This window comes from Candidatus Accumulibacter aalborgensis (assembly GCF_900089955.1).
Lineage (GTDB): Bacteria > Pseudomonadota > Gammaproteobacteria > Burkholderiales > Rhodocyclaceae > Accumulibacter > Accumulibacter aalborgensis.
On record NZ_FLQX01000104.1, the window covers coordinates 1 to 40,377 of the forward strand.

37 protein-coding genes and 3 pseudogenes are annotated in these 40,377 nt (G+C 64.2%); 27 read left to right on the plus strand and 13 right to left on the minus strand.

The features are described from left to right. Nucleotides 1-216 precede the first annotated feature (216 nt). The 5 genes and pseudogenes from ACCAA_RS08860 to nifL form a co-directional block, all read right to left on the minus strand. Entirely contained in the window at nt 217-1,194 is a 978-nt protein-coding gene (locus ACCAA_RS08860) for a CapA family protein (RefSeq protein ID WP_186406887.1), read from the minus strand. Continuing rightward, a complete protein-coding gene (locus tag ACCAA_RS08865) occupies nt 1,191-1,631 on the minus strand; it encodes a hypothetical protein (RefSeq protein WP_245754511.1) in 441 nt (146 codons plus the stop codon). The genes ACCAA_RS08860 and ACCAA_RS08865 overlap by 4 nt, the downstream gene beginning before the upstream one ends. A gap of 76 nt (nt 1,632-1,707) precedes the next feature. Then, a pseudogene (locus ACCAA_RS08870) lies at nt 1,708-2,294 on the minus strand (AAA-type ATPase lid domain-containing protein); the annotation flags it as partial. Nucleotides 2,295-2,389: 95 nt separating this feature from the next. Continuing rightward, a pseudogene (locus ACCAA_RS22460) lies at nt 2,390-2,911 on the minus strand (nitrogen fixation negative regulator NifL); the annotation flags it as partial. Then, complete coding sequence (nifL, locus tag ACCAA_RS22465; protein ID WP_186406888.1) at nt 2,844-3,545, minus strand: nitrogen fixation negative regulator NifL; 702 nt, start codon at nt 3,543-3,545, stop codon at nt 2,844-2,846. The pseudogene ACCAA_RS22460 and the gene nifL, both read right to left, overlap by 68 nt. A gap of 311 nt (nt 3,546-3,856) precedes the next feature. Here nifL and rsxA point away from each other — a divergent pair, with 311 nt between their 5' ends. From rsxA to ACCAA_RS09000, 24 genes and pseudogenes are all read left to right on the plus strand, one after another. Beyond that, a complete protein-coding gene (gene rsxA, locus ACCAA_RS08885; protein ID WP_425394472.1) occupies nt 3,857-4,657 on the plus strand; it encodes an electron transport complex subunit RsxA in 801 nt (266 codons plus the stop codon). Continuing rightward, entirely contained in the window at nt 4,657-5,628 is a 972-nt protein-coding gene (locus ACCAA_RS08890) for a hypothetical protein (RefSeq protein WP_342674042.1), read from the plus strand. The genes rsxA and ACCAA_RS08890 overlap by 1 nt, the downstream gene beginning before the upstream one ends. Next, nucleotides 5,625-6,257, plus strand: coding sequence for an RnfABCDGE type electron transport complex subunit D (locus ACCAA_RS08895; RefSeq protein ID WP_186406889.1), 633 nt, complete (start codon nt 5,625-5,627; stop codon nt 6,255-6,257). The genes ACCAA_RS08890 and ACCAA_RS08895 overlap by 4 nt, the downstream gene beginning before the upstream one ends. A gap of 91 nt (nt 6,258-6,348) precedes the next feature. Beyond that, nucleotides 6,349-6,870 carry an RnfABCDGE type electron transport complex subunit G gene (locus tag ACCAA_RS08900; RefSeq protein ID WP_425394474.1) on the plus strand — a complete coding sequence of 174 codons (522 nt, stop codon included), beginning with the start codon at nt 6,349-6,351 and terminating at the stop codon, nt 6,868-6,870. Then, nucleotides 6,870-7,268 carry an Rnf-Nqr domain containing protein gene (locus tag ACCAA_RS08905; protein ID WP_186406890.1) on the plus strand — a complete coding sequence of 133 codons (399 nt, stop codon included), beginning with the start codon at nt 6,870-6,872 and terminating at the stop codon, nt 7,266-7,268. Before ACCAA_RS08900 ends, ACCAA_RS08905 begins: the two co-directional genes overlap by 1 nt. 10 nt (nt 7,269-7,278) lie before the next feature. Next, nucleotides 7,279-7,532: pseudogene (locus tag ACCAA_RS08910) on the plus strand (RnfH family protein). An 89-nt stretch (nt 7,533-7,621) separates the two neighbouring features. Next, entirely contained in the window at nt 7,622-9,031 is a 1,410-nt protein-coding gene (locus tag ACCAA_RS08915; protein WP_186406891.1) for a PIG-L deacetylase family protein, read from the plus strand. Nucleotides 9,032-9,056: 25 nt separating this feature from the next. After that, nucleotides 9,057-9,791 (plus strand): zf-TFIIB domain-containing protein, encoded by a 735-nt coding sequence (locus ACCAA_RS08920; RefSeq protein WP_186406892.1) that lies wholly within the window; start codon nt 9,057-9,059, stop codon nt 9,789-9,791. Between the two features lie 23 nt (nt 9,792-9,814). Then, nucleotides 9,815-11,137 (plus strand): TIR domain-containing protein, encoded by a 1,323-nt coding sequence (locus tag ACCAA_RS08925; protein ID WP_186406893.1) that lies wholly within the window; start codon nt 9,815-9,817, stop codon nt 11,135-11,137. 131 nt (nt 11,138-11,268) lie between these two features. Beyond that, the gene (locus tag ACCAA_RS08930; RefSeq protein WP_186406894.1) at nt 11,269-12,288 is read left to right on the plus strand and encodes an AAA family ATPase; all 1,020 of its coding nucleotides are present in this window, start codon (nt 11,269-11,271) and stop codon (nt 12,286-12,288) included. Next, nucleotides 12,285-15,071, plus strand: a complete 2,787-nt coding sequence (locus ACCAA_RS22040; RefSeq protein WP_245754513.1) for a formylglycine-generating enzyme family protein — start codon at nt 12,285-12,287, stop codon at nt 15,069-15,071. Before ACCAA_RS08930 ends, ACCAA_RS22040 begins: the two co-directional genes overlap by 4 nt. A gap of 53 nt (nt 15,072-15,124) precedes the next feature. Continuing rightward, nucleotides 15,125-15,649 carry an REP-associated tyrosine transposase gene (locus ACCAA_RS08940; RefSeq protein ID WP_186406918.1) on the plus strand — a complete coding sequence of 175 codons (525 nt, stop codon included), beginning with the start codon at nt 15,125-15,127 and terminating at the stop codon, nt 15,647-15,649. A 165-nt stretch (nt 15,650-15,814) separates the two neighbouring features. Further along, entirely contained in the window at nt 15,815-16,621 is an 807-nt protein-coding gene (locus ACCAA_RS08945) for a formylglycine-generating enzyme family protein (RefSeq protein WP_186406895.1), read from the plus strand. Nucleotides 16,622-17,004: 383 nt separating this feature from the next. Further along, the gene (locus ACCAA_RS08950) at nt 17,005-18,177 is read left to right on the plus strand and encodes an aspartate aminotransferase family protein (protein ID WP_186406896.1); all 1,173 of its coding nucleotides are present in this window, start codon (nt 17,005-17,007) and stop codon (nt 18,175-18,177) included. 12 nt (nt 18,178-18,189) lie between these two features. Further along, nucleotides 18,190-19,140 (plus strand): ornithine carbamoyltransferase, encoded by a 951-nt coding sequence (gene argF / locus ACCAA_RS08955; protein ID WP_186406897.1) that lies wholly within the window; start codon nt 18,190-18,192, stop codon nt 19,138-19,140. Nucleotides 19,141-19,188: 48 nt separating this feature from the next. Then, the gene (locus ACCAA_RS08960; RefSeq protein ID WP_186406898.1) at nt 19,189-20,418 is read left to right on the plus strand and encodes an argininosuccinate synthase; all 1,230 of its coding nucleotides are present in this window, start codon (nt 19,189-19,191) and stop codon (nt 20,416-20,418) included. Between the two features lie 19 nt (nt 20,419-20,437). Continuing rightward, nucleotides 20,438-20,647: a DUF2788 domain-containing protein gene (locus ACCAA_RS08965; protein ID WP_186406899.1), complete on the plus strand. Its 210-nt coding sequence runs from the start codon at nt 20,438-20,440 to the stop codon at nt 20,645-20,647. A gap of 2 nt (nt 20,648-20,649) precedes the next feature. Then, complete coding sequence (ppnP, locus tag ACCAA_RS08970) at nt 20,650-20,961, plus strand: pyrimidine/purine nucleoside phosphorylase (RefSeq protein WP_186406900.1); 312 nt, start codon at nt 20,650-20,652, stop codon at nt 20,959-20,961. A gap of 9 nt (nt 20,962-20,970) precedes the next feature. Continuing rightward, nucleotides 20,971-22,890 (plus strand): acyltransferase family protein, encoded by a 1,920-nt coding sequence (locus ACCAA_RS08975; protein WP_186406901.1) that lies wholly within the window; start codon nt 20,971-20,973, stop codon nt 22,888-22,890. 266 nt (nt 22,891-23,156) lie between these two features. Then, nucleotides 23,157-23,651, plus strand: coding sequence for a YajQ family cyclic di-GMP-binding protein (locus ACCAA_RS08980; protein ID WP_186406902.1), 495 nt, complete (start codon nt 23,157-23,159; stop codon nt 23,649-23,651). Nucleotides 23,652-23,673: 22 nt separating this feature from the next. Continuing rightward, nucleotides 23,674-26,694 (plus strand): DEAD/DEAH box helicase, encoded by a 3,021-nt coding sequence (locus ACCAA_RS08985; RefSeq protein ID WP_186406919.1) that lies wholly within the window; start codon nt 23,674-23,676, stop codon nt 26,692-26,694. A gap of 46 nt (nt 26,695-26,740) precedes the next feature. Then, nucleotides 26,741-27,931 (plus strand): cation diffusion facilitator family transporter, encoded by a 1,191-nt coding sequence (locus tag ACCAA_RS08990; RefSeq protein WP_186406903.1) that lies wholly within the window; start codon nt 26,741-26,743, stop codon nt 27,929-27,931. Between the two features lie 154 nt (nt 27,932-28,085). After that, nucleotides 28,086-29,423, plus strand: a complete 1,338-nt coding sequence (gene rlmD, locus ACCAA_RS08995; RefSeq protein ID WP_186406904.1) for a 23S rRNA (uracil(1939)-C(5))-methyltransferase RlmD — start codon at nt 28,086-28,088, stop codon at nt 29,421-29,423. 127 nt (nt 29,424-29,550) lie between these two features. After that, nucleotides 29,551-30,228: a DUF3313 domain-containing protein gene (locus ACCAA_RS09000; protein ID WP_245754515.1), complete on the plus strand. Its 678-nt coding sequence runs from the start codon at nt 29,551-29,553 to the stop codon at nt 30,226-30,228. A gap of 38 nt (nt 30,229-30,266) precedes the next feature. Here the strand turns inward: ACCAA_RS09000 and ACCAA_RS09005 are convergent, their stop codons facing one another. The 7 genes from ACCAA_RS09005 to nirJ form a co-directional block, all read right to left on the minus strand. Beyond that, nucleotides 30,267-32,015 (minus strand): ArnT family glycosyltransferase, encoded by a 1,749-nt coding sequence (locus ACCAA_RS09005; RefSeq protein WP_186406906.1) that lies wholly within the window; start codon nt 32,013-32,015, stop codon nt 30,267-30,269. A 54-nt stretch (nt 32,016-32,069) separates the two neighbouring features. Beyond that, nucleotides 32,070-33,503, minus strand: coding sequence for a DEAD/DEAH box helicase (locus ACCAA_RS09010; protein ID WP_186406907.1), 1,434 nt, complete (start codon nt 33,501-33,503; stop codon nt 32,070-32,072). A 303-nt stretch (nt 33,504-33,806) separates the two neighbouring features. Continuing rightward, the gene (locus tag ACCAA_RS09015) at nt 33,807-34,376 is read right to left on the minus strand and encodes a chorismate--pyruvate lyase family protein (protein WP_186406908.1); all 570 of its coding nucleotides are present in this window, start codon (nt 34,374-34,376) and stop codon (nt 33,807-33,809) included. A 26-nt stretch (nt 34,377-34,402) separates the two neighbouring features. Beyond that, nucleotides 34,403-34,846, minus strand: coding sequence for a DUF192 domain-containing protein (locus tag ACCAA_RS09020; RefSeq protein ID WP_186406909.1), 444 nt, complete (start codon nt 34,844-34,846; stop codon nt 34,403-34,405). 125 nt (nt 34,847-34,971) lie between these two features. Further along, on the minus strand, nt 34,972-35,364 hold the full coding sequence (locus ACCAA_RS09025; RefSeq protein ID WP_186406910.1) for a hypothetical protein: 393 nt from the start codon (nt 35,362-35,364) through the stop codon (nt 34,972-34,974). Between the two features lie 45 nt (nt 35,365-35,409). Next, entirely contained in the window at nt 35,410-37,017 is a 1,608-nt protein-coding gene (locus ACCAA_RS09030) for a nitrite reductase (RefSeq protein ID WP_186406911.1), read from the minus strand. Beyond that, nucleotides 37,018-38,211, minus strand: coding sequence for a heme d1 biosynthesis radical SAM protein NirJ (gene nirJ / locus ACCAA_RS09035; RefSeq protein WP_186406912.1), 1,194 nt, complete (start codon nt 38,209-38,211; stop codon nt 37,018-37,020). 182 nt (nt 38,212-38,393) lie between these two features. On the opposite strand from nirJ, the gene ACCAA_RS09040 reads away from it, so the two are divergent. Genes ACCAA_RS09040 through ACCAA_RS09050 form a run of 3 tightly spaced genes read left to right on the plus strand, consistent with a single transcriptional unit; the run spans nt 38,394 to nt 40,036 of the window. Beyond that, on the plus strand, nt 38,394-38,978 hold the full coding sequence (locus ACCAA_RS09040; RefSeq protein WP_186406913.1) for an NnrU family protein: 585 nt from the start codon (nt 38,394-38,396) through the stop codon (nt 38,976-38,978). A gap of 52 nt (nt 38,979-39,030) precedes the next feature. Further along, nucleotides 39,031-39,696 (plus strand): AzlC family ABC transporter permease, encoded by a 666-nt coding sequence (locus ACCAA_RS09045; protein WP_245754516.1) that lies wholly within the window; start codon nt 39,031-39,033, stop codon nt 39,694-39,696. Next, nucleotides 39,689-40,036 (plus strand): branched-chain amino acid transporter permease, encoded by a 348-nt coding sequence (locus ACCAA_RS09050; RefSeq protein WP_186406914.1) that lies wholly within the window; start codon nt 39,689-39,691, stop codon nt 40,034-40,036. Before ACCAA_RS09045 ends, ACCAA_RS09050 begins: the two co-directional genes overlap by 8 nt. A gap of 84 nt (nt 40,037-40,120) precedes the next feature. Here the strand turns inward: ACCAA_RS09050 and ACCAA_RS09055 are convergent, their stop codons facing one another. Beyond that, nucleotides 40,121-40,315, minus strand: coding sequence for a DUF2442 domain-containing protein (locus tag ACCAA_RS09055; RefSeq protein WP_186406915.1), 195 nt, complete (start codon nt 40,313-40,315; stop codon nt 40,121-40,123). Nucleotides 40,316-40,377: the final 62 nt, after the last annotated feature.

A 40,377-nucleotide genomic window follows, 5' to 3' on the forward strand; every position in this document is an offset into this window, starting at 1 on the left:
TTTCTTGCTACCCACCGCCAGGCCTTGAAAATACGGGGTTGGAGCCCTCGTGCGTCAGGGCTGGGATTTCCCGCTTCATGTCGTTTTCCTGCGCGTCGGGTTGAAGGTGTACAGCGCCATCAGGACAATAAAGCTGAACAGCCATGTAGGGTGCAATAAGCAAAGCGCATTGCACCACGCGTATCCGGCCTGCTGTCGCGTCTTCGTCCGGTGAACTCAGGGCTGGCGGCATTCGCCGATGAGCGGGTCGCCGCGGCGGCCGCAGGGGCTGCTACTGACGGCTCGCGGGTGTGGCGTGCCGTCGTCGTCAAGGTCTGCGGCAATCGTCTCCCAGGCCAGCAGGCCGCTTTTGTCCAGCGTCAGCCGCAACAGCCATCCGGTCCGGCCGGCCGGGTAGTCAAACCCGTCAAAGACGAAATTGCCAAGGCTATAGACAATCAGTCTGCCGCGGTAGTACTCGACTCCCTGTGTCACGTGCGGATGGCCGCCGACCACCAGGTCGGCGCCGGCGTCGATCATCAGGCGGGCCAGTTGCCGCTGGCGCTCGCTGGGCTGCGCCTCGCGTTCCCAGCCCCAGTGCATGAAGGGAATCACCAGATCGGCGCCGGCCGCGCGTGCCGCGCGGATGTCGGCGACGACCTCGGTGTCTTCGCTCCAGGCGATTCCGGGCCATTCCGCTCCGGCTTCGAACGAGCGCGGCTTGAATTCGTTGTAGGCCAGAACGGCAATGCGCAGTCCGCGAAGTTCTATCCACAGCGGTCGATGCGCCTGCTCGAGATGCTGCCCACCACCAAAGGTGGCGATGCCCTGGCCGGCGAGCAGCGCGAGGGTCTCCAGGAAGGCCGCGTGGCCGTAGTCGCCGGAATGGTTGTTGGCTACGCCGAGCGCCTCGAAGCGTCCGGCGAGCAGGGGCAGCACGCGGGGGTGGGCGCGGAAGGTGACGATCTTGTTTTCGCGAGGCTTGCCGACGGTGGCGATCGGGCATTCGAGGTTGCCGATGCGATAGTCGGCGTCGGCCAGGAGAGCGGCGAAGGGGGCAAACGGATCACCGGCGCGGCTGACCAGGCGGCCCGGTCCATCGTCGAGCATGATGTCGCCGACGAAGACCAGGCGTACGGGGTCGGCCGCCAGTGCGCCGGAGACGGCGAGTGCGAGCGCAGCGAGGAGGAGAAGACAATGGCTTCCGCGGCTCATGGTGTCCCCTTTTCCACTGGCGACAACTCGCACCAGTATTGTATTTCGCCGTCGCGTATCGGTTCATGCACGCTGTTGAGGCCGGTGAAGCCGTAGCTTGACCGGGGCGGTGTGGGCGGCGGGTAGGGATGGGTCAGTTGGTGAATCAGCGCCGGCCCGTCGTCGCGCTCGCTGAAGACGTAGATCTTGATCGTCGCGAGATCGCGCGGCTCAGGCTGGAAGACCATCCGGAAAAGGAAGTACGAGCCGATCGCCCGCACCGGCACAGTGTAGGGCGAGCTCACCGGCTGTGCCTGCAGGATGCGCGTCTCGCCGCCGTACGTCACGTGGCAGAGCAGCGTCTCGGCATGCCCGCGCAGGGCGAGCAGCAGGATGGCGGCGAGCAGGTACCGGGAAGCAAGGCGCCTGAAGGCATGCGGAGAAGTTCGACGGGGCATGATCGGCAGCGGATCGCTATCCGGCAAGGAATTGCCGGCAGTATCTGGGTCCGTCCCGTGGCAGTCAAGCGTGGGTTCAGAACTGCTTCACGTCGATAGCCAGCGTCTGGATCCGGTAGGCGATCTGGCGCGGCGTCATGCCGAGGATGCGGGCCGCCTTGGCCTGCACCCAGCCGGCCTGTTCGAGGGCGGCAACGACGCGTTCCTTTTCCGAAAGGTCGGGGTCGTCGAGGTCGATTCCGGCGCCGGCGCCCGGCTTGAGCGCCCGCTCGGGAAGCGGATCAGGTCGACGTCGATACGCCCGTCTTCGGAGAGGACGGCGGCGCGTTCGAGGCAGCTCTCCAGTTCGCGAACGTTTCCCGGCCACTCGTGGCTGACCAGCCGGCGCTGCGCCAGGTCGGTCAGGCTCAACTTCCGCTTCTGGTCGTTGCCGATTTTGCTCAGCAGATGGCGGGCGATTTCCGGAATGTCCTCGATGCGTTCGCGCAACGGTGGCAGAAAAAGGGGCATCACGTTCAGCCGGTAGAAGAGATCCTCGCGGAAATCACCCATTTCGACGGCGGTTTCCAGGTCGCGGTGGGTGGCGGCGATGATGGGCACATCGACCTTGATCGTCCGGCTACCGCCGACGCGCTCGAGCTCGCCTTCCTGCAGGATGCGCAGTTGAGGCGAATCATCGCGTTGCGCGAGCGCGGCGAATTGTAGTGGATGGCGTTGTCGACCAGCGCCTTGAAGAGCATGCGCAGTTGCAGCGGGCGGTCGATGATCGGCGGCAGCGTGACGGCCGGCTGCCAGTCGACGACGATGCCGGCGCCCAACAGCCGTGGCGTACGGATTTCCAGGACGTCGCGCAGGATCTCGTTGAGATTGATCGGCACGACGATCTCCTGCGGCCCTTGGGGAATCACCTGGCGCAGCGCTTCGAGATGTTTGCGGCTGGCGGCCAGCGCCTGTTGCAGCACGCTGGCGCTCGCCGGATCGCGCCGCTGCAGAACCGCGGTAGCCGTGGCCATGATGTTCGTCGGCTCTTCGAGGCGGAAAGTCGCTGCCGAGAAGCCTTCGCGGATCGCGGCGGCGCGTTCCTCATCGGCCAGCACCGCTTGCAGGGCAGCGGCGCGGGCGCGCTCCTGCTCTTCGCGCAGCTTGCTGATGTCGGCAATGACCAGTAGCAGACCGGGCTTACCGTCGGGGACGAAGTAGCTGTCGGCAGAGTCACTCTGCATTTCGATCAGCGACGTGGTGACCGATAGCCAGCGGGGCCGGCCGGCTGGGCGGTCGATGCTCGCTTTCCGGACGGCTGGACAGCGATTCGCGCCAGTTCGGAGACAGGCTGGCGAGCAGGGTGTGCGCCGGCTCGTTGCCCCCCATGCTGGTGAGCAGCTTCTTGTATTCGTGGTTGTCGAGGATCACCCGACCACTCTGGTCGAGCAGCGCGAAGGCCATCGGCGCGGCGTCGACCACCGATTCGATCAGTTTCTTCTGGTTGCCGACGACGCGCTCAAGGCGGTGCAGTTCGGTGACGTCGCGGTGCGTGCCGAGAAAGTGCGTCGTCTTGCCCTGGGCGTCGACGATCGGCGAAATGGTCAGCTCGGCCAGATAGACCAGCCCGTTCTTCTTGCGGTTGAGCAAGCGGCCCGAACACGCGCGCTGAGCAGCTAGTTCGCTCCACATGCGCCGGTAAGTGTCGCTCGATGTCGTCTGACTGGAGAGCATGGACTGGTTCTTGCCGACGAGTTCGTCGGTGGCGTAGCCGGTGACGCGAGCGAAAGCGTCGTTGGCGAAGAGGATATTGGCCTTGGGGTCGGTGATCGAAATGGCGAGATCGGCCTGATCCACGGCCTGTCGATACGCTTCGGGCGGCAGCTCCGCTGGCTGCTTGACAGAGTTCGCGGCAACACGGGTGATGACCGGCATAGGGTGCTCCTCAAGAGTGTTTCGAGGGTGTCAGATTCGCTTCTTTCGCCTGAATCAAGCACGTTCCGTGCCGTCGCACGAATGTGGGGCAAAGCAGGCCAGCGATCGGGTCACCACTCAGGCTGGCGCGGAAAACCGACGAGAGTCGTGTCGGCTTTGCGACATCTGCGCGCTGCCAATCCTGCCCGGGCGTTCCCGTTCGTGGTGCATCGCCCTCGGAAGCACGCATGGACGCGGGTTTGCGGGCTGCCTGCGCGACCTGGCACGCCTTGTGCATCAGGACGTATGGAAAAACCCGAAGCCATAACGCCATGAACGAATTCATCCTGCTCCTGCTATCCACCGCGCTGGTCAACAACGTCGTGCTGATCAAGTTCCTCGGCCTCTGCCCGGTGATGGGCGTCTCGAAGAGCGTCGACAGTGCATTGGGAATGGGGCTGGCGACGACCTTCGTCATCACGCTGGCCGCCGGCGCGTCGTGGATGCTCGACAACTGGCTGCTGGCGCCGTTTGGCCTGGGCTATCTGCGCATCCTGACCTTCATACTGGTCATCGCCGCGGTCGTGCAATTCACCGAAATGTTCATCCGCAAGGCCAGGCCCGCTCTTTACCAGTCGCTCGGTATCTACCTGCCACTGATCACCACCAACTGCGCGGTGCTCGGCGTCGCCCTGCTCAACGTCGAGCAGAAGTTGAGTCTCTTCAAGAGCCTGCTCTACGGTTTCGGCTCGGCGCTTGGTTTCACCCTGGTGCTGCTCGTCTTCGCCGGTCTGCGCGAACGCGTGGCACTGGCGCGCGTGCCGGCCGCTTTCGCCGGTGCGCCGATTTCGTTCATCACCATCAGCCTGATGCCCGGCTCCAACTGCGGGCAGTGCGGCTTCGCCGGCTGTAGCGCGGCGGCCACGGCGATTGCCGAAGGCGTCGCGTCGCCGGCCTGTTGCCCGCCGGGCGGCAAGGCGCTGGCCGTGGTGATCGCGGTTCGGCTGGGCATCACGGTCGATCTCTCCAGCGACTTCGTCGGCGACGGCTGGGGCGTGCATCCGGCCGACCACAAACGCCCGGCGGCCGACTCGCCAGCCCCTCGCTGCCGCTGCCGCAGCGCCTGCACCTGATGCTCGCGCAGCACGTCGGCGCGCCGGCTCGGCCGGTCGTGCTGGTTGGCCAGAAGGTGAAAAAGGGTGAGTTGATCGCTGCTGCGCACGGCAATATCTCGGCGCCGCTGCATGCGTCGACCTCCGGAACGATCAGCGCCATCGGCGAAATCACGGCGCCGCATGCCTCCGGCTTGCCGGGAATGGCGATTTCGATCGACGCCGACGGCGATGATGCCTGGCTTGAAAGCGAGCGCGTGAGCGACCCCTTTGCGCTGTCGCCGGGCGAGATTGCCGCGCGCGTCGCGGCGGCCGGGGTGGTCGGCCTCGGCGGAGCGACTTTTCCGTCGTCGGTGAAGCTCAATCTAGGTCGCCGTTCGAAGATCGACACCTTGATCATCAACGGCAGCGAGTGCGAGCCCTACCTCTCCTGCGACGACCGTCTGATGCGCGACCGGGCCGCCGATGTCGTCAGCGGCATTCGCCTGATGCTGATTGCCACCGGCGCCCGGCAGGCACGGGTGGGCATCGAGGACAACAAGCCGGAAGCGATCGCCGCCATGCGCGAAGCGGTACGGCGCTTTGGCGAGATCATCGTCGAGCTGGTGCCGGCGCGCTATCCGATGGGCCTGTTGCCGTTGGAAATGAGCGCGCGCATTCGCCACGGAGAGATGGAGTCGGCGGTCGCCCTCGGTCTGTCGGACTGCATCGCCTGTGGGTGCTGCGCCTACGTTTGTCCCGCGCACATTCCGCTGGTGCAGTACTTCTACCACGCCAAGGGCGAACTCTCGGCGCGTCAGCGGACGCAGTTGCGCAGCGAAGCGACCCGTAAGATGGCGCAGGCGCGGCAGGAACGCCTCGAACGTGAAGCACGCGAAAAGGCCGAAGCCGCGGCTCGGCGGAAGGCCGAGCGGTCGGCGCAGCAGGCCGCGCTGAAAACCGTTGCCGTGGCCGCTGCGGTCACTCGCATAGCCGCCGGAGAATCGGCATGAAAGCCGCTGGTCCGGCGACAGACGCGTTCGCCTCGCCGCACGCGCACGGCGGTAATTCGATCGGCCGGACGATGTTGCGGGTACAGATCGCGCTGCTGCCGGCGACCGCTTTCGGATTCTGGCTGTTCGGTTGGCCGGCGTTCTTTCTCTGGCTGCTGACCATTCTGTCCTGCCTTGGCTTCGAGGCGCTGGCGCTGACGCTGATGGGCAGCCGACGGATCAAGGCCACGCTGTTGGACGGTTCGGCGCTGCTCACCGGCTGGCTGCTGGCGCTGACGCTGCCGCCCTGGGCACCCTGGTGGGTCGCCGTCGTCGGCGGCTTCATGGCCATCGTGATCGGCAAGCAGGTCTTCGGCGGCGTCGGGCAGAACGTGTTCAACCCGGCGATGGTGGCGCGCGTCGCGCTGCTCGGTGCTTTCTTCATCGCCACCGATTACGTCACCTCACCAAATACCGGCGCTGGCCAGATCATTTTCGGGCTCGGGGTCGGGCTGCTGACCTGGATCATCCGAAGTTACGGAGGCTATCCGGAGGGAATGGCTTTCGCGGTTTTGCTGATGAACGCACTGACGCCGGTGATCGGCCGCCAGGGCAAGCCCCTGGCGATCCCGGAAACGAGGGAGGCCTGAGATGAACCTGGCCTTGTGGCGCGAGAAGATCGCTTACTAGCCGATCCTGCTCGGCAGCTTCGCACTGCTGGCCAGCGGCGCACTGGCGTGGGTGGCGGCGGCCACCGGCCAAGCCATCGCCGCCGCCGAAGCCCGGGATCTGCGCGATTCGCTCGTCGAGGTGCTGCCGGCCGGTTTTGCCGACAACGACTTCCTCAACGACAAGATTGAAATCGAGCGCGACGGCAAGCCGGTGATCGTTTACCGGGCGCGCCAGGGCGGCGTGGTCAAGGGCGCGGTGTTCAAGGTCGTCGAGCGTGGTTACGCGGCTGACATCCAGTTGCTGATGGCCGTCGATGCGCAAGGCGCGACGCTCGGCGTACGCGTCGTCAAGCACGCCGAAACGCCCGGACTGGGCGACAAGATCGAGGTCGGCAAGTCGCCATGGGTGAAGGATTTCAGCGGCAAATCACCGGCCAATCCGCCGCCCGCCAAATGGGGCGTGAACAAGGATGGCGGCGTCTTCGACCAGTCTGCCGGCGCGACGATCACTCCGCGTGCGGTGGTCAAGGCGGTCAAGGGCGGGCTCGAGTTCTATGCCGCGCACCGCCGCGAGATTCTGGGAGAACCCTGATGAGCGACAATTATGGAAATATCATCCGGCAGGGCTTGTGGAGCGAGAACATCGTCTTTTCGCAGTTGCTGGCCATGTGCCCGACGATGGCGGTAACCACCAGCGGCACCAACGGGCTCGGCATGGGGCTGGGTTTCACCGGCGCGCTGACGCTGATCGGGCTGATCCGCGAATTCCTGGGCGCCGGTACGCTGTTCGCGCAGGCTTCGAACCTGCTCGGACCGTCTTTCGCCTTCCTGGAAATGAAGCTGCCCGGCTACGGCGGCGCGCTGCTGATGATTCTGCCGCCGGGTGGCTTCGCCATTCTCGGTTTCCTCCTGGCCGGCAAGCGGGTGATGGAAAGCCGCTTGGCGCAAGGTAGCTGGCAAGCGGCAGGCGCTGCTACCGTCACGACATGAGGAGAGCGAGATGCAGATCGGCGTTGCCTATTCCGAGCCAGGTCAGCAGGTCTGGGTCAATATCGAAGTTCCCGACGAATCGAGCGTTCGGGTGTCCTCAGGCAGTTTCCGCATATCGACCTCAAGGCGCAGAAGGTCGGCGTTTTCGGGCGCCTGGTCAAGCTCGATGCCGCGCTGAAGCCCGGCGACCGGATCGAGATCTATCGGGCCATCATTGCCGACCCGGAGACCGTTCCGCGGCGCGATCAGGGAGAAGATGACTAGCCAGTGAATCCCTGGCATCGGCCAGGCTGCTAGAATCCGGAGAAATGCGTTCCCCGCGTCGCGAGCGGGTTCACCGGCCGAGGCAGTTCATGAGTTCACGTAAACAACAATTACTGCGCCGTCATCGCCGGCAGAAGCGCCTCGTCCTGCTCGGCACCCTGCTGGTACTCGCCCCGTTGGGCGTCTTCGTCGCCTGGTGGCTGGTGCCGGCCGTGCTGCTCCTGGGCTGGCTCGCTCATGAGGCCTGGTTTGCCGATCACCTGTTCTATTCGCCACATGATGACTACCAGTACACCTTCCCGGCCGCTACGGCGAGGCAGTGCGTATCGCTGGTCGGCGGACGTCTGCAACTGAGCGCGCCACTCGCGGCCGGCGAGACGCTGATTCTCGAAGTCGAATTGCACAGCACCCGGCTGGGCTGGTTGTTCGACCCCCATGTCTGGCTCGGCGACGACCGACAGGATTTCGAACGAGGGGTGCGCGGCCGACGCTTCCTCAACCTTTCTGGACAGGCGGTGGCGGTCGGCATGGGCGAGTTGCCGATCGAAGGACGCTTTTGCCGTTTGTCGCTGACCGCGACGCTGTACGCGCTGCCCAACCCGGATTATTCCGAACGCCGGATCATGGTCCTCGCACCGCACGCCGACGATGCCGAGCTGGCGGCGTTCGGTCTGTACAGCCGGGCGCCCGAGGCGGTCATCGTGACGGTGACGCAGGGCGAAATCGAGGCCAGGAACTATCAGCGCCTGGGGCTCGACGGCGCGCAAGCGGCGCAGCTCAAGGGACGCCTGCGCGCCTGGGACAGTCTGGCCGTTCCGCTCTGGGGCGGCGTGCCGCAGAGCCGCTGTGTGCAGCTCGGATACTACTGCCTGCAACTGCCGGCGATGCTCGCCCAGCCCGACCTCCTCTTTGCCTCGCGGGAGTCGGCCGACAAGGACGTGCGCAGCGTGCGTCTACACAACCCACTGCGCCTGCCGGCAGACGCCGACGGGCTGCCCTGCGGAAGGAACCTGCTGGCCGATCTGGTCGCGCTGCTCGAACACTTCCGCCCCGAAGTGATCGTCACGCCACACCCGGAACTCGACCCGCACCCCGATCATTTCGCCACCTCGATGGCCGTCGATCAGGCGGTACAACGGTCGAGCTGGAAACCCGAAATCGCCCTGCTTTACGCCAACCACCTGTACGACAACGACCGCTGGCCGATGGGACCGGTCGGCGCCGGCGTCGCCCTGCCGCCGGCGCTGGCGCCCCTGCCGGCCGATGGTCTGTGGAGCCCGCAACTGAGCGCCCAAGTTCAGCTCGACAAGGCGATGGCGCTGGCCATGCAGCACGACCTGCAGGGGCGTCCGCTGCTCAAGCACCGCCTGCGCCGCAAGGTTCAGTACCTGCTTGCCGGCCGCCGCTGGCCGGCGACCGGCGAGAACGACTTCTTTCGCAAGGCGGTACGCCGTCATGAGCTGTTCTGGGTTCGCCACTTCGACCAGTTCGACCAGTGACCCGCCGCCACACTGCCGAATCGCCATGACGCAAGAAATTCCGCCCGCCCCGCCGACCCGGCCATGCCCCAGTTGTCAGGCGCCGATGGCAGTCCATCGCTTCGCGCGCCAGCTCAACGGCGAAGTCGCGCTCGACATCTGCTTTGCCTGTCAGGGAATCTGGTTCGACGAATTCGAGAGCGCCCAACTGGCACCGGCCGGCGTCGTCGAACTCTTTCGTCTGCTGCACCAGCACCACGCCGACCAGCGCCAGCCCTGGCGCGACCCGCTGCACTGCCCACGCTGCCGCGAGCGCCTGCTGCATTGCCTCGACAGTACGCGCAGCGGTCGTTTCGCCTACAGCCGCTGCCCGCAACGCCACGGCCGCTACAGCGCCTACGCCGCCTTCATGGTCGAAAAGGGTTTCGTTCGCCAGCTCAACGGAGCCGAAGTCGAGGCGCTGGCGCGCCAGGTGCAGACCGTCCGCTGCTCCGGCTGCGGCGCGCCGGTCGACATTCGCCGTGACCACGTATGCACGCATTGCCGCTCGCCGATCGTCATCCTCGATCCCGACGCCGTGCAGAACGCTCTCGACGACTTCGGCCGGAAAGCGAGCCGGCAGCAGAACCTCGACCCGCACGCCGTCGCCGACGCCTTGGTCGCCAACGAGCGCGCCAGGTCGCAGAGCAGCCGGCAAAAGCGCCCCGAGTTGCTGGAAAGCGGCATTTCCGACCTCGTCCTCGGCGGCATCGAGACGGTGTGGGATTTGTTGAGGCGCTAGCTTTGGGGGCGCTAACGACTCGCATGCAGAAGAGCCTGCTCGATCGTGTCGAGACGCTTCGCACCGACGACAGTCTGTGGCAGGACTTCGCCAGTGCCTGGGCCGGGGAAGGCGGCAAAGCGTTTGCCGACCCGGAAGCACTGTGTGCCGATTGCCTGCAGCAGGATCCTCTGGACCTCCTGCAGCGGATACTGAACGTGGCGCCAAAGCTGGGCAACGTGGCCGCCGCGACGCCAGCAAGAACCAATCGCTTGCGTGAAGTGGCCATCGGACTCTGCCTGTTGGCCTGCGAGCGCTACATTCGCGATGAGTGCACGGCGATTGGCGCTGTTGCCGCGTCGGACGGGATGCTGATCGGCGCGAGTCATCACCTGGCGGCGGCGGTGATTGCCGCGGTCTGGTGCGAGAAGGGTGTCAAGCTTCGTTTTGATCCCCAGGCTCGCGAGGCGGCGGCGGTCAATGTTCTTCCGCAGCACGTTGCACCACTGGAGTATGGCTTCCAGGGAGACAGGGACTGTGCTCGCGCCGAACTGCTGGCGGTGGTGAATGCAGCGATGGCCGACCTGGCGGTCTTTGACCGCCCGTTGCGCCTCGCGGAGATCCGGAAACGCGGCCTGCCTTCCGACAGAGTCCTGAAACGTGCTCTTGATCAATACGAAGAAGACCAGGGAACCCGCCTGATGTTCGGTTTGCAGACTCGCGATCCTCACCCCATGGATGACCCGGCGCTGCGCAGCGAGTTTGCGACGCAGTTCGGGGTGCCCACGTTCTTCTACGATGCGGCGACCTGCGGTCGCCTGCAGGATGCCGAAGCAGATGCATGGAAGGGCCTGCAGGCGGACCTCCTGCACTATCTGGAGAATCTCTTTCAATTGATCTATCCACTACAAGAGGCCAAGTCGATGCTTGCTCTGGAAGACATGCATTTTCAGGTAGCGTTATCGTTTGCCGGCGAGCACCGTCCGTATGTGCGGGAGGTCGCCTTGCTGCTGACACAGGAGTTGACCAAGGAAGCGGTGTTCTATGACTACCACTTCAAGTCGCAGACCGCTGTACCCGACGCGGATCTCGTCCTTCAGCGCATCTATCACGACCAATCGGATTTGGTCGTTGTCTTTCTGGGCGGCAACTATCAGGGAAAGGAATGGTGTGGACTGGAGTGGCGAGCGGTGCGCGACCTGATCAAGAAGCGCGACGGGAAACGAATCATGTTCTTCCGCTTCGACGATAAGCCGGTGGACGGCGTCTTCTCTCTGGATCTCGCGATCGACTGCGGCGAACATTCTCCCGCCGAAGCGGCCAAGCTGATCAGCGAACGCCTTCAGGTCACTCCGCGCAAGCCATAGCGCCGTAGGTTGGGTTAGGCCGCAGGCCGTAACCCAACATCCCGAGGCAACCACGTCGGCCTACGCTGAGTCAACCCGGCCTACCACGCCACGGCACCCCACTCCAGCCCTAAACCCTACAGGCAGAACCCATGACCTACGACGTCAAGCAACTTCTGGAACACGTACAAGCCGACGCCATCGAAGCGCTCGACAACGGCGCCGTGCATCAATGGTCGCAGAACGAGATCGACGCGCTGCACCTGGCGCTGGCGTGCGAAAGACCACTGCTGGTGCGTGGCGAACCGGGCACCGGCAAGACGCAACTGGCCTTGGCCGCGGCTGCAGCGCTCAAGTGGCATCTGCAGCGCGTCACCATCAGCCCGCGCTTCGAGGCGCAGGATTTGTTCCACAGCTTCGACGCCGTGCAGCGGCTGGCCGATGCGCAGGCGGCCGGTGCCGGCGGCGGTGGCGTCAAGCCCGACAAGACCTACTGCCTGCCCGGCCCGTTCTGGCGGGCTTTCGACTGGGATGGCGCCGGGCGCTACGGACCCCACGCGGCCAGGCTCTCACCCGACGAAAAGCACGACGGGGCCGACTACGCCGGCCACGTCATCCTGATCGACGAGATCGACAAGGCCGACAGCGACCTGCCGAACAGCCTGCTCGAAGTCCTCGGCAGCCGCGAGTTCCCCAACCCCGTCACTCAGGAGGCGATTCGGCCGAAAGACGGGCTGCTGCCGCTGGTCGTGATCACCACCAATGAAGAGCGCGAGCTGCCGGCGGCTTTCCTGCGTCGCTGCGTGGTGTTGACGCTCGAACCCGATAAGTCCTACGTCGACTTTCTCGTCAAGCGCGGGCGGGCGCACTTCGGAACGGCAGCCGTGCCGGCGGATCGTCTGGAGGATGAGATCCTGAAGATCGCGGCCGAGCAACTCGATGGCGACCGCAACAACGCCAAGGCTGCTGGCGTGCCGCCCCCTGGCCTCGCCGAGTACATCGACCTGCTCACCGCGCTGCGGCGGCTGGCGCCTGGCGATCCGGAGAAGCAAAGAGACTGGCTCGGCCGGCTCGCTCGCTACGCTTTCCTGAAGAACGGCGTCGTCGAGGGTAACCCGAAGCTCTCGCAGAATCCGCCAACCGCCACCAAGCCGGATTCGTCGGCGGGATGAAACGCACGCCGCTGCTCGCGCGCGCCGACCTGCTGCAGGCGCTGGAACTCGCCGGCGACGACGATCAGAGCGAACGTCGCTATGCCGGCCTGCTGGCCTTCGCCGAGCGGCAGTCGATGGCCGCTAGCGCGTCGGTAGTCGTCCAGCCCGAGGTCGACGGGCGTGCCTTCGTCGGTCCAGCGCCCGCCGCAACTTCCGAATCTGCCGCGGCCGAGCGACTGAAAGCGCCGCTCTTCGCCATCACCAACTGCCGCCGTCTCGATCTCCCCGCCGAGGCGGACGATGCCGTCAAACCGTCGCCGCTGACGAGCGAGCAATGCGCGCCGCGCCAGACGCAGGGCGACGCCGCCCCCTTCGTTCCGCTCGTCCGCCGCACGCGCCTGTGGCCGGCGCTCAAGCGTTCGGCGCTCGAACTTCGCCACACCGGTCTCGACATGCGGCGCCTGTTGCGCGACCTGGCGCGGGCCCGACCCGTGCGGCGGCTGCCTCGCCACCGTCAGCCGATCTGGGGCGGCGAACTGGTCGTCGTCTGGGACCGTGCGCCGCATCTGCTACCCTACCAGGACGATTTTCAGGCCATCGTCGCCGACCTGCTGCAGCAGCGCGGTGCCGCCGGCTGCACGCTGTGGCTGGTCGACGGCAGCCCGCAGCAGGTCAGCCAGCGCTGGCCGGAAAAACCGGGCGCTGGCGCAGCGGCGGCGACTCGGTCCGAGGCGATTCCGCTCCCGGCGCCAGGAACCCGCGTGCTGATCCTGTCCGACGCCGGGGCGCTGAGCGGTTGGCCGGCGGCAGCCTGCGCCTGGGCCGAGTTGACTCGCCAGCTCGCGCAGCACGGCGCGCAGCCGGTCGTCTGGGCGCCGCTGGCGCCGGCGCAGATCGAAGTCGAACTGGCGCGGCGGGCGCACGTCTTCTGCCTGCAGTCCGCTGGCGGACTACGCCGCCAGCGCGGTCGCATCACCGACGACGAGCAGCGGCGCGCCGAAACCGCGCGCCTGGCAGCGCTGCGCGAGCGGCTGCTGGCGCGCATGGCTTGCTGTGTTCGCGTCGAACCGGCGCTGCTGCGCGCGTTGCGCGGCATCACGCCCGCCACCGCCGTCGAGCCGGCGCTCGAAGCGCTGGTATGGATACATCAGCCGGTGGTCTACGACAGCCTCGTCTCGCGCGCCGTCGCCGCCGACCACGTTGCCCGATACCGCCAGGCATTTGGTGAGCTGACGGCCGACGAGCAACTCGCGGCGCTAGAACGGACGCTGCACCTTCATGGCTGGCGAGGACGGGCGACCGAAGCGGCCGAGCTGCTGATCTGGCAGGCGCACGCCAGCCCCGAGGCGCGCCAGGACTGTGACTGCGCCGCCAGGGTTGAAGAAGCGCGACGCTGGTTCGAGGCGTTCAAGGAGACGGCGACCCGGTCGTCCACCCCGGACCCGCAACTGCGCCACTACACGCTCGACCTCCTTGCTCGCAACGGCGCCGATCAGACCTGGGTCGAGGCCAACTCGGAGTGGTTGTCGCCGGTGTGGGTGGCAACCGGTGAAAAGTTGTCGCCGGCCGGGCTGCGGTCGGAAGACCTCGTGCGCGCGATCAGCGCCCGCAGCGAGCTGCCGGCAGTCGCCTGTCAACTGGGTGTACAGGCGGAAGGGCTGATGCTGTGGAGCGCCGAACGTCCGGCCGGACCCGCGCAGTCTCGGCTTGGCTCGCCGCTGCAGGTCAAGCGACTGCTGGTCAGCGAAGGCGAGGGTCTGCCGACGCGTTTGCTCGACCCGGCGCTCAGTCCGCAGGCGGTCGCCACGCTCGACCGCTTTTTTGGCCCGGCCGCCGGGGTAACCATCACCACCGGGCAGCACAGCTACCGCGTCAGCCGCATCGAGCGTCCCGAGTGGGCGCAGGAAATCGGCCGCGATGCCTTTGGGCTCTACGCCGACGTGCTGGTCCCGGTCCAGCAGAGCAAGTCGCCGCACGGCGCGCAGACGATCGTCCAGCGCCTGCGCTACATCGAAGCAGGCCACTTTCCGATGGGTTCGCCGGCGTCCGAGCCCGAGCGCTATCCGGAGGAAGGCCCGCAGCACCCGGTGACGCTCACGCAGGGCTTCTGGCTTGCCGATACCGCGTGCACGCAGGCGCTGTGGCAGGCAGTGATGGGCAACAACCCCAGCCATTTCACCGCCGAAAACAAGGGCGGCGCGCAGCATCCGGTCGAGCAGGTGAGCTGGGATGACGTGCAGCGCTTCCTCCGCCGCATCGAAGCGCTGCTGCCGGGCTGCGCCGCCAGCCTGCCGAGCGAGGCCGAGTGGGAGTACGCGTGTCGCGCCGGTACCACGACGCCGTTCAGCTTCGGCGAGAACATCACTCCCGAGCAGGTAAACTACGATGGCAATAGCCCTTACCACGGCGGCGAGAAGGGCGTGTATCGCCAGGCGACGGTCGCTGTCCGGAGCCTGCCGGCGAACGATTGGGGTTTGTACGAGATGCACGGCAATGTGTGGGAGTGGTGCGCCGATGGGCAACGCGAGTATGCTGAGCGCGACGAGATCCACCCCAGGGGGCCGGAAGCGACTAGTGTGGCCGAGCGCGCGCTGCGCGGCGGGTCCTGGGGCAGCCTCGCCAGGCTCGCCCGCTCTGCGTACCGCAGCGCGCACGCGCCCGACCTCGCCGCCCTGCGCTTCGGTTTCCGCTTTGCCCTGAGGTCCACGAGCCCGGCGGGGACCACGGAGTGGCCACGGTGCCGCGGGACGCGGCACCGTGGCCACCCCCGGGACGGGGGCGGCAAGGAAAAGATCTCGTAGGTTGGGGTGAGCCTGCGAACCCCAACACCCAAGCAATCAGCTACCATTTCGCGATGCGCTATCGTCGGGCCAACGTCGCCGGGGCGACGTATTTTTTCACGGTCAACCTCGCCGAGCGGCAATCCAGCCTGCTCGTCGAGCATATCGACGCCTTGCGGGAAGCTCTGCGACGGGTCCGCCACGCCCATCCCTTCCGCATTGAGGCCATGGTCGTCCTGCCCAATCATCTGCACGCTCTGTGGACGCTGCCGGCTGACGACGCCGACTTTGCCACTCGCTGGATGCTCATCAAGGCAGGATTCGCCCGGCAAATTCGTCCGACCGAGAGCCGTTCGCCAAGCCGTGCGGCGAAGGGGGAACGTGGGATTTGGCAGCGCCGCTACTGGGAACATCTGATTCGTGACCAAGACGATCTCGCGCGCCATGTGGATTACATCCATTTCAATCCCGTCAAGCATGGGCTCGCGATGCGCGCGGTGGAGTGGCCGTATTCGTCGATTCACCGATATATTCGGCTCGGATTGCTGAGTGCGGAGTGGGCGTCGGATGGGTCCGGGGAGGGGCGGTTCGCCGGGTGATGGCGAGGTGTTGGGGTTCGCAGGCTCACCCCAACCTACGAGGATTGGTGTCGGATAAGGGATAATGGATGCCGTGAACAGAGCCGAGTGCAAGCAAAGCAAAAAGTCGGGCCGAGCGCGCGCTGCGCGGCGGCTCCCCGGGCAGCCGCCTGGCTGCGCTGGTCAATGAACGGCCTCTTCAAGCCGCAAGAATGGCGCCGTCGTGGCCCCGACCGTTTCCCGCCGCGCTGGGCGAGCGCCTGGGGCGACGATCGTTTCGGCCTGTGGGCCGATCTGGCAGTCGCCGGTGTGGTGCAGCGCCTGCGCTGGGTCGAGGCGGGCACTTTTTTGATGGGCGACGAGGATCTGCCGGAAAGTCAGGTGCTGACGACGATTGCCGCGGGTTTCTGGCTGGCCGACACGGCGTGCACGCAGGCGCTGTGGCTGGCGGTGATGGGCAGGAACCCGAGCCATTTCAGTGAAACCAATGAAAGCGATCGGGGCAGTCCGCAGCACCCGGTCGAGCGTGTGAGCTGGAACGATGTGGTGCTGCCGCCGGACGGTTTCCTTGCCCGCCTGCAATCCTTCACCGACGGTGTGGCGCCCGAACTGCCGACCGAGGCCGAGTGGGAATGTGCGTGCCGCGCCGGGACGCGGACGGCTTACAGTTTCGGCGACGCGATCACGCCGGAACAGGCGAAGTACCGGCGGGACGACGGCAAGGGGATGACCGTAGCGGTGAAGAGCTTGCCGGCGAATCCCTGGGGGCTTTATGAGATGCACGGCAATGTGTGGGAATGGTGTGCCAATGCCGACTACGATGAAGAGCGCATCACGCATGGGGGTGTGGCCGTGCGCGCGCTGCGCGGCGGGTCCTGGGGCAACGACGCCAGGATCGCCCGCTCGGCGTACCGCCACGCGACCTCGCCCGTCAACGCCTCCCTGTACATCGGTTTTCGCTTTGCCCTGAGGTCCACGAGCGCGTTGGGGTGAGGAACGAACCCCAACATTTTCGGCGAGGGATTACGTTGGGGTGCCTTCGTCACCCCAACGACCCGCTTGCCAGGCCTGTGACCGCTTGTCGATTCCGCCCGACGCTCTGCGGACTGCGCCCCCGTTGTGCAGCGCCCTTGCCAGCCAGCCCGGTTCTTGAACGCCGCGCGGCGACCATGGCTCGGCGTCTGTCCAGACCTCAAAAAGCCTCGCCTTTCCTATACATCACAACTCTTTTCCCGTAGAATCCTGGCCTTGTCTTCCGGCATGCCTACCCTTGCGGCGCACCCTGGAAGGTACTGGTCTGGGGTCCGAGTGCGTGTCTCGTTATCCGGCGGCGCAAGCCGCCGTTTCCGTTTCAAAGCCTGTGCAATGGGTGGTCCATGTCTCACCTGATGAATACCTACGCCCGCCTGCCGATCGCCTTCAGCCATGGCGAGGGGAGTTGGCTGACCGATACCGAGGGCAGGCGCTACCTCGATGCGCTGGCCGGGATTGCGGTCAACACGCTGGGGCACAACCACCCGACTCTGGTCGCGGCGATTGCCGCGCAGGCTGGGCGCATCCTGCACTCGTCGAACCTCTACCGGATTCCGCAACAGGAGCAACTGGCCGACAAGCTGGCGACGCTGGCTGCCATGGACGAGGTCTTCTTCTGCAACTCAGGTTGTGAAGCCAACGAGGCGGCGATCAAGCTGGCGCGCCTGTATGGCCACCAGCAGGGCGTCGACAGCCCGGCGATCGTGGTCATGGAGCAGGCTTTTCACGGCCGGACGATGGCGACGCTGTCGGCGACCGGCAATCGCAAGGCGCAGGCCGGTTTCGAGCCGCTGGTCTCGGGTTTCGTTCGCGTGCGCTACAACGATCTCGAGGCGATCCAGGCCATCGCCCGGAGCAACAAGAAGATCGTCGCGGTGATGCTCGAAATCGTCCAGGGCGAGGGCGGCGTCAATATCGCCGATGTCGGTTTCCAGCGCGGTCTGCGCGCGCTGTGCGACGAACGCGACTGGCTGCTGATCTGCGACGAAGTGCAGTGCGGTACCGGCCGCACCGGTCGCTGGTTTGCTTTCCAGCACGCCGACGTTCTTCCCGATGTGGTGACGCTGGCCAAGGGGCTGGGCGGCGGCGTGCCGATCGGAGCGTGTCTGACGGCTGGCAAGGCGACGGGTTTATTCAAGCCGGGCAATCACGGGTCGACTTTCGGCGGCAATCAGTTGGCGACGACGGCGGCGCTGACGACTATCGCCGTCATCGAGAAGGACCGCCTGATCGAGCATGCGGTCGCCGTCGGTGGCCTGATTCGCGAGGGGCTGGCGCAGGCGCTGGCGGGCAGGAAAGGCGTCGTCGATATCCGCGGCCAGGGGCTGATGATCGGCATCGAACTCGATCGCCCGTGCGGCGAACTGGTGACGCGCGCTCTCGCGGCAGGGCTGCTGATCAATGTCACCGCCGACAAGGTCGTTCGCCTGTTGCCGCCGCTGACCTTCAGCGCCGACGAGGCGCGTGAACTGGTTTCGCGCCTGGCCAAGCTGATTGGCGATTTTCTTGCCGCCTGATAGAGATCGGCCATGAACAGCGTAAAGCATTTTCTCCAGTTCAGCGACTTCACGCGCGCCGAGTACGACCACCTGTTCGAGCGCGCGCGCTGGATCAAGGCCGAATTCAAGGCCTATCGCAAGTACTGGCCCCTGTGCGACCGCACGCTGGTGATGATCTTCGAGAAGGCGAGCACGCGGACGCGGCTGTCGTTCGAGGCCGGCATGCAGCAGCTCGGCGGTTCGGCGATCTACCTCAACAGTCGCGACTCGCAACTGCAACGCGGTGAGTCGATCGAGGATGCAGCGCAGGTGATCTCGCGGATGAGCGATGTGGTCATGATCCGCACCTTCGAACAGGCGATGATCGAGCGCTTTGCCGCCCATTCACGCGTGCCGGTGATCAACGGACTGACCAACGAGTATCACCCGTGCCAGATCCTGGCCGACATCTTCACTTTCATCGAGCATCGCGGACCGATCCAGGGCAAGACCGTGGCCTGGATCGGCGATTCGAACAATGTCTGCAACACCTGGCTGCAGGCGGCCGAAGTGCTCGATTTCCGGGTGCATGTGTCGACGCCGCCGGGCTACGAAGTCACGCCGGAACGGGCCGGCCTGCATGGCACCCGGCACTTCGCGCAGTTCGCCGATCCGCTCGACGCGGCGCGCCAGGCCGATCTGGTGACCACCGACGTGTGGACTTCGATGGGCTTCGAAGCCGAGAACGACGCGCGCCGGCGTGCCTTCGCCGACTGGCAGGTTGACGTCGAGATGATGCGTGCGGCCAGCCCGCAGGCGCTGTTCATGCACTGCCTGCCGGTGCATCGCGGCGAGGAAGTCGCCGCGGCGGTCATCGATGGTCCGCAGAGCGTCGTCTGGGACGAGGCCGAGAACCGCATGCATACGCAGAAGGCGTTGCTGGAATACGTGCTGCTCGGCCACGTCGACGGTGCCCAACAGAACCCCCAATCCGGGACCTGATCCTGATTCCAATCCCGGTTCCTGATTCGTTTCGTGCAGGGAAATGCCATGAGTGACATCAAGAAAGCCGTACTCGCCTATTCGGGCGGCCTCGACACCTCAGTGATCCTGAAGTGGTTGCAGGATACCTATCACTGCGAGGTGGTAACCTTTACCGCCGACCTCGGCCAGGGTGACGAACTCGAGGCCGCGCGGCCAAAAGCCCTGCAGTTCGGCATCGCGCCGGACAACATCTACATCGAAGACCTGCGTGAAGAGTTCGTCCGTGACTACGTCTTCCCGATGTTCCGCGCCAACACCGTGTACGAGGGCGAGTATCTGCTCGGCACATCGATCGCTCGCCCGCTGATCGCCAAGCGGATGATCGAAATCGCCAACCTGACCGGCGCCGAAGCGATTGCCCACGGGGCGACCGGCAAGGGCAACGACCAGGTGCGCTTCGAGCTGGGCGCCTACGCCTTGCGGCCCGACATCAGGATCATTGCGCCGTGGCGCGAATGGGACCTGCTGTCGCGCGAGAAGCTGCTCGCCTACGCCGAGCGCCATGGCATTCCGGTCGAGATGAAGCACCGGCAGGGTGGATCGCCGTATTCGATGGACGCCAACCTGTTGCACATCAGCTACGAAGGGCGTCACCTCGAAGACCCGGCGGCCGAAGCCGAGGAGTCGATGTGGCGCTGGACGGTGTCGCCGGAAGCGGCGCCCGACGCCGCCGAGTACGTCGACCTCGAATTCGAGAAGGGTGACCTGGTGGCGATCAACGGCGCGCGCCTGCCGGCCGACGAACTGCTGGCGCTCCTGAACCAGCTTGGCGGCAAGCATGGTATCGGCCGTATCGACCTGGTCGAGAACCGCTACGTGGGCATGAAGTCGCGCGGCTGCTACGAGACGCCCGGCGGCACGATCCTGCTGCCGGCACACCGGGCCATCGAGTCGATCACCCTCGACCGCGAAGTCGCGCATCTCAAGGATGACCTGATGCCGCGCTACGCCAGCCTGATCTACAACGGCTACTGGTGGAGCCCGGAGCGCGTCGCGCTGCAGACGCTGATCGACCACACGCAGCAGGCGGTTAACGGCTGGGTGCGGGTCAAGCTCTACAAGGGCAACGTGATCGTCGTCGGCCGCGATTCGAAGACCGACTCGCTGTTCGACTCGACGATCGCCACCTTCGAGGACGATGCCGGCGCCTACGACCACAAGGATGCCGGCGGCTTCATCAAGCTTAACGCCTTGCGCATGCGCATCGCGGCCAATCTGGCGAGCCGCAAGAGCTGATCAGGGGAGGATCCCGTCAATGTTTGGGTTGACGGAAGAGCAGATTTCGGACTTTGGCATGACCTTCGGGGTCGGCGCCTTCATGCTCTTCATGCTGTTCATCATCGGCGAGATCGCCTGGAAAGCGAAGGCCGGCAAGACGGGGACGATCGTGCTCTTCTTCGTGCTGTCCTTCGGTATGCTGGGCTTCGTCACCAAGACGATACTGGAAAAATTCTGGAGAATGTGAACATGTCGCAGTTCGATCACGTCAGCGTCGTCAAGCAGGCCAACGTCTACTTCGACGGCAAATGCGTCAGCCACACGCTCCTGTTGGCCGACGGAACGAGAAAAACGCTAGGCGTCATCCTGCCCTCGACGCTGACCTTTACCACCCAGGCGCCGGAGGTGATGGAAGGGGTGGGCGGTGTCTGCCGCGTTCGTCTCCAGGGCGAGAGCCAGTGGCAGGCTTACGGCGCCGGCGAGTCCTTCGCGGTGCCGGCCGATTCGTCGTTCGAAATCGCCTGTGACGAGGCCTATCACTACGTCTGTCACTTCGGATAGACGAGATTCGTGAGTCGCTCGCGCGGCCTTCATAACAAATATCGCCGCGACATCGATGGCTTGCGTGCACTGGGTGTTCTCCTGGTGGTCGCTTTTCACGCCTTTCCGAAAGCTCTCCCCGGCGGCTTCGTCGGCGTCGATATCTTCTTTGTCGTCTCTGGTTACCTGATCAGCACGATCATCTTCGGCAACCTGGAGAACAACAGCTTCAGCTTTGGCGAGTTTTATGCGCGCAGGATTCGCCGCATATTTCCGGCTCTGGCGGTGGTCCTGGCGACCGGCTGGGTATGTGGGTGGTTTGTCCTGTTGGCCGACGAACACCGGGAATTGGGGCTGCATATTGTCGGCGGCGGCGGGTTTGTGGCCAATTTTGTCCTCTGGAGCGAGGCCGGCTACTTCGACAGCAGCGCCTACAGCAAGCCTTTTCTCCATTTGTGGTCGCTGGGTATCGAAGAGCAGTTCTACATTCTCTGGCCGCTGCTGCTCTCTTTCGTCCGGCAACGGCAATACAACTTCCTCGCCATCACGCTTCTCGTCGCCATTGCGTCCCTGACCACGGGTGTTCTGACGATTGATGCCGACCCCGTGGCGGCCTTCTATTCGCCATGCTCGCGTTTCTGGGAGTTGATGGTCGGCGGCATACTGGCCTACCTGGCGCTACACAAGCCCCGTTGTCTGGTCGTAAACCCGAATTGGCAAGCGGCCGTCGGGCTGGCGCTGATATTGCTCGCCGTGGCGCTGCTGAACAAGAATTCGGCATTCCCCGGTTGGTGGGCCTTATTGCCCACGATGGGGACTTTTCTGCTGATCGCCGCCGGCACCGATGCCTGGTTGAATCGACGGTTTCTGAGCAGTCGAGGAATGGTCGGCATCGGGCTGATCAGCTATCCGCTCTACCTGTGGCACTGGCTGCTGCTTTCCTTTGCCTGGATTGTGGATGGCAGAATGCCACCACCGGGAACCCGCATGGTGCTCGTGGTGAGCAGTTTCCTGCTCGCCTTTCTGACCTATTTCTTTCTGGAAAGACGAATCAGGGCCGGGGGCAACAGGACCGTGCTGGCGCTGCTTGGCGTGATGATCGCGCTGATCCTGATCGGCCTGGCCAGTTACCGGCAAATGATTCCGCCACGCAATGACGATAGGAGCATCCAGCCCATCCTCGAGGCCCTGCGCGACTGGGAGTATCCCCTGGGTTTTCAGAAAACGGAATTCAAAGGGACGCAGGTCAATGCAATCAAGGCTGGCGAGAAAACGGTGCTGTTCATTGGCGATTCGCATCTTGAGCAATATGGCCCGCGAGTGGTCAGCGTGCTGGCCAGTGACGCAAGGCGATACAATTCCGCGATTTTCCTGACCAGTGCCGGATGTTCGCCGATTCCCGGCACTGGCCAGACGAACAAGTATCATCGCGACAGGTGCATTGATTTCAGGCAGCAGGTCGAAAGGCTTGTGCTTGATCCGGACATCAGCGCTGTGGTGATCGGCGCTGCGTGGAACCTGTATTTCCTCAAATCAAGCTCGCAATACGCCGAAAATATTGACCTGGAATTCGAACTCCGTCTTCTGGACAGTTTCATCAGAGCCATTGCGGCGCGCAAGAAAGTGTTTCTTGTGCTGGATAATCCGAGTGGCCTGCAGTTCGAACCCAGAAATTTTTTCGCCGGCAGCCGATTGACTGATTTGACGGTCACCAGCTTTCGCAGGCAGGTTCCCCTGGCCAGCGACCAGGCGATGCTTGCTGCGCGGCTGGCGCAGCTGGCGACCGCAGCCGGTGCGACGGTGATTGATCCGGTTGTGCACCTGTGTTCGGCAAAGGATTGCCCGGTCATGACCGCGGCCGGCAAACCCATTTACAAGGATGACAACCACTATCGCCCCTTCTATGTCAGGGAATATGCCAGCTTCATGGATGTCGCGCTGGCAGATTGACCTGGCCGCGCGCAGTGCTGCTTACCCTGCGAGTCGCTTGCGCGGCTCGCAAATCACCCCTCTCGCGCGTTCGCGGGAGAGGGTTCGGGTGCGGGGAAAGAGCAGATCTCGGCCTTCTCTAGGCGGTATAATGCTTGATTCCCGTAGGCGCTTGGGGCGGGCGATGAGCGAGCAAGCGCCCGCCGATTCACGACCAGTCTGCCGCTCTGAGCTGGCCGTTGCGCGCCTGCCGCTTTTCCGCGCAACTCCTTAATTGGACGCAAAACATGCCTTCATTCGATTTTTCTTCAGAAGCCGACATGGCCGCGCTGACCAATGCGATCGACGTCACCAAGCGGGCCATCGACAATCGTTACGACTTCAAGGCGACCAGTGCCAAGGTGGAGTTGAGCGAGAAGGACAAGCTGATCACGCTCTACGGTGACTCCGACTTCCAGCTCGGCCAGATCAAGGATCTGCTTTTTCCGGCAATGGAAAAAAAGGAGAAGGAGAGCACCAAGAGGCTTGACGATCAGCCGGTGCAGCGGGTTTCGGGCAACAAGGTCAAGCAGGAGTTGAAGATCAGGATCGGTATCGAGTCGGAACTGGCGAAGAAGATCGTCAAACTGATCAAGGATTCGAAACTCAAGGTTCAGGCGTCCATCCAGGGTGACGCGGTGCGCGTCAGCGGTGCCAAGCGCGATGAGCTGCAGGCCTGCATCGCTCTGGTAACCAAGGAAATTACCGACTTTCCGATCAAGTACGGCAACTTCCGCGACTGATTCGGAGATTGCCAAAGGGGCTATATTGCACAAGCCTGCCGAAGAGTCGAAGACGGTGGAACAGAATGATCTCGGCGTCCTGTCGTGGACCGAAGAGCTGCGTCGCGTGGCGATGGCGGTCAGCAAGAAGGACCGCAACCCCGCTGCCAACCGCCAGCAACTGTTCTATTTGCTGCACTGGACGGCCGACGCCCGCGGTTTTGGGGTGACCGTAGGTAAAGGCCGCGATCCCGAGAGCGCCGACGAGCTGTGGACCCTCGATCGTGCGCTGAGCAAGCCACCGCGCTTCGTCAGCGACGAGGACCGCCCGATTCTGCGCCTGTTGTGGGCCGAGCGTTCTTTCGACACCGGCTTGCGTGCCTTTGGCCTCGGGCCTCGGTACGGCGGCGAGGTGTTGCAACTGATGGCCCAGACGGGCCGCTTGTGCCGCAAGGATGACTTCTCGATCCTCGCGCTGTCCGCCGCGCGTCCGGCGACGCTGGCCTGGCAACTGAATGCCGACGGGAGGCGAATTCCGCTGCTCAGGCCGGATCCGGCGGCCACTCTGGTCATTCCCTTGCGCGCACCGTGGTATCTCGATGTCGACAAGCGTCTGCTCGGCCCCTTGCTGGTGCGTGGCAACCAGGCCGTGGTCGCTCGTCTGTTCTCGCTGCCGCCGCTGTCGGCGACCGCGGCGGCGCTGGTCGGCGAAGCACTGGCTGAACCGGCGCTGGAGTTGCCCACCGATCCGGAAGAGGCGAGTGTCAGCATGCGCAGTATCGACGTTGACCCGGTGCCTGTGCTCAGCCTGCAGACGCTCACCACGCACGGCAACCGTGGCTGGCGGGAATACTTTGCCAGCTTCGGCGGCGGTCCTTTCGATGTCGCCTTGCCGGTTTTTCGGTATGCCGATGTCGAAGTAGTCCCTGACGACGCGCGCGATTTCTCGATTCTGGCGAGCGGCGAGATGGTGCGCATCGTTCGCCGGATCGCCAGGGAAGAGCTGTTGATGGACGAGCTGGCCGCCGCCGGCCTTGAGAAAATTCCCGGCTATGTCCTGCAAACCTTCGGCAAACCGCCGGACAACGCCTACGGTCTGGCGCTGGAGACGAGGTGGCCCGCCTTGATGCGCGAGGGACTGCCGGGCCTGCGCACTGCCGGTTGGCAGATCGAGTTTGCTGCCGACTTTCGCCATCGTGTGCTCGAAGTCGAGGCCTGGGATGCCGATCTGGTCGAGTCGGAAGGCGGCTGGTTCGACCTTGACATGGGGATCATCGTCGAAGGTGAGCGCTTGCCGCTGGCGCCTCTGCTCGCTGCGCTGTTCCGGCGTGACGGGCGCTGGCTCGATGCGGGTCTGCTGGCGCAGATCGAAGACCGCGAGATGATCGAACTGGTGACTCCGTCCAGCCAGCGCATTGGTCGCATTCGTGCCCCGGCATGGCGTTTGAAGCCGCTGGCGGGAACCCTGATCGACCTTTTCGACGGTTTTTCCGGCGGCAACACCCTGCGCCTGTCGCGTTTTGACGCGCCGCGGCTGGCCGAGCTCAACGACAGCAGTCGCTGGCGGTTCAGGGGTCAGCGTGACGTCCAGGCGCTTGCCGACCAGTTGACCGCGGCGCAGGGAATCGGCCACATCGATCCGCCGCTCGGACTGGGGCTCGAGCTGCGCCACTACCAGACCGAAGGCCTGGCCTGGCTGCAGTTTCTGCGCGAACAGAACCTCGCCGGAATTCTGGCCGACGACATGGGGCTGGGCAAGACCGCCCAGACGCTGGCGCATCTGCTGCTCGAAAAGGAAGCCGGCCGGCTCGACCGGCCGGCGCTGATCGTCCTGCCAACCTCACTGATCTTCAACTGGAAGAATGAGGCGGCGCGTTTTGCTCCCGGCCTGACCATCCTCTCGCTGCACGGCCCGGAGCGCAAGAGCCGTTTTGCCGAGATCATCCAGCATGACGTCGTGCTGACGACTTATCCTCTGCTCTGGCGTGATGCGGAGGAGCTGACGCGCCACCGCTATCACCTGCTGATTCTCGACGAAGCGCAAACGGTCAAGAACGCGCGCAGCCAGGGCGCCGAAGTGGTGCGCAAGATCAGCGCCCGGCATCGTCTCTGTCTGACCGGCACGCCGCTGGAAAACCACCTCGGCGAGCTGTGGAGTCAGTTCGACTTCCTGCTTCCCGGCTTTCTCGGCAGCAACCAGAGCTTCACCAAGCACTGGCGGACGCCGATCGAAAAGCAGGGCGACGTGCAGCGGCGTGAGCTGCTCGCCCGCCGCGTTCGCCCCTTCATCCTGCGCCGCAAGAAGGAAGAGGTAGCGCGTGAGTTGCCGCCGAAGACGATCATCGTGCGCAAGGTCGAACTCGCCGGTAGCCAGCGCGATCTGTACGAGACGGTTCGCGTCGCGATGGACGAGAAAGTCCGCGACGAGATCGCCAGCAGGGGCTTCAACCGCAGTCAGATCGTCATTCTCGACGCTCTCCTGAAGCTGCGACAGGTCTGCTGCGATCCGCGTCTGGTCAAGGCGAGGTCGGCGCAGAAGGTCAAGGAACGAGCCAAGCTCGATCTGTTGATGACCATGCTCCCTGAGCAGGTCGAGGAGGGCCGGCGCATCCTGCTCTTTTCGCAGTTCACCAGCATGCTGGCACTGATCGAAAAGGAACTGAAACTGGCCGGTATCGACTACGTTATCCTGACCGGCGACACCAGGGATCGCGAAACCCAGGTGCGCCGCTTTCAGGCGGGTGAGGTGCCGGTGTTCCTGATCAGCCTCAAGACCGGCGGTATCGGCCTGAACCTGACCGCCGCCGACACCGTGATCCATTACGACCCGTGGTGGAACCCGGCGGCTGAAAACCAGGCCACCGATCGTGCCCACCGTCTCGGTCAGGACAAACCCGTTTTCGTCTACAAACTGATCGTCGCCGGCAGCATCGAGGAAAAGATCCTCGCTCTGCAGGAGCGCAAGGCAGAACTGGCCGCGCAGATCCTCTCGGAAGACCGGGGGGTGGACACCAAGTTCGGTCGTGACGACATCGCCGCCCTGTTCGCGCCGCTGTCCGGCTGAAGCGTCTGCGCTAGAATGAGAAGTCCCGCTTTGGAAAGTCACCGCCATGAGTCCACCTGACAGCGCGCCGGAAATGTCCTTCGATGACCCCGGCCGACACGCCGCGACCCAGCGCTGTACGTGGATCAGCGTGCTGGTCAACGTTTTCCTCACCTCGGCTCAGGTCATCGCCGGTATCGTTGCCCACTCGCAAGGCCTGATCGCTGACGGGCTGCACTCGCTGTCCGATCTGGTCTGTGATTTCCTGGTCCTTTTTGCCGCCCACCACAGCAAGGACCCCGCTGACGCGAGCCACCCGTATGGCCATGCGCGCATCGAGACGGCGGCATCGTTTGCCCTCGGCGCGATTCTGGCGGCCACCGGCGCGGGAATCATCTGGAGCGCGGCGATGAAGCTGCAGAACCTCGGCGACCTGCCGCCGGTCGCGCCGCTTGCCCTGTGGACGGCGATCGTGGCGCTGGCGGCGAAGGAGGGATTGTTTCGTTACATGCTTCGCGTCGGCGAGCATCTACGTTCGCCGATGCTGATTGCCAATGCCTGGCACGCACGTTCCGACGCCGCTTCATCGCTGGTCGTCGCCGTCGGCATCGTCGGCAATCTGATGGGCTACGTTTTTGCCGACTCTGTCGCGGCGCTGATCGTCGGCTTCATGATCGTTCGCATGGGCGCGGTGTTCGCCTGGGAGGCGCTGCAGGAACTGATCGACACCGGGCTGTCGATCGAGGAGGTCGACAGCATCCGCCAGGTGATCGTCGACACGCCAGGAGTGAGCAGTCTGCATGAGCTGCGTACCCGCCGCATGGCGCATCGCTCGCTGGTCGATGCCCATGTCTGCGTCGAACCGCGGATCAGCGTCTCGGAAGGCCACCGGATCGCCGAGACGACCCGCAAACGCGTGCTCGACAGCCATCCCTCGGTGTCCGATGTGCTGGTGCATGTCGACGTCGAGGACGACCTGGATCACGACAGCAGCAGCCAGGCGCTGCTCGACCGCAGCGAGTTGATGAGCGATCTGGCGCCGGTGCTCGCCGGACTGCCCGAGCCGCAGCGGGTCGTCCTGCACTATCTGAATGGCCGCGTCGAAGCCGAGGTCTATCTGCCGCAAGACGCGCTGGCAGACCCTGCCGCGCTCGGCCATGCCGAGCGCGAATTCATCCGGCGCTTGTCACAGCATCCTTTGCTCGCCTCGCTGTCGATCAACTACCGGCACCGGGTTCTGCCTGCCGGCGGCGACTGAGTGACCGAGATTGCCGCCGGCAGGCAAGAACAGCCAGGGTGCCACAAGCAAGGCGCATGGCACCCATTGTACCGCTCTCAGGTGCTCATTGCCCTCGGCACCACTGGTCGGAGATTCGCGATAGAATCACGCGCTTTGTCAGCGGAAGCCGCGCATGCCGACCGGAATCATTGAATCGCTGGACCACGAGGCGCGGGGAATCACGCGCTGCGACGGCAAGACGGTCTTTGTCGAAGGAGCCTTGCCGGGCGAAACGGTCGACTATGCAACTTATCGCCGCAAACCCAGCTATGACCTGGCGCGGACGCTAAGGGTTCTGGAACCCTCGCCGGATCGCGTGACGCCGCTCTGCCCGCACTTTGGCGTCTGCGGTGGTTGCAGCATGCAGCACCTCGATCCTGTCGCGCAGGTCGCCGCCAAGCAGCGGCTGCTCGAGGATAATCTCCGCCATCTTGGGCGGATCGCTGCCGAGCAGCTCTACGCCCCGATCTACGGTCAGCCCTGGGGTTACCGCTATCGGGCCCGCCTTTCGGTTCGCCTGGTGGTCAAGAAGGGTGGCGTTCTGGTCGGCTTTCACGAGAAGAGGAGCAGCTACGTCGCTGACATGCGCCAGTGCGAGATTCTGCCGCCGCATCTGTCGGCCATGCTGCTGCCGCTGCGCGAGCTGATCGGTAAAATGTCGATCCGTGATCGCCTGCCGCAGATCGAGGTGGCGGTCGGTGAGCGGGTGACGGCGCTGGTGCTGCGCATCCTGGAATCGCCGAGTGCGACCGACGAGGACCTGCTGCGCGATTTTGCCGACCGCCATGGGGTGGTCTTCTACCTGCAGCCACAGGGGCCGGCGACGGCGTGGCGCTTCTATCCGCTCGACGGGCCGCGCCTGTCCTACCTCCTGCCGGACTTCGCCGTCGAGCACTTCTTTTCGCCGACCGAGTTCACGCAGGTCAATCACGCGATCAACCGCGTCCTGGTGCGTCGCGCCCTGGCGCTGCTCGACCCACGCCCTGGCGACCGCGTCGGTGACATGTTCTGTGGGCTGGGCAATTTCACGCTGCCGATCGCCCGCTCGGGGGCTCGCGTTTTGGGCGTTGAGGGCAGTGCCGAGTTGGTTCGTCTTGCCGCCGAGAATGCCGCCGCCAACGGCCTCGAGGATCGCGCCGAGTATCGCGTCGCGAATCTCTTCACGGCGACGCCGGAGACCCTGGCGGCTCTCGGTCATTTCGACAAGATGCTGATCGACCCACCGCGCGAAGGTGCCCTGGAACTGGTCAAATCGCTTGGCGCCGACGGCCCGCAGCGAATCGTCTATATTTCATGCAGTCCGGCGACGCTGGCGCGCGACGCGGCGATCCTGGTCACCCAGAAGAACTACCGCCTGCGCGGCACCGGAGTGGTCAATATGTTCCCCAATACCTCGCACGTCGAGTCGATCGCGCTCTTCGAGCGTACTTCAAACCAAGTGAGTAATAATGAAAACACCACGCTTTCTTGAACCGGCAGTTGGCATACCTACCCTAGGGATGGTCGTTCTTGCCGGCTGTACTCTCCTTGTGGGTTGCGCGACGGACAGTTCGATGCTGGGCAGTGGCACGAACATAACCGCTTCCGACAAGACACGCATGACCAAGAGCGGCTATCTGTCCGACTACGCACGCCTGAAGCCGACGCCCTGGAGTGACGGAATCGAATGCTGGCGTGACCCCAAGATCGATGCCAGGAACTACGACAAGGTGCTGATCTCGCGCATCGTCCTATCGCTTACACCGCCCAAGGACAAGGAATCTGAACAACTGGTCGATCCTGGCGACCTGAAGGCCCTGACCGACTACTTCTACGGCTCGCTGGTCAAGGCATTGAAGCCACAGATGCAGGTGGTCGAAAATCCAGGACCCGGGGTGGTGGTTATCGGAATCGCTTTGACCTCCCTGGTGCCCACTGCGGTGAGCAAGAGCGTTACCGGTACGCTTATTCCTTACGCGTTCATCGCCGAAGCGAGCTCCGGCGTTGCCTCGGGCCGGCCGGCGGGCTCCACTCCGTACATGGGCGAAACCGGGATGGAGATGCAGTTCCGTGACGGCGCATCGGGCGCGATCCTGGCGGAATGCCGGGATACCGAGATCGGACGCAAGTACGCCGCAGACAGCAGCTCGAATGCTGCGGGCGCAGCGCAGACCTGGGCGGGTGGCTATGTGAATTCGTTCCAGGCCTGGTCATATGCGAAAAACGCATTCGACAAGTGGTCGATGCTGGTCGCCAAGCGCCTTGCCGATCTGCGTGCGGCTAACCCGGCGCAGTAAGCGCAACTCACCTTGGTGAGGATGCTGGTCAGCTTGGTCTAGCTGACGCGCTCCAGCAACACCCGCCGCCGCGCCTCGGTCTTTGCGTCGTTGTGCGCGGCGGGATTTTGCTCCTCGATAGAGCGCACTACGTAGCGCCCTGGTTCGCTGGCCAGAATCGCTTGCGCCCACTCGTTGTTCACCACCCTGAAGCGAGTCGCCCTTGCCCCCGGTTTCACCGCGGGACGTCCCAGGTAGAAGACCACCCGCGCTGCATCGGTCAGCTCAACCGCCCCGCCGTCCGTCTGCTGCGCGTTGATCTCGACCGCTTCGCCTTCCGGAACAATCTGTCGCACGGTCGCGCAGAACCGTTGCAACTCGCGCGCCTGATGACGCAGGCTCTCCATCGTCCCGAGCACCCCGACAAGGAGCACGAAGACCAGCGCCATGGCCGGTGCCAGCGCGCGCAAGCGGTCGTTCATCCGCCTCAGCAGCAGAACGCCGAGCCCGATGCTGGCGCCGACCAGTGGCAGCCACGCCGGGATCGCCTGCCAGTACTCGGGAGGTAGAACAGCAAAGGCATCGAGTGCCGCCGGTGCCGCCAGCGGATGTGCCAGCCGCAAGATCCCCAGCGCGAGCGCCGCCACGCCGCTGACGGTTCCGCTGATCGCCACCGCGGCCAGTCCCCATTTGCGCAGCCAGGTTGCCCAGCCACGGCCAGAGTCGAGCAGCGCTTCTGCCACGATGAGCGCAAAGAACGGCGCAATCGGCAGCAGATAGTACGTTCGCCGCGACCCCGAGAGCGTGAAAAACACGAAGATTGCCAGATACCCGAAGAGCGGGAACAGGCGCCGCCGGTCCTCCGCGCGGTCGTACATGCGCAGGCTGAAGCCGCCTCTGGCGCGTGCCTGCTCGCGTACGCGCAGCCAGGCCAGTGCCAGCGCCGCGGGCAGGAGAGCCGACCACGGCGCGAGCAGCTCGAACTGGTTCCAGAAGTAGAAATACCACGGCTGCACGTGGTCGAAAGGCGTCAGCCCGCGGGTCACCGACTCGCGCCACAATAGTTCCAGAGGTCCCGTGTCACCTCGTGTCAGCCATGGAATCGCCAGCGGCACCCCCAGCGTCAGGCCAAGCGCGAGGACGCCAAGCACCGTCGGAAGAGGGCGCACCCAGCCAAAGCCGCGTACCGCCAAAGCCCACAGAAAGGCTGCAAAGCCCGGCACTGCCACGCCGACCAGTCCCTTCATCAGCGAGGTGACGCCGACCACCACCCCCAGTGCCGGCAGGTGCCACCAGCGCTGGTCCTCCGATGCCTCCATAATCAGCAGCATCGCCAGTGCGACGCCGAGCACGGTATGGGGGTCGGCGCTCGCCACCCGGCTGAAAAAAAGGATCCTGAAGGTGGTCGCGAAAACGCAGGCCGCCACCGCGCCGGGTAGCGCGCCTATCGTCCTCTTTCCCAACAGGAAGACCACATAGGTGGTCAGGACGAAGCACAGCGCTCCCGGTAGCCGGAGGGTCTGCTCATTCAGCGTCCCGGTCAGCGCCGACACCACCGCAATCAGCCAGTAGCTGCCGAACGGCTTGTCTGGATAGGGGCTGCCGCCTATGGTCATGCGGAAGAAGTCGCCGCTGGACAGCATCTCCATGGTGACGGCGCCCCAGCGCCCCTCCGATCCCTGCAGCGGGATATCCAGCCGCCACAGCGAAAGGAAGGCCGCGACCAGCAAAGCGGCGACCAGCAGTGGCCGTACGTAGCGCTCGTCGGTCGTGCCGCGGCTCGCCGACGCAAGCTGCGCAATGCTCATCGCGGGCAGCAAAAAAGCCCGCATGCGGCGGGCTTTTCGGCGGAGCAGAAGCGATCAGCGATCGCCATACGTCCGGCGGCTACCGCTGGCGATAGCGCCATGGCCACTCTTGGCTGCTTCGCGGTAGGGCGCCGCGTGCGCCGATCCATCGCGCTTGGCCGCCGAGGGCTTGCTGAAATGGCTTTCGCTTCGTCCGGCGGGTTGGCTGTGGCTGCGGTTCTCGCCACCCTTCCACGCCGGTTTGCCGGTCGGGCGAGGCTTGACCGAAGGCGACCGGCGAGTCGGCTCATGACCGACCACGACTTCGACCGGAATGACCTGTTTGGTGAACCGTTCTATCTTTCTGACGTTGAACTGCTCGGCGTGATGGACCAGCGAGATCGCCAGACCGTTGCGCCCGGCACGGCCGGTGCGGCCGATGCGATGCACATAGTCCTCGGCAAATTTCGGCAGATCGTAGTTGAACACGTGTGTGATCGTCGGGACGTCGATGCCGCGCGCAGCGACATCGGTGGCCACCAGGATGCGTACCTGACCACGACGCATGGCGGCGAGCGTGCGGTTGCGGGCTCCCTGATGCATGTCGCCATGAAGCGCCGCGGCGTTCAGACCGGCGACGTTCAGGCGGTCGCTGACGGTGTCGGCATCTCGCTTGGTGGCCGTAAACACCAGCGCCTGATCAATCGTCGTATCGCGCAGGAGGTGGTCGAGCAGGCGGTTTTTGTGCGCCAGGTCGTCGACGAAGTGCATGCGTTGCTCGATGTTGTCGTGGCGCGCCGACGCGGAATCGACCTGGATGCGCAGCGGTGCGCGCGTCATGCGCTGGGCCAGCTCGCCGACGGTGCCATCGAGCGTGGCCGAGAAGAGCATTGTCTGGCGCGCGGCGGGAGTCGCGGCAACGATCCGCTCGATGTCCTCGATGAAACCCATGTCCAGCATCCGGTCGGCTTCGTCGAGGACCAGGATCTGCAAATTCGAGAAGTCGATCTTGCCCGACGTCATGTGGTCGATCAGGCGGCCCGGCGTGGCGACCAGGATTTCCGGGTTGCGGCCGAGAAGCTCCATCTGCTTCGGATAAGGCATGCCGCCAAGGATGGCGACGGCTTTCACCTGATGAAGCTGGCGACCGTACTTTTCGGTGGCCGCGGTGACCTGCAGCGCCAGTTCGCGAGTCGGTGTGAGCACCAGCATCCGCGGGTGGGCGGGCTGGAAGCGCTGGCGATCATGGCCGCGCGGGCGGGCGGTAGCGCGCTCGGAGCTGGTCGTGCGTGGTGCCGCGGCTAGCCGCTCCTGGACGGCAAAGCGATGTAGTGCCGGCAGCATGAAGGCTGCCGTCTTACCTGAGCCGGTCTGCGACGAAACCAGCAGGTCGCGCCCTTCGAGGGCGGCCGGAATGGCTTGTTGCTGTACGGGGGTCGGTTCGCTGTAGCCCGAATCAGTGAGTGCTTTGAGGATGGCCGGGTGGAGGCCGATTTCTGAAAAAGTCATGTTTCTCTTTCGTATGGATGCGCGGCGCACTGCCGTCACGGCATAGCACGCTGCTGAAAATAAATGCAACGCCAACCAACGAAAAAGCTGAGAGAGACTCTGATCGGTTCAGAGAATTCAGCACCCGTCAGCACATGTGCCGGGGCGGTGCTGAATGAATCGACACCAGGAGGCAGGAGGGCTTGAGAAGTTACAGCCAGGTTCGCGATGCTCTTTGCACCGGGCAGCGTTGCTACCTGGTGCGGCGCGCATTATAGCATCGACTTGCCGGCCGTCCAGTTTTCTTTGCCGCTGGCGCGACTTTCACAGTAGCGCAGGCACTTGCCATAGCAAGGGCGAGAATACTTCGCTGACCAGTACCGATTGCCCGCCAAAACCAAAGCGCGAGCGGCGAGCCCAGAGCATCGTCGGCGCCTCGCTACCGCCGAGTTGCAGCGCCGTGAGCGCCGGTTCGAAGAGCGCATGGCGGTGATCGAGGCGGTTGAAGGTAAGCTGGCCACGCGTGAATCCGGGGTGCGAGAAAAGCAGTGCGCCCAGCGAACGGTTTCCCAGACGCGCCAGCCAGACGGTCAGCGGGCCGCGCGGTCGCCGGGGCAGTACCGTGTGTGCGAAGACGACAATCTGGTCGTCACAGAACAGCGCCACTTCACGCACCCAGGCCTGGACACCCGGTTCGATGCCGAGCACCCGGGCTTCATCGGCTGTCGGTGTGCCAAGCTCCTGGCGCAGCACGCGAACGGCGAAGCGCCCTTTGGCCTGGATGCGCGCGGTCAGCGAGCCACGGCCGCGCAACCAGTTGTTGAACGGAGCGCGAGCGCTGTCGGTCGTGCGCAGCAAGCTCTCGCGCCATGCCTGCCGGCGGGCGATGCTCATCACCGGAAGCGCAGCGCTGGCCCGGCCTATTGTGGCCGCGGGGACTTTTCGATGCCGCCAATACGAGTTCCCGGTTTGATTCCCTTGCCGGCGAACCAGCCCAGATTCATCTCCAGCGCATAGCGCGCGGCGTTCGCGGCGCAGTGGTTGTCGTCGGTCTGTGGCTGCATGTCCTCGATGTTCAGAATACGTCCTTCCTCGTCGAGGAAGGCGACCGACAGCGGCAGAAAGGTGTTGCGCATCCACATGCAATGGCGTTCCGCCTGCGTAAAGACGAAGAGCATGCCGTGGTTGGCCGGCATGCTGCGGCGATGCATCAGACCCTGCATGCGCTTGCCGTCATCGGCGGCCACCTCGGCTTCGATGCGGTAGAAACCGGCCGTCAGGTCGATGCCCTGCAGTTGCGCCGCAAGCGGCGGCGAAATCAGCACCAGGGCCGATACAATCAAGAAAAAAAGACGCCTGTGCATCGCATGCTCCGCATGAGTCTGTGTCAATGGTAAACGTTTGCTCTGGCCCTGTGGATCCCGCCGCCGAGACCGTAAAATGGACCTGTTTGGCATGCCTGGAGCGGGTGTGGTCGGTGATCCGGCGGCTATTTCTTTCGTGCAGTTCCCTTGGCTTGCTCAGGAGCCTTTGTCGGCGCCTTGGCCGTAGCCGGAGATTTGCTTGCCGATCCCGGGGCTTTGGCGCCCGCCGATGTCGATGTCTTGCTGGCCTGGCGCTGCCCGCCGGTCTTGGCGCCAGGGTGCGAAGCCACCTTGGCCGCCGGCTTGGCCGCGGTCCTGGCCCCTGTTCGTGCGGGGGGTTTGCTGACCGGCTTGGCGACTGTCCTGGCCATCGGTTTCGGCGGCGGTGCGGCTTCGCCAAAGGCCACCGACGCGTCCTCATCCTCGGCAGCCTTGGGTACGGCCAGGCTTGTCGCGCAGGACAAGGACAAGGCTGCGGCCAGCAGGCCGTGCACCAGACTGTTGATGGTCTTGCTCATAACCAAGCCTCTCGACCTTGTCGTTTACTGTCCGGGATCAATGGATCAATGACTCGTGCCTTCGGAACGTGATATTTTATTCCACACGTTGTATTTGCCGACAGGTTTCTTCGCCGGTATGCGTTTCACTTCCTTCAGCGTCTGGGCGTCGATCACCACCAGCGCGCCGTCCATCTCCCACAGGCTGGCCAGCGCGTAACGGCCGTCACGGGTGAATTCGACATGCGCCAGCGTCTGGCCCGGCTCGGCCTTGATCTGCGCCACCACCTCCAGGGTTTGCTTGTCGATCACCTGCAGCGTGTTCTTGTGTTCCGGGCTCATCATCGAATCGGTGAAGGCGTAACGACTGTTTTCGTGGCTGCGCATGAAGAATCCTGGTCCTAGCGTCTTGATCTGCTTGATGTTCTCGTAGGTGTCGAGATCGACGACGGTGACTATCCCTTCGTTCAGATTGGGCGAGGCCATCACGTTCCGTTCGCGACCGGCCGCATCCTTCCATTTCCAGGTGATTCCCGAACCCAGGTGCGGCATGCCGGGCAGGTCAAGATCGGCGATCTTCTTGTGTCCGTCGAGGAAGATCACCTGTCCCCTGGTGGCCGAACGCGACGAACCGAGGATCTCGCGGTAACTCTGGGTGAAGAAGAAGTCGTCCAGGTAATCCTTGAGAAGGGTACGGCGGGGGGTGAACATTCCCGGCTTGAAATGGCCTTCGCGGTACTGATAGTCATGCACCAGCCCTTCGGCGACCGGCTCGGCGTTGGGGTCGTAGCTGATCTCCCAGACTTCCGGCACATCCTTGAGCGCCGCGATGAAGCTTTTGCGCGGCGCGGCATCATAGACCGCCGAGACGCGCGAGGTCTTGTTGCCTGCACTATTCACCGTCGGGATGACCTTGACCAGTGCTAGATCGTTGGCGTCGAGCAGCACCAGGCTGTGCGGCAGGTAGTTGCCGACCAGCACCCACTTGCCGTCGCCGGAGACGGCGGCATTGCGCGTGTTGAGGCCGGCCCGGATCTCGGCGACGACGACCAGATTGTAGAGGTCATACTTGGTAATCCAGCCGTCGCGCGACGCGAAATAGACGAAACGTCCGTCGGGCGAGAACTTCGGCCCACCGTGTAGCGCATAGCGACTGGGGAAGCGGTGCAGACGCTCGAGTTTGTCGCCGTCGAGCACCGAAACGTGATGGTCGCCGACCTCGACGACGACGAACAGGTTGAGCGGGTCGGCCCCCTTCAGTCCGGGACCGGGTAGCGATGGCTGGCTGGCAGCCTGCGCATCGACGACATGCGAGTGGCGGATCTCCGCTTCGCCCCATACCGGCGCCGGGCTGACCGGACTGTAGATCCAGGCAACGAGTTGCTGCGCTTCGCCGGCGCCCAGCTTGTCGCCAAAAGCCGGCATTTGCGTCGCCAACCGCCCTTCGCGGATGACCTTCAACGCTTCCGTCTGGCGTAGACGCTCGAGGTTCTCGGGCAAGAGCGCCGGGCCGATGCCGCCCAGCCGGGATTCACCATGACACGCGGCGCAGTGCTCCTGGTACAGTGCCTTGACTTCGGCGGCGGCGGCCGGCGACGAGGTGCCGGTCAGCGACGCCGCGACAGCGGTCACACCGACGAAGAAGATGGCGGCCAAGCGGAGGTGCCGTTTCATTCACGCTCTCCGGATTCTGATGTAGGGCGTCACGGCAACGCGCTCGCGGCCGGGTGAAACGCCTATTTCCGCATCATCGAGATAACAGCCGGGGTCTTCGGCCCAGGCGTCGCCGGTCAGTTGCTGGGCACGAACCCGTGTATTGCCGTTGCAGATAGCGAAGTGCTGGCACTCGCCGCAGCGTCCCGACACGGTCCGCGGAAACTGCTTCAGACCGGCCATCAGCGGGTCCGAAACGTCAGTCCAGATGGCCGAGAACGGGCGCTCGCGAACGTTGCCAAGGTTGTAATGCCACCACATGGTATCGGGATGGACGTTGCCGAGATTGTCGATATTGGCGACATTTACGCCCGATGAATTGCCGCCCCACTGGGCAAGTCGGGCGCGGATGTTCGCTGCCTGGTCAGGGAACTGCTTCTCCACCCAGTGCAGGAAGTAGACGCCATCGGCATCATTGTTGCCGGAAGTGAACTCCTTGTGCAGGCCGCGCTGCTGGTAGTCCCAGCAGGTAGCGAAGAGAAGATCCATCGCCCAGCGCGTCAGTTGGTGCTGCGCGTCGTCCTTGCGGTTCTTGTTGCCGCGACCGGCATAGTTGAGATGGGAGAAATAGAAGCGGTCGATGCCTTCGTCCTCGACCAGTTCGAGCAGGCGAGGCAGGTCGTGCGCGTTGTCCTGGGTCATTGTGAAGCGAACGCCGATTTTCAGGCCGAGGTCGCGGCACAGGCGAATCCCCTTCAGCGACGCGTCGAAAGCCCCCTGCATCTGGCGGAACTTGTCGTGCGTGGCGCCGATGCCGTCGAGCGAAACTCCGACGTAGTCGAAATCGCACTCGGCGATGCGGTCGATGTTTGCCGCGTCGATCAGGGTGCCGTTGGACGACAGGCCGACGTAGAAGCCCATCGCCTTGGCGCGGCGGGCGATGGCAAAGATGTCAGGGCGCAGCAAGGGCTCGCCGCCGGACAGAATCAGCACCGGGACGCGGAAACGCTTCAGGTCGTCCATCACGGTGTAGATCTCGTCGGTGGTCAGTTCACCGGGGAAGTCCTTGTCGGCGGAAATGGAATAGCAGTGCTTGCAGGTCAGATTGCAGCGCCGGATGAGATTCCAGATGACGACCGGTGCCGGCGGGTTCTGCTTTGGCCCAGGCTGTTTGGGAGCCGAGAGTTCCTGCATGTACTGGGAAATCCGAAACATCGTGCAGCCTCCAGGAGAAATCCGGCTATTAGAGAAGATGGCTGCCGGGGTCACCTTGACGTGGATCAAGGCCTCGCATCAAGCGTCGCCGGGTCGCCGGTCGGGCGGGCGGAGTCGCCAGGGCTTCTCGGCGGACCAGCAAAACAGTATTCTTGCATGGTTCTTTCGCTGGGTAACTGTCCATGATGCTCTTGATCCTCGGCCTGGTCGTCTTTCTGAGCGCGCATTCGACGCGAATCGTCGCCGACGGCTGGCGCACCTGGCAGATCGACAGGCTCGGCGAGCAGCGTTGGAAAGCGATTTTTTCGCTGGTCTCGCTGCTCGGCCTGGCGCTGATCGTCTGGGGCTACGGCGCAAGCCGGGCCGAACCAGTGGCGCTCTGGCAGCCACCCGGATGGACGCGCCATCTGGCTGCCGTGCTCATGCTGCCGGCTTTCGTACTGCTGGCCGCGGCCTATGTGCCGGGCAACCGCATCAAGGCGCTCGTCGGCCACCCGATGGTGCTGGGCACCGAGTTCTGGGCTGTGGCGCACCTGCTGGCCAATGGCAACCTGGCCGACGTTCTCCTGTTTGGCAGCTTCCTGGTCTGGGCGGTGGTCGATTTTGCTGCCGCTCGTCGGCGCGACCGTTCCGGCGCTACGCCAACACCGCCGACCGCCGTAGCGCTGTCGCGCGATGCCCTCGTCGTCGTCATCGGCGTCGTCGCGTGGAACGTATTCGCCTGGCTCGCGCATCGCTGGCTGTTTGGTGTCGCGCCCTTTGGCTGATATGACGAATAAAACCATTTCAGCGCACGACCCCTGTGTAAATGGCTGGTCAGTGCTCGCGCTGACCGCTCCCATCGCGATGGGCTACATCCCCCTGGGTACGGTTTTTGGATTCCTGTTTGTCCAGGCTGGCGCCGCTTGGTGGCTGGCAATCCTGACCAGCGTGTTCGTGTTCGCAGGCGCTTCCCAGTACATGATGATTCCCATGGTCGCGGCCGGACTTTCCGTGGGCACCATTGCGCTGGCCACATTGATCGTCAATCTCCGCCATGTGTTCTACGGATTGTCCTTGCTGAAGAAGTTTCCACAAGGGAGTTTGCTCCGTTGGTACATGGTTTTTGCGCTGACCGACGAGACCTATTCGGTCCTCACGACGATCCCCGAGTCGACCAGCCACAAGCAGATGGCTTTGGTCGCCTTGCTCAACCACATGTGGTGGGTATTGGGCACCGTCATCGGCGCCGTTATCGGCGCCCAGGCACAGCTTGCTCTGGCGGGCCTTGATTTTGTCTTGGCAGCGCTGTTTGCCGTGCTCACCGTCGAGCAGTGGCGAACGAAGAAGACCCCGGCGCCTCTATGGGTGGCTCTTGCGGCATACGCAGTGGCACACCTCCTGGCGGCAAAGCATGCATTGGTGATTTCCATCGTCCTCAGCATCGTGGCCGGAATGCTCTGGCAACCCAAATCGGTAGCCGTCGGCGAGGTCCATAATGATTGACAGCGGGTATGTGGTCGGGGTGATAGCCGCCATGGGGCTGGTCACCTTTGCACTGAGGGCAGTCCCATTCGTCGGCGCGCAATGGCTGCAAAAACATCCGATTGTCCAACGCCTGGGTGAATTCCTGCCCCTGGCGATCATGACGCTCTTGCTCGTGCACTCCGTCACCGGGGCGGCCCTTGAGCATCCGGGAGGTCCGTGGCCGGAGCTATTGGCAGTCGCCCTGGTCGTATTCCTGCAATGGCGAAGCAGGAATGCGCTGTTGAGCATCGTGCTGGGTACTTGTGTCTATGTACTCATGCGCAATCCCGGTCTTGGGTGGCTTACTGAATTGTTCTGAAGTCGACGCCGGCGGCTTCGCGCTCTATCTGCCCGCTATCGAAATGAGACTTGGCCGCCAAGCTTCTTGCGTGTTTTCCGATCGTCAGGCGGCCTGCCTATGCGGCCGATGCGCCGGCGACCCATACAACATGCCCTCGACACTGATGTCTTCGTCTATTTCTGGCCAGTGGATGCCTTGGCCATCGCCGAGAATTGCAAAATTCTGGCGCTGCTCCGCAGTCGCTTCTGATAATCTCCAGGACCAGGTCAACGGGACGCTGATGGTGCGCCCATCCATCGTAATCGTTTAGCCCCCCGCTCGCCGGCACCGCCCCTCAATCAGGCGGCAGCCGGTAGCGG

Bases quoted from the DNA above. Each gene is read 5' to 3' on its own strand.
- argF (WP_186406897.1), top strand. From the start codon at position 18,190: ATGAACAGCGTAAAGCATTTTCTCCAGTTCAGCGACTTCACGCGCGCC.
- ACCAA_RS08915 (WP_186406891.1), top strand. From the start codon at position 7,622: ATGAGTTCACGTAAACAACAATTACTGCGCCGTCATCGCCGGCAGAAG.
- ACCAA_RS09015 (WP_186406908.1), bottom strand. From the start codon at position 34,376: ATGAGCATCGCCCGCCGGCAGGCATGGCGCGAGAGCTTGCTGCGCACG.
- ACCAA_RS08925 (WP_186406893.1), top strand. From the start codon at position 9,815: ATGCAGAAGAGCCTGCTCGATCGTGTCGAGACGCTTCGCACCGACGAC.
- ACCAA_RS08930 (WP_186406894.1), top strand. From the start codon at position 11,269: ATGACCTACGACGTCAAGCAACTTCTGGAACACGTACAAGCCGACGCC.
- ACCAA_RS08895 (WP_186406889.1), top strand. From the start codon at position 5,625: ATGAAAGCCGCTGGTCCGGCGACAGACGCGTTCGCCTCGCCGCACGCG.
- ACCAA_RS09030 (WP_186406911.1), bottom strand. From the start codon at position 37,017: ATGAAACGGCACCTCCGCTTGGCCGCCATCTTCTTCGTCGGTGTGACC.
- ACCAA_RS08860 (WP_186406887.1), bottom strand. From the start codon at position 1,194: ATGAGCCGCGGAAGCCATTGTCTTCTCCTCCTCGCTGCGCTCGCACTC.
- ACCAA_RS08965 (WP_186406899.1), top strand. From the start codon at position 20,438: ATGTTTGGGTTGACGGAAGAGCAGATTTCGGACTTTGGCATGACCTTC.
- ACCAA_RS08980 (WP_186406902.1), top strand. From the start codon at position 23,157: ATGCCTTCATTCGATTTTTCTTCAGAAGCCGACATGGCCGCGCTGACC.
- rsxA (WP_425394472.1), top strand. From the start codon at position 3,857: ATGAACGAATTCATCCTGCTCCTGCTATCCACCGCGCTGGTCAACAAC.
- ACCAA_RS08960 (WP_186406898.1), top strand. From the start codon at position 19,189: ATGAGTGACATCAAGAAAGCCGTACTCGCCTATTCGGGCGGCCTCGAC.
- ACCAA_RS08890 (WP_342674042.1), top strand. From the start codon at position 4,657: ATGCTCGCGCAGCACGTCGGCGCGCCGGCTCGGCCGGTCGTGCTGGTT.
- ACCAA_RS08945 (WP_186406895.1), top strand. From the start codon at position 15,815: ATGAACGGCCTCTTCAAGCCGCAAGAATGGCGCCGTCGTGGCCCCGAC.
- ACCAA_RS09025 (WP_186406910.1), bottom strand. From the start codon at position 35,364: ATGAGCAAGACCATCAACAGTCTGGTGCACGGCCTGCTGGCCGCAGCC.
- rlmD (WP_186406904.1), top strand. From the start codon at position 28,086: ATGCCGACCGGAATCATTGAATCGCTGGACCACGAGGCGCGGGGAATC.
- ACCAA_RS08940 (WP_186406918.1), top strand. From the start codon at position 15,125: ATGCGCTATCGTCGGGCCAACGTCGCCGGGGCGACGTATTTTTTCACG.
- ACCAA_RS08920 (WP_186406892.1), top strand. From the start codon at position 9,057: ATGACGCAAGAAATTCCGCCCGCCCCGCCGACCCGGCCATGCCCCAGT.
- ACCAA_RS08865 (WP_245754511.1), bottom strand. From the start codon at position 1,631: ATGCCCCGTCGAACTTCTCCGCATGCCTTCAGGCGCCTTGCTTCCCGG.
- ACCAA_RS09020 (WP_186406909.1), bottom strand. From the start codon at position 34,846: ATGCACAGGCGTCTTTTTTTCTTGATTGTATCGGCCCTGGTGCTGATT.
- ACCAA_RS22040 (WP_245754513.1), top strand. From the start codon at position 12,285: ATGAAACGCACGCCGCTGCTCGCGCGCGCCGACCTGCTGCAGGCGCTG.
- ACCAA_RS09000 (WP_245754515.1), top strand. From the start codon at position 29,551: ATGACCAAGAGCGGCTATCTGTCCGACTACGCACGCCTGAAGCCGACG.
- ACCAA_RS09040 (WP_186406913.1), top strand. From the start codon at position 38,394: ATGATGCTCTTGATCCTCGGCCTGGTCGTCTTTCTGAGCGCGCATTCG.
- ACCAA_RS09050 (WP_186406914.1), top strand. From the start codon at position 39,689: ATGATTGACAGCGGGTATGTGGTCGGGGTGATAGCCGCCATGGGGCTG.
- ACCAA_RS09055 (WP_186406915.1), bottom strand. From the start codon at position 40,315: ATGGATGGGCGCACCATCAGCGTCCCGTTGACCTGGTCCTGGAGATTA.
- ACCAA_RS08990 (WP_186406903.1), top strand. From the start codon at position 26,741: ATGAGTCCACCTGACAGCGCGCCGGAAATGTCCTTCGATGACCCCGGC.
- ACCAA_RS09005 (WP_186406906.1), bottom strand. From the start codon at position 32,015: ATGAGCATTGCGCAGCTTGCGTCGGCGAGCCGCGGCACGACCGACGAG.
- ACCAA_RS08905 (WP_186406890.1), top strand. From the start codon at position 6,870: ATGAGCGACAATTATGGAAATATCATCCGGCAGGGCTTGTGGAGCGAG.
- nirJ (WP_186406912.1), bottom strand. From the start codon at position 38,211: ATGTTTCGGATTTCCCAGTACATGCAGGAACTCTCGGCTCCCAAACAG.
- nifL (WP_186406888.1), bottom strand. From the start codon at position 3,545: ATGCCGGTCATCACCCGTGTTGCCGCGAACTCTGTCAAGCAGCCAGCG.
- ACCAA_RS08950 (WP_186406896.1), top strand. From the start codon at position 17,005: ATGTCTCACCTGATGAATACCTACGCCCGCCTGCCGATCGCCTTCAGC.
- ACCAA_RS09010 (WP_186406907.1), bottom strand. From the start codon at position 33,503: ATGACTTTTTCAGAAATCGGCCTCCACCCGGCCATCCTCAAAGCACTC.
- ppnP (WP_186406900.1), top strand. From the start codon at position 20,650: ATGTCGCAGTTCGATCACGTCAGCGTCGTCAAGCAGGCCAACGTCTAC.